This window comes from Streptomyces sp. Y1, assembly GCF_041053115.1.
GTDB classification, from domain to species: domain Bacteria; phylum Actinomycetota; class Actinomycetes; order Streptomycetales; family Streptomycetaceae; genus Kitasatospora; species Kitasatospora rubellomurina.
In genome coordinates, this window is record NZ_CP163445.1 from 3,360,703 (window position 1) to 3,416,936 (window position 56,234).

At 74.0% G+C, this 56,234-nt stretch carries 48 protein-coding genes (2 of these 48 only partly in view); 20 read left to right on the forward strand and 28 right to left on the reverse strand.

The features are described 5' to 3' along the window. Positions 1-72: the start of a hypothetical protein gene (locus AB2U05_RS14090; RefSeq protein WP_078859545.1), read on the reverse strand. It extends 444 nt beyond the left edge of the window; only the first 72 of its 516 coding nucleotides appear in the window; the start codon lies at positions 70-72; its stop codon lies beyond the left edge, outside the window. A 177-nt stretch (positions 73-249) separates the two neighbouring features. Between AB2U05_RS14090 and AB2U05_RS14095 the strand changes: the two genes are divergently transcribed. Next, entirely contained in the window at positions 250-1,548 is a 1,299-nt protein-coding gene (locus tag AB2U05_RS14095) for an ABC transporter substrate-binding protein (protein WP_369183382.1), read from the forward strand. A 69-nt stretch (positions 1,549-1,617) separates the two neighbouring features. On the opposite strand, the gene AB2U05_RS14100 is transcribed toward AB2U05_RS14095, so the two are convergent. After that, positions 1,618-2,754 carry a hypothetical protein gene (locus AB2U05_RS14100; RefSeq protein WP_369183383.1) on the reverse strand — a complete coding sequence of 379 codons (1,137 nt, stop codon included), beginning with the start codon at positions 2,752-2,754 and terminating at the stop codon, positions 1,618-1,620. Positions 2,755-2,913: 159 nt separating this feature from the next. After that, complete coding sequence (locus AB2U05_RS14105; RefSeq protein ID WP_045692381.1) at positions 2,914-4,290, reverse strand: hypothetical protein; 1,377 nt, start codon at positions 4,288-4,290, stop codon at positions 2,914-2,916. A 361-nt stretch (positions 4,291-4,651) separates the two neighbouring features. Here AB2U05_RS14105 and AB2U05_RS14110 point away from each other — a divergent pair, with 361 nt between their 5' ends. Beyond that, the gene (locus AB2U05_RS14110; RefSeq protein WP_045692437.1) at positions 4,652-5,356 is read left to right on the forward strand and encodes a bifunctional DNA primase/polymerase; all 705 of its coding nucleotides are present in this window, start codon (positions 4,652-4,654) and stop codon (positions 5,354-5,356) included. Between the two features lie 489 nt (positions 5,357-5,845). Here the strand turns inward: AB2U05_RS14110 and AB2U05_RS14115 are convergent, their stop codons facing one another. Then, positions 5,846-6,538: a metal-dependent transcriptional regulator gene (locus AB2U05_RS14115; protein ID WP_045692380.1), complete on the reverse strand. Its 693-nt coding sequence runs from the start codon at positions 6,536-6,538 to the stop codon at positions 5,846-5,848. Between the two features lie 219 nt (positions 6,539-6,757). Here AB2U05_RS14115 and AB2U05_RS14120 point away from each other — a divergent pair, with 219 nt between their 5' ends. From AB2U05_RS14120 to AB2U05_RS14130, 3 genes are all read left to right on the forward strand, one after another. Continuing rightward, positions 6,758-7,522, forward strand: coding sequence for a sugar isomerase domain-containing protein (locus AB2U05_RS14120; RefSeq protein ID WP_045692379.1), 765 nt, complete (start codon positions 6,758-6,760; stop codon positions 7,520-7,522). Positions 7,523-7,698: 176 nt separating this feature from the next. Beyond that, the gene (locus AB2U05_RS14125; protein WP_369183384.1) at positions 7,699-8,604 is read left to right on the forward strand and encodes a DUF4231 domain-containing protein; all 906 of its coding nucleotides are present in this window, start codon (positions 7,699-7,701) and stop codon (positions 8,602-8,604) included. 24 nt (positions 8,605-8,628) lie between these two features. Continuing rightward, on the forward strand, positions 8,629-9,483 hold the full coding sequence (locus AB2U05_RS14130) for an alpha/beta fold hydrolase (RefSeq protein ID WP_045692377.1): 855 nt from the start codon (positions 8,629-8,631) through the stop codon (positions 9,481-9,483). Between the two features lie 13 nt (positions 9,484-9,496). On the opposite strand, the gene AB2U05_RS14135 is transcribed toward AB2U05_RS14130, so the two are convergent. From AB2U05_RS14135 to AB2U05_RS14150, 4 genes are all read right to left on the reverse strand, one after another. Further along, positions 9,497-10,462 carry a D-glycerate dehydrogenase gene (locus AB2U05_RS14135; RefSeq protein WP_045692376.1) on the reverse strand — a complete coding sequence of 322 codons (966 nt, stop codon included), beginning with the start codon at positions 10,460-10,462 and terminating at the stop codon, positions 9,497-9,499. Between the two features lie 31 nt (positions 10,463-10,493). Further along, positions 10,494-14,351 carry an FxSxx-COOH system tetratricopeptide repeat protein gene (gene fxsT / locus AB2U05_RS14140; protein ID WP_244178597.1) on the reverse strand — a complete coding sequence of 1,286 codons (3,858 nt, stop codon included), beginning with the start codon at positions 14,349-14,351 and terminating at the stop codon, positions 10,494-10,496. A 152-nt stretch (positions 14,352-14,503) separates the two neighbouring features. Further along, a complete protein-coding gene (locus AB2U05_RS14145) occupies positions 14,504-15,850 on the reverse strand; it encodes a TIR-like protein FxsC (protein ID WP_045692375.1) in 1,347 nt (448 codons plus the stop codon). Positions 15,851-16,018: 168 nt separating this feature from the next. Then, positions 16,019-16,207: a hypothetical protein gene (locus tag AB2U05_RS14150; RefSeq protein ID WP_369183385.1), complete on the reverse strand. Its 189-nt coding sequence runs from the start codon at positions 16,205-16,207 to the stop codon at positions 16,019-16,021. Positions 16,208-16,294: 87 nt separating this feature from the next. Between AB2U05_RS14150 and AB2U05_RS14155 the strand changes: the two genes are divergently transcribed. After that, on the forward strand, positions 16,295-16,504 hold the full coding sequence (locus AB2U05_RS14155) for a DUF397 domain-containing protein (RefSeq protein ID WP_045692374.1): 210 nt from the start codon (positions 16,295-16,297) through the stop codon (positions 16,502-16,504). Between the two features lie 63 nt (positions 16,505-16,567). Here AB2U05_RS14155 and AB2U05_RS14160 read toward each other — a convergent pair whose 3' ends face one another. Continuing rightward, positions 16,568-16,870, reverse strand: a complete 303-nt coding sequence (locus AB2U05_RS14160) for a hypothetical protein (protein ID WP_045692373.1) — start codon at positions 16,868-16,870, stop codon at positions 16,568-16,570. A 202-nt stretch (positions 16,871-17,072) separates the two neighbouring features. Between AB2U05_RS14160 and AB2U05_RS14165 the strand changes: the two genes are divergently transcribed. Continuing rightward, positions 17,073-17,633 carry a GNAT family N-acetyltransferase gene (locus tag AB2U05_RS14165; protein ID WP_369183386.1) on the forward strand — a complete coding sequence of 187 codons (561 nt, stop codon included), beginning with the start codon at positions 17,073-17,075 and terminating at the stop codon, positions 17,631-17,633. 48 nt (positions 17,634-17,681) lie between these two features. Here AB2U05_RS14165 and AB2U05_RS14170 read toward each other — a convergent pair whose 3' ends face one another. Together AB2U05_RS14170 and AB2U05_RS14175 are read right to left on the reverse strand one after the other, a co-directional pair. Next, complete coding sequence (locus AB2U05_RS14170; protein WP_369185952.1) at positions 17,682-18,599, reverse strand: hypothetical protein; 918 nt, start codon at positions 18,597-18,599, stop codon at positions 17,682-17,684. 126 nt (positions 18,600-18,725) lie between these two features. Continuing rightward, positions 18,726-19,349 (reverse strand): TetR/AcrR family transcriptional regulator, encoded by a 624-nt coding sequence (locus AB2U05_RS14175; protein WP_045692371.1) that lies wholly within the window; start codon positions 19,347-19,349, stop codon positions 18,726-18,728. 76 nt (positions 19,350-19,425) lie between these two features. Here AB2U05_RS14175 and AB2U05_RS14180 point away from each other — a divergent pair, with 76 nt between their 5' ends. From AB2U05_RS14180 to AB2U05_RS14190, 3 genes are all read left to right on the forward strand, one after another. Then, positions 19,426-20,118 carry an NAD(P)-dependent oxidoreductase gene (locus AB2U05_RS14180; RefSeq protein ID WP_369183387.1) on the forward strand — a complete coding sequence of 231 codons (693 nt, stop codon included), beginning with the start codon at positions 19,426-19,428 and terminating at the stop codon, positions 20,116-20,118. Positions 20,119-20,289: 171 nt separating this feature from the next. Then, positions 20,290-20,856 (forward strand): hypothetical protein, encoded by a 567-nt coding sequence (locus AB2U05_RS14185; RefSeq protein ID WP_369183388.1) that lies wholly within the window; start codon positions 20,290-20,292, stop codon positions 20,854-20,856. A 53-nt stretch (positions 20,857-20,909) separates the two neighbouring features. Next, a complete protein-coding gene (locus tag AB2U05_RS14190; RefSeq protein ID WP_369183389.1) occupies positions 20,910-21,350 on the forward strand; it encodes a hypothetical protein in 441 nt (146 codons plus the stop codon). Positions 21,351-21,359: 9 nt separating this feature from the next. Here the strand turns inward: AB2U05_RS14190 and AB2U05_RS14195 are convergent, their stop codons facing one another. The 9 genes from AB2U05_RS14195 to pdxH all read right to left on the reverse strand — a co-directional run bounded on the left by AB2U05_RS14195 (position 21,360) and on the right by pdxH (position 34,379). Further along, positions 21,360-22,124: an aminoglycoside N(3)-acetyltransferase gene (locus AB2U05_RS14195; protein ID WP_369183390.1), complete on the reverse strand. Its 765-nt coding sequence runs from the start codon at positions 22,122-22,124 to the stop codon at positions 21,360-21,362. A gap of 98 nt (positions 22,125-22,222) precedes the next feature. Next, positions 22,223-24,628 carry an FxsB family cyclophane-forming radical SAM/SPASM peptide maturase gene (locus tag AB2U05_RS14200; protein WP_369183391.1) on the reverse strand — a complete coding sequence of 802 codons (2,406 nt, stop codon included), beginning with the start codon at positions 24,626-24,628 and terminating at the stop codon, positions 22,223-22,225. A gap of 72 nt (positions 24,629-24,700) precedes the next feature. Next, complete coding sequence (gene fxsA, locus AB2U05_RS14205; protein ID WP_045692365.1) at positions 24,701-24,886, reverse strand: FxSxx-COOH cyclophane-containing RiPP peptide; 186 nt, start codon at positions 24,884-24,886, stop codon at positions 24,701-24,703. A 300-nt stretch (positions 24,887-25,186) separates the two neighbouring features. Then, positions 25,187-26,278 (reverse strand): HEXXH motif-containing putative peptide modification protein, encoded by a 1,092-nt coding sequence (locus AB2U05_RS14210; protein ID WP_369183392.1) that lies wholly within the window; start codon positions 26,276-26,278, stop codon positions 25,187-25,189. Positions 26,279-26,496: 218 nt separating this feature from the next. Then, positions 26,497-27,675: an FxsB family cyclophane-forming radical SAM/SPASM peptide maturase gene (locus tag AB2U05_RS14215; protein ID WP_369183393.1), complete on the reverse strand. Its 1,179-nt coding sequence runs from the start codon at positions 27,673-27,675 to the stop codon at positions 26,497-26,499. Between the two features lie 54 nt (positions 27,676-27,729). After that, positions 27,730-31,743: an FxSxx-COOH system tetratricopeptide repeat protein gene (fxsT, locus tag AB2U05_RS14220; protein ID WP_369183394.1), complete on the reverse strand. Its 4,014-nt coding sequence runs from the start codon at positions 31,741-31,743 to the stop codon at positions 27,730-27,732. After that, entirely contained in the window at positions 31,733-33,187 is a 1,455-nt protein-coding gene (locus tag AB2U05_RS14225) for a TIR-like protein FxsC (RefSeq protein WP_369183395.1), read from the reverse strand. Before AB2U05_RS14225 ends, fxsT (AB2U05_RS14220) begins: the two co-directional genes overlap by 11 nt. 187 nt (positions 33,188-33,374) lie before the next feature. Beyond that, positions 33,375-33,566 (reverse strand): FxSxx-COOH cyclophane-containing RiPP peptide, encoded by a 192-nt coding sequence (fxsA, locus tag AB2U05_RS14230; RefSeq protein ID WP_045709912.1) that lies wholly within the window; start codon positions 33,564-33,566, stop codon positions 33,375-33,377. Positions 33,567-33,746: 180 nt separating this feature from the next. Beyond that, the gene (pdxH, locus tag AB2U05_RS14235; protein ID WP_369185953.1) at positions 33,747-34,379 is read right to left on the reverse strand and encodes a pyridoxamine 5'-phosphate oxidase; all 633 of its coding nucleotides are present in this window, start codon (positions 34,377-34,379) and stop codon (positions 33,747-33,749) included. Positions 34,380-34,836: 457 nt separating this feature from the next. On the opposite strand from pdxH, the gene AB2U05_RS14240 reads away from it, so the two are divergent. Together AB2U05_RS14240 and serC are read left to right on the forward strand one after the other, a co-directional pair. Beyond that, the gene (locus AB2U05_RS14240; protein ID WP_045692361.1) at positions 34,837-35,937 is read left to right on the forward strand and encodes a citrate synthase 2; all 1,101 of its coding nucleotides are present in this window, start codon (positions 34,837-34,839) and stop codon (positions 35,935-35,937) included. Positions 35,938-36,088: 151 nt separating this feature from the next. Next, positions 36,089-37,213 carry a phosphoserine transaminase gene (serC, locus tag AB2U05_RS14245; protein WP_369183396.1) on the forward strand — a complete coding sequence of 375 codons (1,125 nt, stop codon included), beginning with the start codon at positions 36,089-36,091 and terminating at the stop codon, positions 37,211-37,213. Between the two features lie 289 nt (positions 37,214-37,502). Here the strand turns inward: serC and thpR are convergent, their stop codons facing one another. Further along, the gene (gene thpR, locus AB2U05_RS14250; protein ID WP_045692359.1) at positions 37,503-38,090 is read right to left on the reverse strand and encodes an RNA 2',3'-cyclic phosphodiesterase; all 588 of its coding nucleotides are present in this window, start codon (positions 38,088-38,090) and stop codon (positions 37,503-37,505) included. A gap of 46 nt (positions 38,091-38,136) precedes the next feature. Between thpR and AB2U05_RS14255 the strand changes: the two genes are divergently transcribed. Further along, a complete protein-coding gene (locus tag AB2U05_RS14255; RefSeq protein ID WP_369183397.1) occupies positions 38,137-38,655 on the forward strand; it encodes a GNAT family N-acetyltransferase in 519 nt (172 codons plus the stop codon). A gap of 52 nt (positions 38,656-38,707) precedes the next feature. Here AB2U05_RS14255 and AB2U05_RS14260 read toward each other — a convergent pair whose 3' ends face one another. Then, entirely contained in the window at positions 38,708-39,997 is a 1,290-nt protein-coding gene (locus AB2U05_RS14260; RefSeq protein ID WP_045692430.1) for an MFS transporter, read from the reverse strand. Between the two features lie 358 nt (positions 39,998-40,355). Further along, the gene (locus tag AB2U05_RS14265) at positions 40,356-40,790 is read right to left on the reverse strand and encodes a MarR family winged helix-turn-helix transcriptional regulator (RefSeq protein WP_045692358.1); all 435 of its coding nucleotides are present in this window, start codon (positions 40,788-40,790) and stop codon (positions 40,356-40,358) included. 121 nt (positions 40,791-40,911) lie between these two features. On the opposite strand from AB2U05_RS14265, the gene AB2U05_RS14270 reads away from it, so the two are divergent. Then, the gene (locus AB2U05_RS14270) at positions 40,912-41,313 is read left to right on the forward strand and encodes a VOC family protein (RefSeq protein WP_045692357.1); all 402 of its coding nucleotides are present in this window, start codon (positions 40,912-40,914) and stop codon (positions 41,311-41,313) included. A 386-nt stretch (positions 41,314-41,699) separates the two neighbouring features. Beyond that, positions 41,700-42,677, forward strand: coding sequence for an MHYT domain-containing protein (locus AB2U05_RS14275; RefSeq protein ID WP_369183398.1), 978 nt, complete (start codon positions 41,700-41,702; stop codon positions 42,675-42,677). A 78-nt stretch (positions 42,678-42,755) separates the two neighbouring features. Here the strand turns inward: AB2U05_RS14275 and AB2U05_RS14280 are convergent, their stop codons facing one another. Beyond that, positions 42,756-44,468 carry a hydrogenase maturation protein gene (locus AB2U05_RS14280; RefSeq protein WP_369183399.1) on the reverse strand — a complete coding sequence of 571 codons (1,713 nt, stop codon included), beginning with the start codon at positions 44,466-44,468 and terminating at the stop codon, positions 42,756-42,758. Between the two features lie 172 nt (positions 44,469-44,640). Further along, the gene (locus tag AB2U05_RS14285) at positions 44,641-45,564 is read right to left on the reverse strand and encodes a DUF4231 domain-containing protein (protein ID WP_045692355.1); all 924 of its coding nucleotides are present in this window, start codon (positions 45,562-45,564) and stop codon (positions 44,641-44,643) included. Between the two features lie 133 nt (positions 45,565-45,697). On the opposite strand from AB2U05_RS14285, the gene AB2U05_RS14290 reads away from it, so the two are divergent. After that, complete coding sequence (locus AB2U05_RS14290; RefSeq protein WP_045709909.1) at positions 45,698-46,147, forward strand: VOC family protein; 450 nt, start codon at positions 45,698-45,700, stop codon at positions 46,145-46,147. Positions 46,148-46,345: 198 nt separating this feature from the next. On the opposite strand, the gene AB2U05_RS14295 is transcribed toward AB2U05_RS14290, so the two are convergent. Further along, positions 46,346-47,806: an NCS2 family permease gene (locus AB2U05_RS14295; protein WP_369183400.1), complete on the reverse strand. Its 1,461-nt coding sequence runs from the start codon at positions 47,804-47,806 to the stop codon at positions 46,346-46,348. A 230-nt stretch (positions 47,807-48,036) separates the two neighbouring features. Between AB2U05_RS14295 and AB2U05_RS14300 the strand changes: the two genes are divergently transcribed. From AB2U05_RS14300 to AB2U05_RS14310, 3 genes are read left to right on the forward strand one after another with little or no spacing between them, the layout of a single operon-like run. After that, positions 48,037-48,339 (forward strand): DUF2530 domain-containing protein, encoded by a 303-nt coding sequence (locus tag AB2U05_RS14300; RefSeq protein WP_045692351.1) that lies wholly within the window; start codon positions 48,037-48,039, stop codon positions 48,337-48,339. Between the two features lie 52 nt (positions 48,340-48,391). Then, positions 48,392-50,875 carry an HAD-IC family P-type ATPase gene (locus tag AB2U05_RS14305; RefSeq protein WP_078859537.1) on the forward strand — a complete coding sequence of 828 codons (2,484 nt, stop codon included), beginning with the start codon at positions 48,392-48,394 and terminating at the stop codon, positions 50,873-50,875. A 28-nt stretch (positions 50,876-50,903) separates the two neighbouring features. Beyond that, on the forward strand, positions 50,904-51,101 hold the full coding sequence (locus tag AB2U05_RS14310) for a hypothetical protein (protein ID WP_369183401.1): 198 nt from the start codon (positions 50,904-50,906) through the stop codon (positions 51,099-51,101). A gap of 7 nt (positions 51,102-51,108) precedes the next feature. On the opposite strand, the gene AB2U05_RS14315 is transcribed toward AB2U05_RS14310, so the two are convergent. Beyond that, entirely contained in the window at positions 51,109-54,405 is a 3,297-nt protein-coding gene (locus AB2U05_RS14315; RefSeq protein ID WP_369183402.1) for a sacsin N-terminal ATP-binding-like domain-containing protein, read from the reverse strand. Positions 54,406-54,557: 152 nt separating this feature from the next. Next, a complete protein-coding gene (locus AB2U05_RS14320; RefSeq protein ID WP_045692350.1) occupies positions 54,558-55,439 on the reverse strand; it encodes a DUF3027 domain-containing protein in 882 nt (293 codons plus the stop codon). 609 nt (positions 55,440-56,048) lie between these two features. On the opposite strand from AB2U05_RS14320, the gene AB2U05_RS14325 reads away from it, so the two are divergent. Continuing rightward, a protein-coding gene (locus tag AB2U05_RS14325) for an MFS transporter (protein ID WP_107072838.1) crosses the window boundary here: on the forward strand, positions 56,049-56,234 show its start. 1,125 nt of this gene lie beyond the right edge of the window; 186 of the gene's 1,311 nt are visible here — the first part of the coding sequence; the start codon lies at positions 56,049-56,051; its stop codon lies off the right edge, out of view.

A 56,234-nucleotide genomic window follows, 5' to 3' on the forward strand; every position in this document is an offset into this window, starting at 1 on the left:
CGTGCTGGAGCGGTGGCCCGGACGAGAAGGGCTTCCGGCAGACCGGTGCGAAGAATTCGTGCTGGCGGACATGAAGAACGATCGTACGTTCCCCGTCCGTTCGTGCTCCACTCGCGATCTACACGCGTACCGACCCGGATTTCAGCTTCCGTTTGCCGAACGTTCGGACTTCTGCCCTCTCGGCGTGCGTCTCCGGGGGCTTGGCTTGTTCCCCGGTGCGCCGGAGGGCGCCCCAGAGAGGGAAGACCGATGACCAGCCGAAGGGACTCGTTCCGGGCCCGTCCCCCGATCGCCCGGCACCGCTGCCGGCCCGCGATCGCCGCCGCCGTCACCACGGCGGTGCTGCTCCCCACCCTCTTCTCGGCCTCCGCGTGCGGCGGACCGGCCGATGCTTCCACGAGTTCCGACCTGGTCGTGATGACCTGGGCGCCGTCCGGCACCGGCGCCGCCGACCGCCCCGGGATGACCGAGCTGGCCGACGCGATCGGCCGGGACGTCAACCTGAAGGGCGGGCTGAGCGGGCGCCGGCTGCGGGTGCTCACCTGCAACGAGCACAACCGGCCCGAGGGCGCCAAGGCCTGTGCCCAGCAGGCCGTGGACGCCAAGGCCGTCGCCGTGATCGGCTCGTACAGCCAGTTCGGCGACGACTTCATGCCGGTGCTGGAGCGCGCCGGGATCCCGCTGATCGGCGGGTACGGGATCTCCCAGCCCGAGTTCTCCAGCCCGCTGTCCTACCCGGTGGACGGCGGCCTGCCGGCGCTGATCGGTGGCAGCGGCCGCCAGCTGGTCGAGGCCGGCTGCAAGGCCGTCGCGCTGGTGCGGCCGGACACCCCGGCCGGCGACGTGCTGCTCGGCTACCTGGGCACCGCGCTCAAGCCGGCCGGGATCAAGCTGCTGGACGTCAAGGCGCCCGAGAAGTCCAGCGACTACACGCAGGTCGCCCGCAAGGCGATCGGCAAGGACGAGCCGGGCAACTGCGTCACCAGCGCCCTGACCGCCGAGCCGACCGGCAACCTGCTGGACTCCTACCGCCGGCTGACCCCGAAGAACACCCGGATCGCCTCGGTGATCGGCAGCGTGCAGCAGTCGGTGGTCGACTCCACCGGCGGCGACAGCGGCCCGCTGGCCGGCGCCATGGTCACCAGCTGGTACCCGCCGGAGTCGGCGAAGATCTGGGACGGGCTGCGCGGCGTGGTGCGCTCCGACACCACCGACGGGCGGCCCATCGACGTGTCCGACCCGGGCGTGCAGACCACCTGGGTCTCGTACGAGGTGTTCCGGGTGGTGGTGGAGAAGCTGACGGCCGCCGGCAAGCCGGTCACCGGGAAGTCCATCGCCGCGCTGCTGGACAGCGGCGAGGGCGTCGACGTCGGCATCACCCCGCCGCTGAACTGGGGCACCACCAACATGCTGCCCAGCAACGAGTCGCCCCGGCTGGTGAACACCTGGGTCACCTACCAGGTGGTCAAGGGCGGGCGGATGGCCCTGCAGCAGCCGGGCTTCGTGGACGTCCGCTGGGTGCTCACCAAGGGCAGGCCCCCGGCGTGATCCCGCGCGGGTGAGGGCGGGCGGGCCCGGTCGGGCCCGCCCGTCGCCGTTCCTACAGGTCGCCGTTTCCTACAGGTCGCCGTCGCTGCGGGTGGGCAGGCCGGTCTGGCCGGCGATCGTGTTCCACAGCTGCGAGGCCTGCTTCTTCGCGGTGGTCGCGGTGCCGCTGGAGTTCACCGCGTTCTTGTAGTGCTGGTTGTCCTGCTTCTTCGGGTCGCAGCCGCCCTGCGCGTCCCCCGCCCAGGCCGCGTACTCGTCGTCGGCCTGCGCCGAGGCCGTCCAGGCCGCGTTCAGCTGGTCGACCAGCTGCTGGCCGCCGGGCAGCTTGTCCGTCTTCAGCTGGCTGAGCTTGGTCTGCAGCTCGCGCCGCTTCCCGGCCGCCGCCGTGAGCGCCTGCTGCGAGTCGGGCAGCTTGTCGCACTTCTGCACCGAGGCGACCGCGGACACCACCGAGCTGCGGCTGTCGCTCGCCGTGCCCAGCAGGTCGGACAGCGGCTGCGCCTGCGCCTTCACGGCCGGGTCGACGGCGGCGCCGGAGCCGCCGGTGGCCGTCGGTCCGGGGGCGGCGCTGCTGCTCGCGGCCACCGGGGTGGTCTTCGGGTCGGTCTTCGAGCCGTCGTCGCTCATCAGGACGGCGACCAGGATCCCGGCCGCCGCGCAGCCCGCGACCACGCCGCCGAGGATCAGCTTGTTGGACGGGCGGCCGCCCTTGGGGGGCGGGCCGGCGTAGGTGACGTCGGCGGCGTCCGGCGCGTAGTCCTGGACGGGCTGGACGGGCTGCGGGGGCTGCCCGGGCGCGGCGTAGCCGGGCTGCGGCTGGGCCGGCGGGTAGCCCTGGTAGCCGGGCGCGGCCTGCTGCGGCGGCCCGCCGTAGCCGGGCTGGGCCTGCGGGTAGCCGCCGGCGTGCGGGTCGGCGCCGGGGTACGGCGGCAGGGCCTGCGTCTCCGGCGCCGGCTCGTAGCCGGGCTGCGGCAGGCCGCCGCCCCAGGTGTGCCCGCCGTCACCGAAGTACTCCGGCTGCCCGGACGGGTGCGCGGACGCCTGCCCGGGGGCCTGCCCGACCGGGCCCTGCGGGTGGCCGTACGGGCCCGGCTGGCCCTGCGGCGCCTGCGGACCCGGCTGGCCCTGCTGCTGGCCGGGCTCGGGGCGGAACAGGTCGTCCAGGTTGAAGTCACCCGAGTTGGGATACGAGCGGCGCTGGCTCAACGCGATTCCTCACCTGTGCACGACCGCGCGCTGTCGGCGGACCACACCTCGTCGGTTCTTGGGAGCATCACAGTTCCTTGGACGTCGCGCCCACGCTACCGGTTCGCCTCACCGGGTGACCACGTGGGCGGAACGTTCACGCTCCCTCAGGACCTGCTCTCAGGCGGCCTCCGCATCCGCCCGGGCGTGGAACTCGCGCACCACCCGCTGCTCCCGGTAGGGCTCCAGCCTGCGCCGGAACTCGTCCAGGTACTCGACGCCCCGGTTGGAGCGCAGCCCGCTGAGCAGCCGCACCGCCTGCGCGCCGGTCTCGCAGGCGCGCTCCAGGTCCCGCTGCTGCAGCTGCGCGGTGGCGAGCAGCACCAGGTCCACGGCGCGGCGGCGCACCCGGGTCGGCGGGTGCAGGTCGAGCGCCCGGCGGGCGTAGTGCTCGGCCTGGCCGGCCTGTTCCAGGTCCCGGTGGCAGTGGGCGAGTTCGTCGGCGAGGTAGGCGTCGTCGAAGTGGGCGATCCAGTCCGGGTCGTCCTCCGGGCGGCGCTTCTCCATCATCTCCAGCGCCCTGGCCGACACCGCCTCGCAGGAGCGGGCGTCGCCGAGCAGGGCGTGGCCGCGGGCCTCGGCGGCGTAGAACATGGCCATCGCGGTCGGGGTGGCGACCGTGCGGGCGCCCTCCTGGGCGGCCCGGGCGAGTTGGGCGATCTCGCGCGGGTTGCCGAGGGTGGCCGCGAGGTGGCTCATCGAGGCGGCGAGGACGTAGCCGCCGTAGCCGCGGTCGTCGGCGGCCTGAGCGAGCCGCAGTGCCTGGATGTAGTAGCGCTGGGCCAGCCCCGGCTGCCCGGTGTCCACCGCCATGTAGCCGGCGAGTTCGGTCAACCTGGCCACGGCGGCGAAGAGTTGGCGGCCGGTCTCCTCGCGGTAGGCGCCGCCGAGCAGGCCGGAGACCACCGAGTTGAGGTAGTGCACCACGACCGGGCGCACGTGCCCGCTGCCGAAGCGGTGGTCCAGGTCGACCAGCATCGCGGTGGTGGCCTTGATCGCGGCCACGTCGGTCGGGCCGACCCGGGGGCCGCCGGCGCGGGCGACCATCGGGTCGGGCGGGGTGATCAGCCAGTCCCGGCTGGGCTCGACGAGGGCCGAGGCGGCGACCGTCGCGCCGGTCAGGAAGTCCCGCCGGCCGACGTCGCTGCGCCACAGCTCGCAGACCTGCTCCAGGGCGGCGTTCAGGGTCGGCGCGAACTGCAGCCCGATGCCGGAGCTGAGGTTCTTGCCGTCCGCCATGCCGATCTCCTCGACCGACACGCTGCGGCCGAGCTTGCGCCCCAGGGCCTCGGCGATCACGGCGGGCGCCTGCCCGCGCGGCTGCTGGCCGCGCAGCCAGCGGGCGACGGAGGTCTTGTCGTAGCGCAGGTCCAGGCCGTGCTCGGCTCCGCAGAGGTTGACCCGCCGGGCCAGGCCCGCGTTGGAGCAGCCGGCCTCCTGGATCAGTTGCTGCAGGCGCTCGTTGGGCTGTCGTGCGACGAGTGGTCTCGCGGCCATTGGGCTTCGCCTCCCCACACCCTCCGGTCCCGGCCGGCGGGCGACGATTCTGCTGATCTGTTGCCGACTGTCCGACCGTCCAAGGAATCTGACACCAGGTTAGCGATCAGCAACGCCAGCGGGATACCCACGGTGACGGGCCGCACCCCCCTTGCGCCCTGGGAAATGCTCCCGTGCGCCCCCGCTGCGCCCGGCCCCCGCCCGGCCGCACGGCCCGGCACCGGCCGGCCGCGCCCCCGCGTCGACCGGCCGCGACCCGGCCGGGTAACCGGATCGGGTGACATCGGCGGACCGCGGTCGACCGGGCCCCGCCCGGCCGTAACCAGCCCCACACACGGTAGTTGAGCAGCGCGTGGACGACATCCCCGACTCCCCCGGATCCCCTGACCAAGGCAAGAACGCCGGCCTGCCCCCGCTGCTGATCGAAGCCGTCAACTACGCCGAGAGCCGCCACTGGGAGGTCACCCCGGGCGCCTGGCTGGTCGACGGCGACGGGCCCGCCCGCTGCTCCTGCGGCGACCCGCGCTGCGCACTGCCCGGCGCCCACCCGCTGGACGCGGACTGGGCCCGCAAGGCGAGCGCCGGCCCCGGCGCGGTGCGGCGCTGGTGGACCGAGCGGCCGCAGGCCTCGATCCTGCTGCCGACCGGCCGCTCCTTCGACGTCCTGGACGTCCCGGAGACGGCCGGCTGCCTGGCGCTGGCCCGGATGGAGCGGATGGACCTCCAGCTCGGGCCGGTCGTGGTGCTGCCCGCCTCGCCGGGGCGGGTCGGCCGGCGGCTGCACTTCCTGGTGCTGCCCGGGGTCGCGGCCAAGCTGCCGGAGATGCTGCGCAAGCTCGGCTGGCCGCCCGGCCGGCTGGACCTGGTCGCCCGCGGCGAGGGGGACTGGACGATCGCCCCGCCGTCCCGGATCGGCTCCACCGGTTACGCCCAGTGGGCCCGCTCCCCTTCCGCGCTCAACCGCTGGCTGCCGGACGCGGCCGAGCTGATCAGCCCGCTCGCGTACGCCTGCGGCCGCGAGGCGCCGGCCCAGCGCCCGCAGCCCGCCCAGCCGGCGACGGTCTGACGGCCGGTCCGGCCCGTCCGGCTCGTTCGACCGGTCCGGCTCGTCCGGCTCGTCCGGCCGATGGCCGCCCTACGCCTATCGGGTGAGGGTGCGTACGGCGCGAAACCCCGCGCCGCGACCGACGGGCCCCGCCTCCCACCGGAGGCGGGGCCCGTCATACGCATGTGCGGATAAGGCCCGGAGATACCCGCTGGTCAGCGGGGGGAAGCCCCTCGTACGAGTGACAGCGCTCAAGGATTGCCATGATCGGCCGAGGGGAGGAATGACGACGTGAGGGGAACGCCGAAGGGGCGCTCGGACGGGGAAGCCGGGCGCGGCGGTGGCGGGGAAACCGGGAGGGACGGAGGGGATCGGGAGGGACGGAGGGGAACCGGAGGGGATCGGGAGGGACGGGGAGGACGGAAAGGCCCGCCGCACGGGGAGCGGCGGGCCTTCTCCGTACCATCGGCCGTCCGACCGGCCGTCCGACCGGCCGGCCGGCCGTGCGGCTCAGGCCTGGGCGACGAAGACGTGCTGGGCGATGTCCTTGCCCAGCTCCGCCGCGTTGTCCCCGGTGCCGACCAGGACGCCGCCGACCCCGGTGCTCACCTGCACCGTCGAGCCCGGCCGCACCCCGGCCCGGCGCAGCGTGCTCATCAGCTCGGCGTCGGTCTGGATCGGCTCGCCGATCCGGCGGACCACCACGCTGGCGCCCGCGTCGCCCGGCTTGACGGTGTCCAGCGTGACCAGCGCGGCGTCGAAGCCCTCGCCCTCGGCCTTGGTGTCGCCCAGCTCGTCCAGGCCCGGGATCGGGTTGCCGTACGGGGACTGGGTGGGGTGGCCGAGCATGGCGAGCACCTTGCGCTCGACCGTCTCGCTCATCACGTGCTCCCAGCGGCAGGCCTCCTCGTGCACCTGCTCCCACTCCAGCCCGATCACGTCGACCAGCAGGCACTCGGCGATCCGGTGCTTGCGCATGACGCGGACGGCGAGCCGGCGGCCCTCCTCGGTGAGTTCGAGGTGGCGGTCGCCCGCGACCTGGAGCAGGCCGTCGCGCTCCATCCGGCCGACCGTCTGGCTGACCGTGGGCCCGCTCTGCTCCAGGCGCTCGGCGATCCGGGCGCGCATCGGGACGATGCCCTCTTCCTCCAGCTCCAGGATGGTGCGCAGGTACATCTCAGTGGTGTCGATCAGCCCAGACATCGCCGCTGGCTCCGTTCCTCGGTGTCCTCACCGCCAATTCTGACGTACCGCGCCGACAACCGAGCCCGCCCGGGGCCCGCGGGAGGGCTTTTCGTCGCTGTTGACAGCGGCGGCGCCGGGGCGACACGGTGCTCGCCGTAGCTTTCTCCATCGGCGCCCGGGCCCTCCCGCGCGCCCCACCCGGCCGGCTCCCTCACCGGCAGAGAGCGGAGGCAACAGATGAACGACCTGGTCGGCCGGTACTTCGACGCCGCGGTCGCGCACCTCCAGAAGGTCCGGGAGGAGGAGGCCGACACCATCGAGGCGGCGGCCGCGCTGCTCGCGGAGGCGATCGCGGATGGTCACCGGGTGTTCACCTTCGGAGCGGGGCACTCCTCGCTGCCGGCCCAGGACGTGGTGTACCGGGCGGGCGGGCTGGTGCCGATGAACCTGCTGAACGTGCCCGGCATGGCCGGGGTGACGGGGATGCCCGCGCCGCTGGCCAGCGCGCTGGAGCGGGTGTCCGGGCTGGCCACCAGCACGCTCGACCTCACCCCGGCGACCACCGGGGACCTGTTGTTCGTGATCTCGCTGTCCGGCCGCCAGGTCATGCCGGTCGAGCTCGCCCGGTACGCCCGGGACCGCGGGCTGAAGGTGATCGGGCTGACCTCGCTGGCCTACCCCGGCGAGGTGCCCTCGGCGCACCCCTCCGGCACCTACCTGAAGGACCACTGCGACGTGGTGCTGGACAGCAAGATCGCGGTCGGCGACGCCGAGCTCAGCCACCCCGGCGCCGGCACCGGCTTCGGCCCGGTGTCCACGATCGTGACCAGCGCGATCATGCAGGCCGTGGTCGCCGCCGCGGTCGGCCGCCTCGCCGACCTGGCGGCGGCCGGGGAGCGCCCGGCCCCGCCGCTGTTCCGCTCCGGGAACGTCCCCGGCGGCACCGAGTGGAACGCGAAGCAGATGGCCGAGAACGCCGACCGGGTCTACTACTCCTACTAGCGCCGGTGCCGTACGCCCTGATCTGGGCGAATCACCGTGCCTTCCCGGCCATTGCGGGCGGCCCCCGGCCCGGTCAGGCGTACCGGGGAGCCGCCCCGGGCAGGAGAGCGGAGCGGTGCGACCGGAGCGACGGGTGGGGGCCGAGCATGGCGTCTGGGGCTGGACGGACCGGGTGGGTGAGCGAGCGGGAGCTGCTGCCCGGCTTCTTCTGGGCCGCCGACTCGGCCTCGCTGAAGGGCCAGCGCCGTTCGGTGCTGCTCTCCGCCTGGGAGCTGGCCCTGCTGGTGGTCGCCGCCGCGACCGGCTCGGCGGACGGCGAGCCGTGGGCCTGGCCGGCCGCCGTGGCCTACCTGGGCGCGATCACGCTCGCCGTGGTGATCAGCCGGCAGAACCCGCAGGGCCTCTGGTACGAGGGCCGGGCGGCCGCCGAGTCGGTGAAGACCCTGGCCTGGAAGTACGCGGTGCGGGCCGACGCCTACCGGCCGCCGCCGCGCGCCCTGCCCGACGCCGAGGGCCTGTACCGCTTCCAACTCGACGGCGTGCTGGACGCGTTCCGGGGCAGCCGGGTGATGCCGGAGCCCGAGTCCGAGCCGGTCGGGATCACCGAGGGGATGCGCGAGCTGCGCGGGCGGCCGTTGGCGGTGCGGCGCGAGGTGTACCTGCGCGAGCGCATCCAGGTGCAGCACGACTGGTACCGCAGCAAGGCCCGCTACTGCGCCCGGGCCGGCCACTGGGCCGGGGTGCTGGGGGTGCTGCTGCCGGCGCTCGGCCTGGTGCTGGCGGTGCTGCGGGCGCTCGGCGCGTTCACCTACGACGCGCTGGGCACGGTCTCGGCGGTGGCCGCCTCGGTCACCGCGTGGGCGCAGCTGCGCCAGTACCGTCCGCTGGCCGCCGCGTACGCCCTGGCGGCGGACGAGTTGGAGCTGATCCGCCGTCAACTCACCACCCTGGACCTGGCGTCGCCGGACGCCGAGGAGCTGTGGGCCCGGCTGGCCCGGGACGCGGAGGACGCGGTGTCCCGGGAGCACACGACCTGGCAGGCCAGACGGGAGATCCGCACCACCACCGACCGCGAACACTGAGGAGGCAGGCGCGTGGCGTTACGGATGGTGAATGCGGCCGGCGGCCGGGTGCTCGCCGTCGAGTCCCTGGGCGACCCGCGCGGCCGCCCGGTGTTCCTGCTGCACGGCATGCCGGGCAGCCGGGTCGGCCCGCACCCGCGCAGCACCGTGCTGTACCGGCTGGGGGTGCGGCTGATCTCGTACGACCGCCCCGGCTACGGCGATTCGACGCGGCTGTTCGGCCGCCGGGTGTCCGCCGCGGCCGAGGACGTGCGGACCATCGCGGACTGCCTCGGGCTGGACGACTTCGCGGTGCTCGGCCGCTCCGGCGGCGGCCCGCACGCGCTGGCCTGCGCGGCGCTGCTGCCGGAGCGGGTGAGCCGGGTGGCGGTGCTGGTCGGCCTGGCGCCGCGCGACGCGGCCGGGCTGGACTGGTACGCCGGGATGACGCCGTCCAACGTGCGCGCCTACCGGGAGGCGGAGCGCGGCCACGAGCAGATCGCCGACGCGATGGAGTTCCGCTCCCGGCAGATCAAGGACGACCCGGTGCGGCTGCTGAACGGGCTGCGCACCGAACTCTCCCCCGCCGACCGGGAGGTGGTGGCGGACAGCGGGCTGCGGGGGATGCTGCAGAGCAACTACCGGGAGGCGTTCCGGCACGGCGCGGACGGCTGGATCGACGACGTGCTGGCGTTCACCGCCGACTGGGGTTTCGACGTCGGGTCGATCCGGGTGCCGACCTGGCTGTGGCACGGCGCGGACGACCAGTTCTCGCCGGTCGACCACTCCCGCTGGCTGGCCGACCGGATCCCGGGCGCCGAGCTGTTCCTGGAGCCCGGGGCGGCGCACTTCGGGGCGTTCCGGGTGATGACCACCGCCCTGGCCTGGGCGGCGGGCTAGTTCAGTAGGGGAGTCAGCCCCCGATCGGGGTGAGCGGCTCGCCGCCGCCGAGCACGGCCAGGATGTTGTCGACGGCGAGGCCGCCCATCGCCTGCCGGGTGCGGACGGTGGCGCTGCCCAGGTGCGGGGCGAGGACCACGCGCTCCTGGGCGAGCAGGGCGGCCGGGACGGCGGGCTCGTGCTCGAAGTTGTCGACGGCGGCGGCGAACAGCGCGCCGGAGTCCAGGGCGGCGGCCAGCGCCTCCTCGTCCACCACGCCGGCGGTCATGCTGACCACCACCGCGCCGGGCGGCAGCAGGGCCAGCCGTTCGGCGTCCAGCAGGTGCCGGGTGGCGTCGCTCAGCGGGCAGGTGACGACCAGCACGGTGGAGGTCGCGAGCAGGTCGTCCAGCGGCTTCCAGTCGGCGTCCTCGGCCTCCTCGGGCGGCAGCGGGGTCCGGTTGTGGTAGCTGACCGGCATGTCGAAGGCGCGGGCCCGGCGGGCCACCGCCTGCCCGATCCGGCCCATGCCGAGCACACCGAGCGGGGTGCCGGCCAGCTCCAGGCCGAGCATGAAGGTCGGCGACCAGGACCACGGCGTGCCGGAGCGCAGCAGCCGCTCGCCCTCGCCGATCCGGCGGGTGGCGGCGAGCAGCAGCGCCCAGGCCATGTCGGCGGTGGCGGTGGTGAGCACGCCGGGGGTGTGGGTGACGCGGACGCCGCGGGCGGCGCAGGCGGCGAGGTCGATGTTGTGGTAGCCGACCGCGTGGTTGGCGACGATCTCCAGCTGCGGGCCCGCGGCGTCCAGGAACGCGTCGTCCACCCGGTCGTCGAGGGTGGTGAGGACGGCCCGCCGGCCGGGCACGGCGGCCAGCAGTTCGGCCCGGTCCATCGCCCGGTCGTCGTCGGGGCAGGTCGCGGCGTACTGGGCGGTGAGCCGGTCGATCACCCCGGGCGCGAGGCGGCGGGTGACCAGGACCGGGGGCGGGTCGATGCTCATGACTCGCGAGCGTACCCGCCCCCTTCCGCCGTCACACCGGCTGCGGCTCCAGGTCCCGGTTGATCCGCTTCCAGCCGCGCGCGGACACCGTGTTGGGGTGTTCCTCGCCGAACTGCCGGATCAGCTCGGCGATCGCCCGGGAGCGCAGTTCGGCGGCCTGGGTGTGCCGGCCGGCCGTGCGCAGGGTGATCGCCAGGTTGGCCTCGCAGGCGACGGCGTCCGGGTGCTGCGGCGAGTAGCGCTCGCACAGCCCGGCGTACGCGGTGCGGCCCAGCTGCTCGGCGAGCTGGATCTGCCCGTCGTCGCCGTACGCGTTCGCCAGGTTGATGAGCGCGTTGAGGGTGTACGGGTGGTCCGCGCCGACCGAGGCGGTCAGGCCCTCGACGGTGAGCCGGCCGCGCTCGATGGCCCCGGCGACGTCGCCGCTGCCGCGCAGGTAGATGCCGAGGTTGTTGGCGCAGGCGAGGGTGAAGGGGTGTTCGTCGCCGAAGAGCCGCCGGTGGCCCTCGAAGACGGTGGCGCACAGGTCGCGGGCGGCCTCCTTGTCGCCGGAGGCGCTGTGGTCGGCGGCGAGGTTGAGCGCGCAGGCGAGCGCGTCGGGGGCGTCGGCGCCGTACCGCTCCAGGTAGCGCTCGTAGGTCTCCTTGGTGATCCGCCGGGCCTCGGCGAGCTGGCCGGTGCGGCGCAGCGAGACGGCGAGCGACTTGGCGTTGCGCAGGTTCTCCGGGAGGTCCGGGTCGAGGACGTCGCCGAGGTCGGAGGTGACCTCCTGGAGGAGGTCCACCGAGCCGCGGTAGTCGCCGAGTTCGCGCAGGTCGCGGGCGAGGTTGGACTTGGTGGACAGGGTGTAGGGGTGCTTGGGGCCGAGTACGGCGGTGCGCCGGTCCAGGGTCTCCTGGTCGAGTTCGCGGGCGGCCTGGCTGTTGCCGACCAGCCGGTAGTCGATGGCCAGGTTGTTGGCCATCGACAGGGTGCGCGGGTTGTCGTCGCCGAACAGTTCGCGGAACTGCTCGAGGATCTCCTGGTCGAGGTCGAGCGCGGCCTGGAAGCGGCCGAGCGCCCGGCGGTCGGCGCCGAGCGAGCCGGCCGTCATCAGGGTGTACGGGTGGTGCTCGCCGAGCAGGGCGCGCTGGCGTTCCAGGGTGGACTCGTCGAGGGCCAGCGCCTCGGCGTAGTTGCCCTGGGAGCGCAGCACGTTGGCGAGTTGGAAGCGCAGCAGCAGGGTCTGCCGGTCGTCGTCGCCGAGCTTGCTGGTCCATTCGGCGTCGAGGGCGTGGCCGAGGTCGCGGGCGCGGTCGAGTTCGCCGCGCTTCCACAGGTAGCGGACGCGGTCGATGAGCAGCTGGCGGGTGTCGGCCTCGTCGCAGTTGTGCGCCTTGGAGGGCGACAGGTGCGGCCAGATCTCGTCGAAGGCGGGCCAGTTGGCCGGGTCGTCGGTGTCGCCGAGGACGGGCCGGGCGCCGGTGAGGATGCGGTGCACCTCGTGGACGGCGATCTCCTGCTCGTCGGCGCTCATGCCGGCCCGGATGACGGACTGGACGAGCCGGTGCACCTGGAAGCTGTTGCTGCCGGCGTCGACCTTGGCGAGGGCGTACCGGCCGATCGCCTGGATGACCTTGCCGAGCATGAACTTGTCGCTGAGGTCGGCGTCGTAGCGCACCAGCGCCCGGATCATCTGGTCGCTGTAGAAGAGGTTCATGGAGATCGGCTCGGGCGCGAAGAAGGCGCACAGCTGCAGCAGCCTCACGGCCGCCGGGGACTGCTGGCGCAGCCGGGCGATCGAGACGTTCCAGGTGGCGGCGACCGGGGTCGGGTAGTCGACGGGGCTGCCGACCGCGAGCGCCCGGGCGGCCTCGGCGTGCAGCTGGGCGACGTAGGCGTCGACGGGCGTTCCGGTGGTGTCCAGCCAGGCGGCGGCGACCTCGACGGCCAGCGGCAGGTCGCCGACCGCCTCGGCGACCCGGTCGGCGTCGGTGCGGGAGAGGCTGCGGGCGCGCCGGCACAGGTGCTCGATGCTCTCGCCGCGGGTGAAGACGTCGACCTCCAGCGCCTCGGCGTGCCCGGTCCAGGCCTGGTTGCGGGAGGTGACCAGGATGTGGCCGGAGCCGCCGGGGAAGAAGCGGCGGATCTCGGCGGGCTCGTCGGCGTTGTCGAAGATCAGCAGCCAGCGGGAGGTGGGGGTGCCGCGGCGCAGCGCCTCCCGGGCGGCCTCGGCGGCCTCGGTGACGGAGTCGCCGACGCGCAGGCCGGGCAGCCGGCGGGCGAGGTCGGCGAGGGCGGGGGCGACGAGCTCGGTCTGTTCGGCGTCGATCCACCAGACCAGGTCGTAGTCGGACATGAAGCGGTGCGCGTACTCCAGCGCCACCTGGGTCTTGCCGACGCCGCCGAGCCCGTACAGGGTCTGCGGGGTGGGCAGCACGGCGGCCATGCCGCCGCGCAGCTGGTTGCGCAGCTGTTCCAGGACGGCGGAGCGGCCGGTGAAGGAGGGGTTGCGCGGCGGGACGTCCCAGATGCTGGGCTTGCTGCCGGGGAAGCGCGGTCCGCCGCTGGGGGCGTCGGCGAGGGCGACGTCGCCGCGGCCGAGCGCGCGCAGCAGGCTCTGCACGGACTGCGCCTCGTCGCGGCCGACCAGGTCGACGGGGTTGCGGTTGCTGAACGGCGCGGTGAGCCGGACGTCGCCGACCCGGACGGGCAGCAGCTGGCGGCGGGTGCCGGAGGGGTCGGAGCTGACCACCGACTCCCACAGCGCCCGGGCCTGCGGGGAGCGCTGGTAGGCGGGCGAGAGGACGGCGACGGTGCGGTAGGCGGAGTCGATGCCGCGTTCGGTCTCCTCGCGCGGGTCGGTGCCGGCGCTGAGGTCGCGGGGCAGGACGCGGAAGCCGGCCCGGGTGAGGACGGACTCGATCCAGTCCGCCCACATCCGGTCCTCGGGGACGTAGGAGAGGTAGAGGTCGGCGGGGACGGACGGGCGGCGGCGGGTGAAGGCGTCCACGTAGCGCAGCCGCACCTCCTCGTCGACGGGCGGCAGGCCGCTGACCCGCCCCTCGGTGATCATCGAGGTGAGGCGTTCGCAGGCGGCGAGCATCGAGGTGGGGGTGCCGGTCTGGTCGCCGAAGGTGGCGAGGATCTCCTCGTAGGCGTAGAACGGCCGGTACGGGATCTCCACCGAGCCCCAGTACTGGGCGAGTTCCTCGCCGCCGAAGCCGGACGGCAGGCCGTCGAAGCGGACCCGGGCGAGGGCGCGGCCGGCGTCCGCCTTCTCCTTCTCGCCCTCGTCGATGCGCATCGGGACGGGCAGGATGCGGATGCCGCGCTCGCGGTAGCGGTCGTGGATGTGCTGGGCGATCCGGGAGGCGCCGTCGATGGACTGGTCGCTGAGGGTGAAGCAGACGACGAGGTCGTCGGGCATCTGCACGGTGCAGATCTCGGCGATGTCGGACAGGCCGGTGCGGGAGTCGATGAGCACGTAGTCGTAGCGCTTGGCCATGTCGGCCTTGAGGGCGTCGAAGAACTGCCCGCCGTCGAAGCGGTCGTAGAAGATGTCCCAGTCGAGGTGGGTGACGGCCTCGGAGTAGTCGCGGTTGAACTGCCCGGCGGAGAGGAAGTCCAGGCTGCCGCCGGCCGGGAAGTGCGGCCAGGACAGCGAGATCGCGTGCGGGTGGACCCGGGCGAAGTCCAGGTGCCAGCCCTCGGCGTGCTCGACCGGGCGCAGCGCCTCCTCCCGGTACTCGGCGATCAGGTCCATCATGCCGGTGGTGCCGGCGAGGGAGGCCGGGTCGAGGAAGGGGTGGAAGAACTTGGCGAGGCCGGGTGCTTCCAGGTCCCAGTCGACGGTGAGGACGCGGAAGCCGTTGGCGGCCAGGATCCAGGCGGTGTTGGCGAGCGCCATGGTGCGGCCGGTGCCGCCCTTGTAGGAGTAGAAGGTGATGATCCGGCCGTTGCGGTCGTGCTCGGCGGCCTCGCGTTCGGCCTGCCGCTCGGCCTCGCGCTGGGCGACGAGTTCGGCGGCGCCGATGCGGAAGTTCCTGGTGCGGTTCTCGCTCATCGGGGTCCTCGTCCTCCCAGGGGCGCCGTCCCGTTCTCGGGGTCATCGCCGTCGTCGCGGTACGGGTCGTCGTCGTGGGCGTGGGGGGCTGCTCCGGGTGGTCGGAAGGCGTCCCGCAGGCTCGGGCGGGGCGGGGCCGGTTCCTCGGGTTCGGCGCGGGTGCGGCCCTCGAAGGCGTACTTGGCCTTCATCGCGACCCGGGGCAGCGCGTCGTCGAAGTCGTCCAGGGTGTGCAGCCCGGTGGGGCCGGTGGCGCCGAGGAAGCTGGGGCGGCTGGCGCGGCGGTTGATGCGCAGGGCCTGGTCGCTGAGGTCGGTCAGTTCGGTGTCGCGTTCGGCGCACTCCGGGTCGTCGGCGTTCCACGGTTCGAGGACGCCGACCCAGGTGGCGTCGGAGCGGTCGAAGCGGCGGACCAGTTCGCGCCGTTGCGGGTCGCGCAGCGCCCAGCGGTCGAGCAGCAGCAGGCCGGGGGCCTCGGCGTTGCCGTCGATGATCGACTCGACCTCGTCGTCGAACTCGTGCACGGTCGGCTGGAAGCCCAACTGCCGGGCGAGGCGCACCGCGTGCTGGGCGATCGGTGAGCCGGCCGGGCGGTAGGGGTGCCAGTCGGTGCGCCGGGCGCCGTAGAAGTCGGGGTTGCGGTCCGCCGGCAGCTCGCCCTGGTGGTAGGCGAGGACGGAGATCCGCAGCTGCTTGGTCGGGGCGCTGACGTTGAAGGCGCTGGGGAGGGCGTTGAAGTCGAGCCGGCGCCCGACCGGGATGACGGTTTCCTCGGCCACCTGCACGATGCGCGCGGCGAGGCGGTGCACGGCGAGTTCGTAGGCGGAGCGGAAGTAGGTGAGCTTCATCAGGGCGTACAGGCCCTCGGTGGCGTAGTCCGGCCCGAACCCGGCGTGGTTGAACTGCAGTTCGCTGGCCACCTTGGGCAGCCGGTAGCGGCTCATCGGCGCCCACAGGACGGGGACGATGCCGCTGGTGCGCTCGGCGTCGATGGTGGCCGGGTAGACCGGGCGCCGGGTGAAGGCGTGCCACTCCTGGCCGCACGGCACGCTGTTGAAGTAGCGGGGGGAGTAGAGGGGCACGAAGACGCGGCAGGTCGCCAGCTCGGCGGAGAGGCGTTCCGCCCAGAGTTCGCCCTGGTGCATGGACTCGTCCATGAACCCGACCGGCACCCCGCCCGGCAGGGTGGTCAGTTGCAGCACCGCCTCGGACAGGTCCCGGAACAGCTGCCGCACCCAGTGGTTCGGATCGCCCGCGCCCCGCGCACCGGCTTTCGGGGTGTGCGCGTAGGAGAGGAAGAAGTACGGCCGGGCGTCGTCCTCGTCCCAGCCACGGTCGTTCACACGCGCCTCCCCCGGGCCCGTAGGCAACCTGGTTCCCGCAGCCCCCGTGCGGCGGGGCTTCAGTGTAGGAACGACTGACGCCCCAATGGAATAGCACATCGACCGGTACGAATTGACATGACCGAAACGACCGCCTCGGGCGGCCGGGCCGGACTTTCGACGGACCGGTCACATGGTTTGACGAATGATCAATTCCCACATCGGCCGCGCCGACACCTCCGGCTCGGCCTCACCGTCCACGACGAGAAGCCATGCGCCCAGCCCCGGCCGGGAGAAGTCGTGGTCGTCCCCGTGCAACACCGTCACCGCGCGCGGCGCCGACGCCTCCAGCGCCCGCGCGAGCGTCGCCCTGCCCACACCCGCGCCCCCCGGTCGACGTCACCGGCATCCGCGCCCCCGCTGCCGCATCATGGACCCCGCACCCACGAAGGAAAGGCAATCACGGTGACCAAGGACCTGTCCCACCTGGAGTGGCAGAAGCCCAGCAGCGTCGACGAGAACACCCCGAACTACCTGGAGATCGCCTCCGAGGGAGACAACGTCTACATCCGCGAGAACACCAACCCGGGCCTGGTCGTCACCACCACCCGCCGCAAGCTCGACGCCTGGATCAAGGGCGCCAAGGCCGGCGAGTTCGACCACTTCATCGCCTGAGGCCGAACGCCCCTCCTCGTGCCCCCGGCGCGCCGCCGGGGGCACGAGGACGACCGCCCGGGTTCAGTCCTGGAAGGTCCACTCGTTCGTCACGTCGAGGTTGCGGAACACCGGCGGCCCGTCGCACAACCCCGCCGCCTGCGCGGCGAATTCGGTCGTCTCCGGGCGGTCGGAGTTCTCCATCGCCTTCTCGTACGACGGGAACTCCACGATGTTCAGGTACACGTTCTCGCGGTCGCGGTCGCGGGTCTGCAGGGACCACGTCGCCAGGCGCCGGCCCGCGTTCCTCTCGACCCAGCTGTCCAGCAGGGCGTTGAACTCGTCGATGCGACTCGTCTTGTATTCGATGATCTGAACGAACTTCACGGTCCAGCCTCCTCGGTTCCAGCGGCACGGCAGCCGACTGCTCGCGCCAGCGTCGGTCAGGGGCGGGCGACGGGCGAGGAGCCTCGCCGGGGTCGGGCGGGTCTCCCCACCCGCCGGGGAGCGGAGGACCGCCGTACGGACGAGCCGGTGGCACGGGAATATCCGGTGGCATCGCCCCGGACCCCGCGGCGAAGATCGCGTCATGCCTGCCTTCCTCGAAACCGACCGGCTCACCCTGCGCCCGTTCACCGAAGCCGACGCCGACCACCTCTTCGCACTGGACAACGACCCCGAGGTGATGCGTTACATCAACGGCGGCAAGCCGACCGCCCCGGAGACCGTCCGGGCGAAGGTCCTGCCCCGCCTCCTCCACGACCACCCCTGCACCGGCGCCCGCGGCTTCTGGGCCGCCGAGGAGCGGGCCACCGGCACCTTCCTCGGCTGGTTCGAGTTCCGCCCCCTCGACGACCGCTCCCCCGCCGTCGTCGAACTCGGCTACCGCCTCAACCGGGCCTCCTGGGGCCGGGGTTACGCCACCGAGGGCTCCCTCGCCCTGATCGACAAGGGCTTCACCGAGCTCCGCACCGAGCGCGTCACCGCCAACACCATGGCCGTGAACTCCGGCTCCCGCCGCGTCATGGAGAAGTCCGGCCTGACCTTCCTCCGCAGCTTCTTCGGCGACTGGCCCGACACCATCCCCGGCTCCGAGCACGGCGAGGTCGAGTACGAGCTGACCCGCGCCCAGTGGGAGCAGCGCCGCTGAGCCCGTGCGCAGGAAGTCGGCCCAGCCGACTTCCTGCGCACCACGTCCCTACCCGACCAGGCGGCGGCGCCAGTCCAGCGGCGTCACGGTGATCGCCCGGGACGGGTCACCGTTCCACTCGACGGGCAGGCCGACCGCTTCCACCGCGGCCACGACCTCCCGGCCGATGGCCGCCGTGGTGCCGGCCGAGCCGTCGAAACCGCCGTAGAGGAGCGTCAGGCCGTGCCCGGCGGCGGCGGAGTCCGTGCACTGGGCGTGGAAGTAGACGAAGCCGCGCGCGTCGGGCCCGCCCTCGGCGCCGATCTCGCCCTGGCCGCAGCCGCGGCAGCAGGTGAAGTTCTCGCGGGCGGTGATCCCGGTCCCCTCCAGCGCGGCGAACGCGCGGGTCAGCCGCTCGGGGTCGGTCTCGCCCCGCCACGCGGCCTGCTCCTCGACGCGTTCCAGCCACAGCCGGTCGGCCAGCACCCGCGCCTGCTCGCGCGAGACCGGGCGGCGGTCCTCGGTGACCAGGTGCTCCTCGGCCAGCTCGGCCAGTTCGGCACGCGAGGCGTAGCCGCCGACCAGCACCTCGCGCACGCGCGCCTCCAGCTCCGCGCGCTCGTCCTCGGCGAGGTCGAGCGGCGGCACCTCGCCGACTGGTCCCAGGTCCAGCGGCGACCAGTCCACCCCGGCGCCCCAGCCGTCCGCGCGGGCGGCCCAGCCGGCGAGCACCGCGACCACGGCCTCCGGGCCGTCGACCCTCGCCTCGAAGTGCCGGTCGGCGGCACCGTCGCGGTGCTCCAGCGTGTAGTCGCCGCCGGCCTCGTGCCACACCTGGGCGAAGACGTCCGGCAGGTCGGGTACCCGCTGCAGCACCAGGAACCGGTCGCCGTCCGCACCGATCCGCCGGACCAGCCCGGCCAGCTCCTCGGCGGACACGCGGACGCGCCGCTCCCGGTTCTCCGTCTCCACCACGATCTCCAGCACGATCTCCAGCATGCGCAGACTCTGGCACACCCCTCTGACGGCCTGCTGGGCGGCTGGTTCGAGGACGGCGAGGGCAACCTGATCGGCCTGTTCCGGCGGCGGCAGGACCCGCCCTGCCCGGCCCCCCTACGCGGGAAGTCGGCCCGTCCGACGTCCAGCGTCGCGCGGCCTCGGAGCCAGCGCCGCGCGCAGCGCCGGGGTGAGGATGCGCCGGGCCTCGGAGGGGCTGAGGGCGGCCGGGGTGGGCAGGGGGTTGAGGTAGCGGGTGTAGATGAGGCCGCCGAGGACCGTCACCACGGCCGTGGCGCGGGCGGTCGCGTCCCGGCCGCCGAGGAATTCACCGAGCCGGGCCAGCAGCTCGCGTTCCAGGTACTCGCGGATCACCTCCGCGGCCTCCACGCCCTGCCCGGTGAGCCGGCGGAACTCGGCGTCCTCCCACAGCCCCGTCACCGCGTCGACCAAGCGCTCGGGGAGGGTGGCCGGGTCGCCGCCGAGGACGGCCTCCACCGCCAGCGCGTCGGCGCACTGGAACTGCATGACCTCGGCGAACAGGCCCTTCTTCGAGCCGAAGTGGTACGCGATCAGCGCCGCGTCGACCCCGGCCGCCCCGGCCACCGCGCGCAGCGTGGTGCCCCGGTAGCCGCGCTCCAGGAACAGCGCGCGGGCCACCGGGACGATCGACTCGCGGGTCCGCGGGTTGCCGCGGGGACGGCCCCGGGGGCGGGCGGGGGCGGGGGCGTCGTTATTCATCGGCGTTGAGCCTGCTTCGCGTGGTCGGCACAGTCAAGGGCGTTCCGCCAGCCACCCGAACGGATGAACCCACACCATGCGCATCGCAGTCTTCGGCGCCAACGGGCCGACCGGCCGCCGGCTCACCGACCAGGCCCTCGCCGCCGGCCACGAGGTCGTCGCCGTCACCCGCCGCGCCGGTTCCCTCGCCGCGCGGCCCGGCCTCACCGTGGCCGTCGCCGACGCCACCGACCCGGCCGCCGTCTCCGCCGCCCTCGACGGCACCGACGCCGTCCTCTCCGCCCTGGGCGCGCGCTTCAGCAAGGACACCATCACCACCTACTCGGCGAGCGCCACCGCCATCACCGGGGCCATGGCCCACCACGGCATCGAGCGGCTGCTCGCCGTCAGCTCCAGCATCGCCGACCCGCACTGGCGCCCCACCGGCGCCCACTTCTTCAACCACGTGCTCGACCCGCTGGTGAACCGCCGCCTCGGCCGCACCCTCCACGAGGACATGCGGCGCATGGAGTCCCTGATCCGCGCCACGGACCTGGAGTGGACCCTCGTCCGGCCCTCGGGCCTCTTCGACCACCCCGCCGTCACGGCCTACCGCACCGCCGAGACCAGCGCGGACGGCGTCTTCACCGCCCGCGCCGACCTGGCCGCGAGCATGCTGCGCGAGCTCGCGGAGCGGCGGTACGTCCGTACGGCCATGGGCGTCATCACCACGGCCGTGAAGCCGAATATCGCCAAACTGATCTGGAACGAGGGCATGAAGAAAAAGTGAACGGATCCATTTCCTCCGCCTCCGCCTCCATCGTCACCCCCACCGCCACGGAAAATCGGGCGATCGGGCGATCGGGCGATCGACGCCGATTCGGCCAACCGTCCGTACACATCGCGTCAGCATGCGACCCGCCCATTCCCCGTGCCGACTTGACCGGCGCACGCTGAGGCCATGAATGCGATTCACGGCACCACGAAATCGGCCCGGATGCGTCGGCTTTCCGTCGTCGCACTCGGCGTCCTGGCGACCGCGATCGGCCTGGCCGCTCCCGCCGACGCGGCGGGCGACTACGGCTCCAAGATCTTCTCCATCAACGACCCGTACTTCGAGGCGACCGACTCGAACGGCACCTTCACCGCCCAGGTCTCGTACGGCAACGGCAACCCGGTCGCGCTCTCCTTCCGGCTCAGCGCCTACCTGGTGGGCATCTCGACGTCCCCGATGACGTGTACGTCCTGGCAGTTCAGGAACGGCGCGTTCACCGGCACCAGCGACAACCACGCGAACATCCCGACGAGCTACTTCTGGCACTGGACGTTCCCCACGAACTACCTCGGCGACAACATGCAGGCCAGCGGGAACTGCAGGTTCAGGGTGAACGTCAACGGGAATTCCGGAACCGCGAACGTCAACTTCCGGTTCGACTACGTCGTGGGCGACGGCGGCCTCCCGCCCTTCGCCCCCACCAAGCCCGGCGGTGAAAAGAATCCCTTCACCGCCGCCGTCACGATCGACTGACGATCGACCGAAAACAGGCGGGCGGAATTCCGCCGCGCTGATAGCGTGGCGGAATGACGATCCTCAGCACCTGGAGCCCGGTCGGCACGCCGGCCGGCGGCGTGCCGACCGGGCTCGCGGACGCCTGCCTGCGGGTCGGCCGGGACCTGCTGGGAACGATCCCGGAGCGGCTTCCCGCCGGGTTCCGCTGGATGCTCGCGGAGGAGGGCCCGGACGGCCTGCCGGCGGGGCCGGCCCTGGGGTGGTGGGCGGGGGAGCCACTGTTCTGGCGGGGCGTGGACGTGACGCTCCCCGACGCCCGGCTCGCCCTCTTCGTGGCGGACCTCGTCCAGGACCACCTCACCGGCTACGCATTCGTCCAGTGGCCCGAATGCCCCGGCCACACCCACCCGTTGGAACCGGTGGCGGACGCCGGGGAGGCCTGGTGGCGCTGCCCCGCCTCGCACCGGAAGCTCAGCCCGATCGGCCTGCTCGCCGGACCGGCACCGGCGTAGCGCGGAGGGTCAGGCGGCCAGCAGGCGGGTGGCGAGGTCGACGGCCTCGCGGACGGGGACGAGACGGGCGGTGGTGCCGCCCAGGGGCGCCGTGGTGACGCCGGGGAGGTCGGCGAGGACGCGGGCGCCGAGGTCGGCGAAGTGCAGGTCGTCCAGGTCGGGGGCCCGGAAGGTGGTCCAGCCGTCCGCCGTCACGCAGCGGTACTCGCGGCGGACGACGCCGGGTTGGCGCAGGTCCGCGAGGTGGAAGGCGGTGAAGTTGGCCATCCGGACGCCGAGCATCAGCACCCGCGCGTCCAGCTCGTAGAGCCGCCCGAGCGGCGAGTCGGGGCCGAGGTGGGAGGTGAGCGGGTGCCGGGCGGTGATCTCCTCGGCCCGGAGCCCGATGGCCGCCCAGGAGGTCTGCGGGTGGCTGCTGCGCACCGCGCCGGGCCGGGTGCGGACCGCCTCCGACAGCGCCCCCATCGTCGGCGAGCACGGGGTGGCGGCCGGGTCGAAGCGGGGCATCCGGGCCTCGTACGCGGCGCGCTCCGCCGCCGACAGGCCCGCGACGGCGGCCTGGTGGACGCGCGAGGTCGAGGAGTTCTCGGGCGTCGCGGTGTACGCCACCAAGGTCCCTTCCTCGCCCAGGACTTCGAGCAGGGCGTCGACGACCGCCGCCGCCCCGCCCGCCACCGGCCCGAGGGCCCGCAGCGAGGCCTGGACGTGCAGCACCATGCCGGGGCGGACGCCCAGCTCGGTGAAGGCGGCGGCGAGCGCGGCAGCGGAGATCACGGCACATCCCCCTCGAATCGAACTTCTCGAACTTCGAGAACTTCTCGGACTTCTCACACTTCTCAGGCCTCTCAGGCCTCTCAGGCCTCTCAGGCCTCTCAGGCCTCGACCGGCTGGAGCCGGACCCTGATCCGCTCGGCGTCCCGCTCCGCCGCGGCGGGCAGCGGTACGGCGAGCCACGGTGTCAGGCTCTCCCGCATCCCGTCCGCGAAACGCGCCCCGAGCGCCGTCAGCGCGCCCGACCCGGCCAGCCGCTCGACCGCCTCCGCCGTGTACCGCCGCCAGAGCGCGAACTGCGCCCGGGCCCGCTCGGCGGCGTCCCCCGGCAGCCCGTCGTACGCGGCGGTCCGGGTGCCCCAGTACTCGGTCACCGCCAGGTGCGCGTACGTGCCCTGCAGCAGGCCCTCCAACGGCCGCGGGTCGGGCCGCCACGGCGCGAAGTACAGCCGGTCGTCGGCGCGGTCGTACAGGTCGTACAGGTCCAGCACCGCGCCCAGCTTCACGTGCTGGAACTCGTGCGCGAGCAGCAGCGCCAGCGTCGGGGCCGTCGACGGCCGGGCGATCGCGACCGCCCCGTACGCCTGCCGCGCCGCCGAGCTGACGTCCCGCCCGGCCGGCCCGGGCCGCAGCGGGGTGATCGTGGTCAGGCCCGCCCGCAGGCCTTCCGCGTAGCCCGGCAGGTCCCGCCCGAGCAGCTCCCAGGCCTCGCGCAACGCGCCCGTCCAGTCGAGCAGTTCACCCGCCGGGAGCCGCCCGGCGACCGCGTGGTCGTGGCTGTCGCGCAGCGGGTCGACGTCCTCCAGCGCGACGGTCCACCCCCCGGCCAGCCGGACCCGCCGCAGCGGCTCGTCCAGCTCCCCGCGCTCCGAACCGTCCGCGGCCCGCACCCGGAACCCGTCCGCCAGCCCGGTGACGACGGCCTCCCCGTCCGGCACCGCGACCCGCCCGAGCGTCGGCAGGTGCAGCCACCCGCCGCGCACCGGCACCGCCACCTGCACCGCCTCCCCCAGCCCGGCCCGCCCGGCCCGCACCGCCGCGGCCGCCGCGAGCGCGGCCAGCGGCCCGAGCCCCACCGACAGGTCCCCGGCGAGCCGCCGCGCCGCCCAGGCCCGCGCGTACGGGTGGGCGAGCACGGCGTCGACGGCGGCGGGAGCCTCGGCGTCGAGCGCCGCGAGCAGCGCCCACGCCTCCCCACGCCCGCGCCCGGACGCGTCCCACGCGGCGGCCAGCATCGCCCGGGTCAGGGCGAGCTGGGCGCGCGACAGCGCCCGCACGGTGTCGCCGTCCCCGTACCCGCGGGCGAGTTGGTCCAGGTGCGCCGGGTCGAGCGGGGACGGTCGCACCGGCTCCCCGCCCTGCGCCGGGACGGGCGCGGAACTTCCTTGTCCCGCAATGCCGTTGATGAGCTTCATGAGGTCCCCGCAGTAGACGGAGGGATGGTCGAAGCCGCCGCTTCCATGGTGGCTGCGGTAGCGGTGGGCGTACAGCCCGCCGCCGCAGGAACGCACCACCGGGCAGCTGCGGCAGGTGTCACTGAGCCCGGCGAGGCCCGATTGACGGGCGGCGATACCGGGGTGCCGGGCGAGGTCGTCGAGGCTGTGCCGGAAGACGTCCATACCGGTGGCGGGCGCCCCGTCGTAGGCGGTCTTCAGGCTGTCGGCCTGCTCGAAACTGCCGTCCGTCTCGATCACGGCGAGGTCGGAGGGCTCGAGCCCGAGCGATTCGGTGAGGCTGGAGAGCCCGCGCCGGGTGCGGTGCACGGATTCGAAGGTCCGGACGGCGAACGGCCGCCGGTCCGCCTCCCACAGCTCGTGGACGGTGAGCAGCCAGTCCGCGTACGGGGTGGTGCCCCGGCCGGAGGGGCGTTTCGGCGGATCGTCCCAGGTGGCGTGCGGCAGCAGGAAGTCGACGGCGGGGGGCTGGAGTTCGGCGAGCGCGCGGTACACGGCGACCGGGTCGTTCTCGACGTCGATCGTGCACAGCAGCCCGGCGTACAGGTGCTGGTACGACGGCTCGCGCAGCAACGCCACGGCCCGCAGGACCTGCGGGTGGCTGCTGCGCCCGTCCGCGAAGCGCCGGTGGCGGTCGTTCGCGGCCCGGTCGCCGTCCAGGGAGATGCCGACCCGGACGCCCAGTTCCGCGAAGAGCTCGCAGAACGAGCGGCTGAGCAGCACGCCGTTGGTGTGGATGCGCAGGTCGAGGGCGCAGCCGGGCGGGAGCGCCGCCCGGAGCGCCTCGGCGGCGCGGCGGAGCCGGTCCGGGCCGGCGAGCAGGGGTTCTCCCCCGTGCAGGACGACCCGGACGGCGGTCAGCCGGTGCGCGGCCGCGTGTTCGCCGATCCGCTCGGCGGTCTTGGCCAGGATCTCGTCCCCCGTCGCCCTGGGGCGGGTGCGCCAACTGCTGTCCGCGTGCTCGTAGACGTAGCAGTGGTCGCAGGCGAGATCGCACCGGCTGTGCATCTTGAGCACGAATTGCGTCAGTGGCACCGGAATTCGTGTCGGCATGGGCCTGGTGATGGTCTGCGGCGTTCTCGTGTGGTCGGCTCGGCCTGGGTCCGGTCGGTGTGAGCGGCCGGGTCAGATCGAGGAGTTGAAGGCGGCGACCGGCACGCGGCCGGAGTCGGCGCCGGGGAGCGCGCGCTGCAGCCGGGTGGCGAGTTCCTCGGCGCCGAGGGCGGCGAGATCGGCGAGGGAGGTGCGCTCCGGCGTCTCCTGAGTGTCAGTGAGGTTGCCGGCCGGCCTGGTGCTGGTTACCGGAGTCATATTCGTTTCCTTAGGCGCGGTTAGGACCTGCCGAGGGCGGGTAGGCCACCCGGTTGCGACTTAATGTAGTGCCCGTGCGGACTCCGCGCGGCACCTTGTGTCCTCAAGTTCGTCCGCCCGGCCGGTCGGCGCAGTACGGCGGCGCCCGGCGCCCCGAGAATTCACCCGTTCAGCGGTCGCGCACTTCGCTTCGGCGCGCGCCGAAGCGCGTTGTTCGGAGCTGGCGTTCGAACCATCCCCGGTCGCCCGGACCGGCACACCCGGAATCCGGACCTCACCGGAGCCGGGGTGCCCCGGCGCTCACCGTGTCGCCGCCGATCCGTCCAGCGCGTGGACGGCGCGCACCAGCTCCTCGGTGAACTCCCTTCCTTGCGCGGTGAGTTCACCGGACTCCAGCAGGGTCCGGCCGGCTGCCAGGGTGTGCGTGCGCCAGCAGGTGAACTCCCGTTCCGCGCGGGCCGGTTCGCTCTTCCCGGCGGCCAGTTCGGCGGCCCAGAAGTCCGCGACCCCCAGGTGTGCGTACGTCCCCTGCAGCAGGGCGCCGACCGGGCGCAGGTCGGGCCGCCACGGGGCGTGGTAGACGGCGGCGCCGTTCGGGCGGTGCAGCGGCACCAGGTCCAGCAGGGCGCCGAGTTGAACGTGCAGGAACTCGTGCACCAGGGCCAGCGCCAGCAGCACCGGCTCCCCCGGCAGCGAGGCCGCCACCGCGCCGTACGCCCGCCGGGCGGCGGCGCTGACCGCCTCGCCGCCGGGCGCCGGGCGCAGTGGCACGATCACGCCGACGCAGGCCGCGACCGCCGCCGCGTGCCGCCGGTGGCGCCGCACCAGGATCCGCCAGGCCTGCTCCAACTCGTCGGCCCACTGATCGAGTTCGGCATCGGACAGCGGACCGGCCGGCGGCCGGCCGTAGTCCACCCGGTGCGTCCCGGCGTGCTCGACGGTCGGCGCCCAGCGCAGCCCGTCGCACTCCAGCTCCAGTCGCAGCGCGGACGAGGGCGCGGCCCGCAGGAGCTCGCCCAGCCCGTCCAGCGGGACGGCCTCACCGGCCGCGAGGCCGCGCAGGCAGTCCGCCGCCCAGGCGTCCAACTCCGGCCGCAGCAGGGCCTCCTCCCAACGCGGCCGGTCGTCCCGCTGCAGCGCGCACACCCGGGCGTAGGCCGTGCGGTAGTCCCGGTCGCCCGGCGCGGCCCGGCGCAGCGCCAGCAGCAGCAGCGCCCGCTTGCTCAACTGCCCGGCGCGCAGCAGCCGGACGGCCTCCGGACCGCCGCGGGCGGCGGCGATCGCCCGGAACGTCGCCCGGTCCACCCCGTGCCGCGGCAGCCCGTCCGCCGCCCGCGCACCCGGCACCCCGGCCGCCTCCGCCGCCGCCACCGTCTCGCTTCCACCAGCCACCGGTCGTCCTCCTCCTGCTCCGGCCCGCTCCGGCCAACCCGCCGCGCCCGCCCGCAGTTTCCCCGCCCGGCCGCGGATCAGCCGATCCGGTGCCGCACATGACCCGAACGGGCGAGCGGCCCCCTCGGGCACCCCGACCACGGCCTCGGGCGCCGCGCATCCTACCGAGCGGCGCACCTGCCGTGACGGTCCATCAGCGCCCAGTCCCGGCGGCCGCGCTAGACCCGCGCCCGCGCCACCTTCGCCACTCCCGCCCGCAGCCGTCCGGCGATGTGCCGGATCAGCCGGTCGAGGTCCGCGCAGTACACGGACGGGTGCCCGAACCCCCCACCGACCCCACCGCCCGCGTACCGGTGCGCATACAGCCCGCCGCCGCACACCCGGACCAGCGGGCAGTCGCCGCACACCGGCGCGAGCCCGGCGAGCCCGTGCTGCCGGGCCCGGAACGCCGGGTGCGCGGCCGCCGCGTCGAAGTCGTGCCGCCAGACGTCGAGCCCCGTCCCGGCCGCCCCCTCGTAGGCGACCTTCAGGCTGTCCACCTGCTCGATCGTGCCGTCCGCCTCGACGACGACCAGGTCGACGGGCGCGAGCCCGACCGCCTCGCTGGCGGCCCGCCCGCCGAGCAGCAGCACGGACAGCTCCTCGAACAGCCGCACCCCGGTCTCCCGGCGCGGCGCGTCGTACCAGCGGTCGAAGGCGGCGATCAGCCACTCCCCGTACGGCGCCGGCTCCTCCCCGGACGGCGGGGCGCCGGGCACCGTCCGCCGGTGGACGCCGGGTGGCGGGGCGGCCCAGGTGGCGTGCGGCAGCAGCAGGTCGATCCGGGGCGGGGCGAAGTCCACCAGCGCCTGGTAGGTGGCCACCGGGTCGGCGGCGAGGTCGACGACGCACAGCAGCCCGGCGAACAGGTCCCGGTGCGGGGCGGAGCCGAGCAGCCGTACGGCCTCGGCCGTCCGGGCCCAGCTGCCGGCGCCGGAGGGCAGCAGCCGGTGCCGGTCGTGGTCGGCGCGGGTGCCGTCGATCGACACGCCCACGGCGACGCGGTGCCGGTGCAGCACGTCGAGCAGCGCCGGTTCGTCGAGCAGCCTCAGCCCGTTGGTCTGCAGGCTGAACCGCACTCGCGGCCCGGCTCCGGCCAACTCCCGCAACAGCGCGTCGAGATGGGCGGCGCCGACGAGCAGCGGTTCACCGCCGTGCAGGACCACGGTCACCTCGTCGAGCCCGTGTGCGGCGGCGTGCTCGGCGATCCGGCGGGCGGTGCGGCTGACGGTCGGCAGCTCCATCCGGCGCGGCCGCCGCCGCCAGCTCTGGTCGGCGCCCTGGTACACGTAGCAGTAGTCGCAGGCCAGGTTGCACCGACTGTGGATCTTCAGCAGGAACTGCCGGAACGGCACCATGCGCGCGAGCCTAGTGCCGGCCGGGAGCCCCTGCTGACCATCCGTCATCACGCTTCACACGTGCGGCGGCTCCACGTCCGAGTCCAGCCTGGTCCCGGCCTTGACGGCCTTCGTGGTCGGGTGGTCGTTGCCGAGCGTCACCTGGGCCCGCCGGATGCAGTCGTTGCGCAGCTTGGCGGCCCGCTCGGTCTGCCCGACCGCGGCGAGCGAGAGCGCCAGGTTGGAGTTGATGCCGATGGAGTCGTAGTGGTCCCGGCCGAGCGCCTCGACCATCAGCGGCGCGGCCTCCAGTTCGAGGGCGAGCGCGGCCTCCGTCTCCCCGCTCAGGGCGAGGTCGTTGGCGTGGTTCATCATCGCGATCGGGATGTACAGGTGGTGCTCGCCGAGGACGCGGCGGAACTGCGCCAGGGTGCGGCCGGACAGCTCCCGGGCCTCGTCGACCCGCCCGACCAGCCGCAGGTAGACGGAGAGGTTGTTGGCGCCGGCCAGGGTCACCGGGTGGTCCTCGCCGAGGTAGTCGCGGTAGCGGGCGAGGGCGCGTTCGGCGAGCGGGATGGCCCGCGCGGTCTCGCCGAGCGCGTTGAAGTCGCTGGCCAGGTTGGTCGCGGCGGCCAGGGTGTCCGGGTGCTCCGGGCCGTTGATGTCCAGGTAGCGCTGGTAGATGTCCTGGTCGATCTCCACGGCCTCGTGGTAGCGGCCGTCCCGGCGCAGGGCGACGGCGAGGTTCTTGCGGGCGCGCAGGGTGTCGGTGTGGTTGTCGCCGATGGTCTGCTGGTACGTCCGGACGGTCTCCTCCAGCAGGTCCAGGGCCTCCCGCAGCCGCCCGGTCTCGCGCAGGTCGCGGGCGTAGTTGGAGGCGGAGGACAGCGCGTAGAGGCTGTGCGCGCCGAGTGCGTCGCGCTGCTGGAGGTAGTTGCTGCGGTGGCGTTCCAGCGCGGCCCGCCGGTCGCCGGCCAGGTAGTCGGACACCGCGAGGTTGTTGGTGATCATCAGGGTGCGCGGGTGGTCCGGGCCGAGGGTGCGCCGGGCGGCTTCCAGGGTCCGGCGGTCGAGCGCGCGGGCCTCGTCGTAGCGGCCGAGGAAGCGCAGGTCGGCGCCGAGGCTGTTGGCGACGGCGAGGGTGTGCGAGTGCTCGGGGCCGAGGGTGGCGGTGAAGCGCTCCAGGATGTCCCGGTCCATCTCGTACGCCTCCTGGAGGGCGCCCTGGGAGCGGCGGATGTTGCTGAGCTGGGTGCGCAGCATCAGGGTCTGGGCGTCGTCGTCGACGTTGAAGTCCGGCCCGCCGTAGCCGTCCTGGCGCCAGTGCCGCAGGGTGCGCTCGGCGAGTTCCCGGCCGGCCTCGTGCAGGCTGCGCTTCCACTGGTAGCGGACCGAGTCGATGATCCACTGCCGGACGTCCTCGTCGGCGCTGTCGACGGCCCCGGACGGCCACAGGTGGGGCAGCAGTTCGGCGTACTCGGCCCAGTCGGCGGGCACGTCCGGGTCGCCGGGGTTGGCGGCGGCCAGCGCGGCGTGCACGACCTCGCGCAGTTCGGCCTGCCGCTCCTCGCCGACCTGGTCGCGCAGCACGGCCTGGACGAGCCGGTGGACGGTGATGGTCTCGCTGCCCTGGTCGGTGCGGGCGAGCCCGAACCGGCTGATGGCGCGCAGCAGCTCGCCGATCGCGAGCTTGTCGCGCGGGGCGCGCGGGGCCAGCCGCAGGGCGCGGACGACGGCCCGGCTGTAGAGCAGCCGCATCGGGATGGCGTCCGGCCCGAGGAAGGCGCAGATCTCCAGGATCTGGGCGGCCGGCTCGTTCATCCGGCGCAGTTCCTGGACCGAGATGCGCAGCGTCGCGGCGGCGGAGTGCGGGTAGTCGGCGGCGTGCAGCGCGGTGCGTTCGAGCATCTCGGTGAGCGCGCGGTCGAGTTCGCCGAGGTAGTCGGCGATCCGCATCGGCGTCTCCTGGAGCCAGACGGCGGCCTGGCCCACGGCCAGCGGCAGGTCGCCGAGCCGGGCGGCGATCTGCTCGGCGTCGTCCTGGCTGAGGCCGGTGTTGAAGCGGCGCAGCAGCCGCACGCTCTCCTCGCGCAGGAAGACGTCCACCTCGACCAGGCCGGCGTGCTTGGACCAGCCCTGGTTGCGGGAGGTGATCAGCACGTGGCCGCCGGCCGCGCCGGAGGGCAGCCAGGGGGCCAGTTCCTCGGGGGTGCTGGCGTTGTCGAAGACCAGCAGCCAGCGGCCGTGCGGCTGGCCGCGGCGCAGCGCGTCGAGCACCGCGGCGGCGGTGTGCGCGACGTCGTCGCTGCCCGGCACGCCGAGCTTGGGGGCGAGCTTGGCGAGTTCGGCGGGGATGTTCGCCGGGTCCTCGGCGGGCACCCACCAGACCACGTCGTAGGCGGCCTTGAAGCGGTGCGCGTACTCGCCGGCGATCTCCGACTTGCCGGCGCCGCCGAGGCCGTACAGCACCTGGCTGCGGACGGCGGCGGGCCCGCCGGTGAAGCGGTTGCGGAGCAGTTCGAGCAGTTTGCCGCGGCCGATGAAGGAGGCGTTGCGCGAGCGCACCTCCAGCACCTGCGGGGCGGTGCCGGGGAAGCGCGCCGGGGCGGCGAACTCGCCGCTGTCGCCGTCCGACTGCCGGCTGGTGCCGGGCGCCTGGCCGAACTCGTGGTAGAGCTGCGCCTCGGCGTGCACGGCGGAGGAGCGCACCAGGTCGGGCACGACGTGCCCGGCGAACGGCCGGGGCGTCGGCTCGTCCGAGTCCTGCAGCCGCAGGGCGACCAACATCGGTGCGCCGGAGGGCAGTTCGCCCCTCTGGAGGAGTTGCCAGACCTCGGCGGCGCGGGGCAGCGCGGTGTACTCGGACGAGAGCAGGGCGAGCACCCGGCCCTGCCCGTCGAGCGGCCCGGCGACCTCCGGCGGCCGGGCGCCGGTGTACGGGTCGGCGGCGTTGTGCAGCGAGGTCTGGTAGCCGAACCGGGTGAGCGTGGCGGCCGCCCATTCGGCCCACATCCGGTTCTCCGGCGCGTAGCTGACGAACACCTGCCGGGGGACGGCGCGGGCGGAGCGCAGGTACGCGGCGTAGAGCCGGCGGCGGGTCTCGGCGCCGAGCGGGCGCAGCGTGCGCACCCGCCCGTCGGTGATCCACCCGGCCAGCCGTTCGAAGGCGTTGAGCAGGCTGCGGGCCTCCTGCGGCCGGTCGGCGACGGTGGCGGGCACCTCCTCGTAGGCGTAGAACGGCTTGTACGGCACCTCGACGTCGGCCCAGTAGCCGGCCCGGCGGTCACCGGGCAGCCAGCGGCCGAGGTAGGGGGCGAAGGCCTCGCGGGCGAAGTCGCGGCCGGCCTCCAGCCGTTCCTGCTCGGCGTCCTCGACCCGCATCGGCACCGGCAGGACGCGGATCGCCCGCTCCTCGGCCTCGGCGATGGCGCGGGCGGCGTCGACGCCGCCGCGGATGTTCTGGGCGCTGAAGGTGAAGCAGTCGACGACGGTGTCGGGCATCAGCACGGTGCAGATGCCGGAGGTGTCGCTGACCCCGGTGCGGCTGTCGATCAGTACGAAGTCGTAGTTCCGGGCCCAGCGTTCGCGCAGCTCGCGCAGGAACTCGCCGCCCCGGATGTCCCGGCCGTGGTAGAAGCTGCGCCAGTTGAAGCTGGTGACGGCGGCGCCGTAGGCACCGTTCTGGCGGCCCGCGGGCAGGAAGTCGAGCCGGCCGCCGGGCGGCAGGTCGAGGGCGAGGCCGCAGATGTAGCCGTCCAGCCGGCCGGGCGCGTCGAGCCACTCGGCGGGGCCGAGGCCGGTGGGGCCGGCGGCGGTGGGCAGCGCCTGCTTGACGTAGGAGCGCAGCAGGTCGATCAGGCCGTCCGTGGAGTGGAGTTCGGGGTCGACGAGCAGCGGGTGGTAGTAGCGGTGCAGGCCGGGCGCCTCCAGGTCCCAGTCGACCACCAGGACGCGCAGGCCGCGGCTGGCGAGGATCCAGCCCACGTTGGCGAGGGCCATCGTGCGGCCGGTGCCGCCCTTGAAGGAGTAGAACGTGACGACCGAACCCGGTCCGCCGCGCTCGGGCCGTGCGTCGGGCTCAGTGGTCATCGCTCTCGTCTCCGTTCGAGGGGGCGTTGCGGTCCTGGTCGGCCCGGCGCTGCCCGGGGAGGTCGTACGGCAGGTCCAGGGTGCGTCGGCCGGGAAGGCCGGACAGATCGGATAGACCGGGCAGACCGGGCGGGGCGGGGGCGGGTCTGGGCGGGATGGCCAGGCCGGGCATCTGCGGGCCGTCGCCGGGGCCGACGCCGAAGACGGCGCCGCCTTCGCCCCAGTCGAAGTTGTCGTCCATCAGCTTGTTCTGGGCGACCGTCACCACGATGTCGAGGTCGCGGTCGAAGCTGTCCCGCCCGACCTTGACCCGGAACAGCGGGTCGGGGTCGAAGCGGCGCAGCCAGTTGCGGCGGAACACCCCGCGCACGCCGGTCCACAGCGCCTCGCGGGTCGGCCCGTCCGCCGGGTCCTGGTCGCCGCTGGGCAGCAGCACTCCGGTGACCGGGTGGTTCTGGTCGTCGTACTCGCGCAGGGCGGCCCGGTAGCGCTCGCTGCCGGCCACCCACGGGTCGACCAGCAGGACGCTGACCTGGCTGTCCTCGCGGGCCTGGTCCAGCTTCTCGCCGAGGCCGGCGTCGATCTCCTCCAGTGTGGTGGTGTGCCCGGCGGCGGTGATCACCTGCTGGGCGCGCGCCGCCAGCGAGGGCCGGGTCGGCGGGTGGTAGGGCGCCCAGTCCCAGGGCTTGGCGCCGTAGTGGGCGCCGCCCGCGGCGGCGGCCTCGGCGGCCCGGCCGGCGGCGATGAACAGCCGCACCATGCCGGGGCTGGAGGACGGCTCCGGCGTCGACACGGTCGGCGGCTGGGGCGGCGGGAAGTAGCCGCGCACCGCGCCGAGGTCGAACTCCTGCAGGTCGGCGAGCCGGCGGTCGGCGGCGACCTTCACCCGCCCGGCGACCACCCGGACGATCTTCCGGTAGGCCTCGCCGCCGGGGTCGGTGCGCAGCAGCGCGCGCAGCCCGTACCGGGCGTAGGCCTCGCCCATGTCCGGCTGGGCCCACTGGATCTTGGTGACCTCCTCGTGCAGCTCGCCCGGGGCGACGGGCTCCCAGAGCACCGGGATCAGGGCCGCGACGTGTTCGCCGTGCTGCTCGTGGTGGCGCCGGACGCGTCCGCGGAACGCCGTCCACTCCTTGCCGCAGTAGTCGCTGGCGAAGTAGGCGGGCGAGTAGAGCGCGACCAGGGCGCGGCAGCGGCCGAGCATCCGGGCGAGCTGCTGGGCCCAGTCGTCGCCGACCCGCAGCCGTTCGGTGTCCCGGTAGGCGAGTTCGTCGGCACGCGCGCCCGGCTGCATCCGGCCGAGTTCGTCGCGCAGGTCGTTGAAGAACTGGTCGACGAAGGCGTCCTCCGCCACGTAGTCCCGACGCGCGTAGCTGAAGAAGAAGTACGGCCGCTGGTCCGGCTGGTCCCCCGCGTCCTGCGCTTGCCGCTGATCCCGCTCCATCACCCGTTTCCCCCCGAACCCGACATGCCGCGACGGCGCTGGTCTCATACCCAGCATGTCGTGAACTCCACCAGCTTTACTGGGAAGTTGGCGGATTCACCCGCCACAGGGGGGTTTAACCGGGGGTCAGGCGCACGCCCGCGCTCGGGAGCGCACCCGGCGCATCGAAGCGCGCCGCGGGGGGGAACTAGAGATCGAGCGCCGACTGGAAGGCGGCGAGCGGCTCGGCGCCGGGGGTCAGGGCGTCCGCGACCACTCGGCGCAGCAGGTCGCCGAGGACGGTATCGGGGAGGGCGTCGAGTTCGTCGAGCGACAGGGCGGCGACGTCGACCAGGTCAGAGCCGAGTCCAGCGGCGGTGTCCGCACCGGTGACGCCCATCAGTCCCTCACTCGATCGCGCCGGCGCCGCGGGCTGCCTGCCGGAACGGGCAGCATCCTACACGCCGGAGGTCGTCCGTGACGGACCATCAGTTCGGCGCGGTCACGGCCCCCGAGCCTCGCCAGCCGACGCCAGAGCACGCCACAGCGCGCCACCCGTCCCCCGCCCCGCCCCGCCGCGCTACGGGCAGAGGCGCTCCACCCGCCAGCCGGTCGGGGCGGCCGGGTCGGCGAGGTAGCGGAGCCGGTCGTGCAGCCGGTTGGCGCGGCCCTGCCAGAACTCGATGCTCTCCGGGATGACGCGGTAGCCGCCCCAGAACGGCGGGACGGGTACGCCCTCGCCCTCGGGGTAGCGGCGTTCGAGGTCGGCGTAGCGCTGTTCCAGGACCTCGCGGTCGTCGACGGGGCTGGACTGCTCGCTGGCCCAGGCGCCGAGCTGGGAGCCGTGCGGGCGGGTGCGGAAGTAGGCGGCGGTCTCGTCGCGGCCGACCTTCTCGACCCGGCCCTGGACGATGACCTGGCGGGCCAGGGCGATCCAGGGGAACAGCAGGGCGGCGTGCGGGTTGGCGGCGAGTTCGGCGCCCTTCCGGGAGCCGTAGTTGGTGTAGAAGACGAAGCCGCGCGCGTCGAAGCCCTTGAGCAGGACGGTACGGGCGCTGGGCCGGCCCTCGGCGTCGGCGGTGGAGAGCACCATGGCGTTGGGCTCGACCACGCCGGAGTCGTCCGCCTCGTGGAACCAGCGGGTGAACTGGGCGATCGGGTCGGGTGCCAGCTGGCCCTCGCCGAGGCCCTCGTGGGTGTAGTGCTTGCGCATCACGGTGAGGTCCGGCCCGGGTCGGGCCTCCTCGGCCGTGACGGCCGGGGTCCGGGGGGCGGGGCTCAGGGGCGTCGACTGGGCGCGTTCCGGGGTCTGCACGCCAACATCATCCCGTACGACAAGCAACCGACGCCGCTCCATGCCGCGACCGACTGGCGAACCACGGTCGGGGATAAGGTGGCTCGCCACCGCTTGGCCGCCCGTCGTGCGGGGAATTGTCCGGTACCGAGGCATTCCGTCCCGGGGCCCCGGCCCCGACCCGCGCGCCCTGCGGCCGTTCGGCGGAGCCTGACGGGAAAGTCAAGCGGTCCGCCGGGCAACATCACCGCTGTGGTGTATGGCGCAATGCACCCCGTGCCTGTCACTCTGGCACCGAGTGCCAACCACCATTCGGTCACTGGCGCGCCGCCCCACCACGGCGGAGCGCCGATCGCAGAACTGAAGGAGCCGTCGCATGTCCGATTTCGTACCCGGGCTTGAGGGAGTCGTCGCGTTCGAGAGCGAGATCGCCGAGCCCGACCGGGAAGGCGGCGCCCTGCGGTACCGCGGTGTCGACATCGACGACCTGGTCGGCAAGGTCTCCTTCGGCCACGTCTGGGGCCTGCTGGTGGACGGCAAGTTCAACCCCGGCCTGCCGGCCGCCGAGCCGTTCCCGATCCCGGTGCACTCGGGTGACATCCGGGTCGACGTGCAGTCCGCGCTCGCCATGCTCGCCCCGGTCTGGGGCCTGAAGCCGCTGCTCGACATCGACGCCGACCAGGCCCGGGACGACCTGGCCCGGGCCGCCGTGATGGCGCTGTCGTACGTCGCCCAGTCGGCCCGCGGCCAGGGCCTGCCGATGGTCCCGCAGAGCGAGATCGACAAGGCCGAGACGGTCGTCGAGCGCTTCATGATCCGCTGGCGCGGCGAGCCGGACCCGAAGCACGTCAAGGCCGTCGACGCCTACTGGACGTCCGCCGCCGAGCACGGCATGAACGCCTCCACCTTCACCGCCCGGGTCATCGCCTCCACCGGCGCCGACGTCGCGGCCGCGCTGTCCGGCGCGGTCGGCGCGATGTCCGGCCCGCTGCACGGCGGCGCCCCGTCCCGCGTGCTCGGCATGATCGAGGAGATCGAGCGCACCGGCGACGCGACCGCGTGGGTGAAGAACGCGCTGGACAAGGGCGAGCGCCTGATGGGCTTCGGCCACCGCGTCTACCGCGCCGAGGACCCGCGCGCCCGCGTGCTGCGCCGCACCGCCAAGGAGCTCGGCGCGCCGCGCTTCGAGGTCGCCGAGGCGCTGGAGAAGGCGGCCCTGGAGGAGCTGCACAACCGCCGTCCGGACCGCGTGCTGGCCACCAACGTGGAGTTCTGGGCCGCGATCATGCTGGACTTCGCCGAGGTGCCGGCGCACATGTTCACCTCGATGTTCACCTGCGCGCGCACCGCCGGCTGGTCGGCGCACATCCTGGAGCAGAAGCGCACGGGCCGGCTCGTGCGCCCCTCCGCGCGCTACATCGGCCCGGGCCCGCGCCGCCCCGAGGCGATCGAGGGCTGGGACGCCATCGCGCGCTGAGCGCACCCGGCGAACCGTCACTGCAGCACTCTGACCAGCGGGTCCGGCTCCGGCCGGGCCCGCTGTTCGCACACCGTCGAGCAGTCGAGATCACAGTCTCAGCGGGCGGACGACCGTATCCGGCCCCGGGCCCGGCCGGTAGGCTGCGCGCGTGGCTCAGATCCAGATCCCCGCTGACATCAAGCCCGCAGACGGCCGTTTCGGCTGCGGCCCGTCCAAGGTGCGCCCCGAGGCACTGAGTGCCCTCGCCGCGACCGGGACCTCCCTGCTCGGCACCTCGCACCGCCAGACCCCCGTCAAGAACGTGGTCAAGCGCGTCCGCGAGGGCGTGAGCAGCCTGTTCTCCCTCCCCGAGGGGTACGAGGTGGTCCTCGGCAACGGCGGCTCCACCGCCTTCTGGGACATCGCGGCCTTCGGCCTGGTGCGGGAGAAGTCCCAGCACCTGGACTTCGGCGAGTTCTCGTCGAAGTTCGCCTCCTCGGTGAAGGCCGCCCCGTGGCTGGCCGAGCCGACCGTGATCAAGACCGCCCCGGGCACCCACCCGCTGCCGGTCGCCGAGGCCGGCGTGGACGTCTACGGCCTCACCCACAACGAGACCTCGACCGGCGTTGCGATGCCGATCCGGCGCCCGGCGGGCGCGGACCAGGGCTCGCTGGTCCTGGTGGACGCCACCTCGGGCGCCGGCGGCCTGCCGGTGGACATCGCCGAGACCGACGTCTACTACTTCGCGCCGCAGAAGTCCTTCGCCTCCGAGGGCGGCCTGTGGCTGGCCACCTTCTCCCCGGCCGCCCTGGAGCGCGCCGCGGAGATCGCCGCGTCCGGCCGCTACATCCCGCCGTTCTTCTCGCTGCCGACGGCCATCGACAACTCGTCGAAGGACCAGACGTACAACACCCCGTCGATCTCCACCCTGTTCCTGCTGGCCGACCAGCTGGAGTGGCTGAACGGCAACGGCGGGCTCGACTGGGCCGTCGCCCGTACGGCTGATTCCTCGTCCCGGCTGTACTCCTGGGCCGAGAAGTCCTCCTTCGCGAACCCCTTCGTGGCGAACCCGGCCGAGCGTTCGCAGGTCGTCGGCACGATCGACTTCGACGAGTCGGTGGACGCCGCCGCGGTCGCCAAGGCACTGCGTGCCAACGGCATCGTGGACACCGAGCCGTACCGCAAGCTGGGCCGCAACCAGCTGCGCGTCGCGATGTTCCCGGCGATCGACCCGGCGGACGTCGAGGCGCTCACCCACTGCATCGACTACGTGGTCGAGCAGCTCGGCGCCTGAGCGGAAAGCCGGCACGCGAAGCCGGCACCGGAAGCCGGCACCGGAAGCCGGCACCGAAAAGCCCGGCACCGGAAGCCGGCACCCGAGCGCGACTGAGGGCCACCGCCTGCGGGCGGTGGCCCTCCTCCGTTGCCGGGCTTCCGCAACAGGCCTCAGCGGTTGACCAGTGAGCTGATCAGCACGACGACCAGCAGCAGCACCAGGGTGCCGGAGACGATGCGCATACGAGTCTTGGGATCCACGGTCAACGAGCGTACCTCCGCCCCGCACCCGCGCCGACCGGCGGCCCTCAGCTCCAGTCGGCCAGCGCCCACGAGCGCAGCGACTCGTAGTGGGCGAAGCCCCCGTCCAGGTCGCTCCGCATCAGGTGCAGCTCGGCGGCCTCCCACTCCGGCCCCCGGTAGTCCGCCAGCGCCGCCGCCAGGGCCTCCAGCTCGGCCGCCGCGACCCGCTGGACGGCCCGCCGGTGGCCGCGCGCGGAGCCGGCCCGGGCGAGCGTGAGGTGCGGGTGGAAGACGTAGGAGTCGGTCTCCCCGGTGAGCTCGGCGGTCGCCTGGGTGACGGCCTCGGCGAGCCGGCGCAGGGCCCAGGTCTGGCCGTCCACGCCCGCCCAGAGCACCCGGTCGCCGAACCGGCCGGAGCCCGCGATCCGCAGCCGGTGCGCCTCGTGGACCTCGGCGACGGCGGCCAGGCCCTCCTCCAGCTCCGGCAGCCGGTCGGGCGCCACCTCGCCGAGGAAGGCCAGGGTGAGGTGCCAGCCCTCCACGGTGGTCCAGCGCAGCCGGTCCGCCCCGGGCAGCCCGCGCACCGGCGCGACCGCGTCGGAGAGTTCCTGCAGCGCCCTGACCGGTGGGAGTACCGCCACGAACAGCCTCATGGATCAATCTTCCCGCGTTCGACCTTTCGGTGTAGAAAGGTTTTCCATGAACATCCGCAACGGGGGGCCCGCGGACGTCCCCGACATCCTGTCCCTGCTCGACGGCGCCGTCTCCTGGCTGACGGCCGACGACCGCGCCGGCCAGTGGGGCGACCAGCCCTTCAGCGCCAACCCGGCCCGCGTCGACCAGATCACCTCCTACGCCTCCGAGCCCTTCCTGGTCCGCCTCGCCGTGGACGAGGACGGCCGGACGGTCGGCTGCTGCGTGCTCAACGAGGACCGCGGCAAGTGGATCCCCGCCGTGGACGAGCGCGAGCTCTACCTCCGCCTGCTGGTCACCGACCGCACCCGCAAGGGCTCCGGCATCGGCGCCGCGCTGGTCGCCGACGCGGTCGAGGAGACCCGCCGGCGCGGCATCGGCCTGCTGCGGGTGGACTGCTACGCGGGCAACGACCGCAAGCTGGTCGGCCAGTACCGGGCGCTCGGCTTCACCGAGACCGTGGGCTTCGAGGTCGAGCAGCCGTCCGGCATGTGGCCCGGCCAGGTGCTGGAGATCCGGGTCTGACGAGCCGTCGGGAAGTCCCGGAGGCAGACCCCCGGGACTTCCTGACGCATCATCAGCAGGCCGCGGCCAGCTCCGACTTGCGCGCCGGGACGGTCCGCGGCACGAAGGCCACCACCCGGCCGCCGCGCCCGGGGTGCAGGTCGAACCGCACCCGCAGGTCCGCACTGCGGGCCAGCACCAGGCCGACCGCACCGGCGGCCGCCGCGGACACCAGCCCGCAGGCCAGCAGGCCGAGCCGGGGCCCGTACGAGGCGGTGACCCAGCCGACGATCGGGGCGCCGATCGGCGTGCCGCCGGTGAAGACCAGCACCAGCAGGCCCATCACCCGGCCGCGCATCTCGGGGTCGGTGGCCAGCTGGAGCGAGGAGTTGACCGAGGTGTTGAAGCTCAGCCCGAACACCCCGATCAGCATGAGCAGCAGCGCGAAGGTCCAGTAGTCGGGCGCGAAGGCCGCGACCACCTCCAGCGTGCCGAAGCCCAGCGCCGCGCCGACCAGCCGCCGCAGCCGCGGCGCGCCCCGGCGGGCGGCGAGCAGCGCGCCGGCGAGCGAGCCGACCGCCATCGCGGTGTTCAGCAGGCCGTACTGCCCGGCGCCGACCTTGAAGGTGTCGTAGGCGAAACCGGACAGCAGGGTCGGGAAGTTGAACCCGAAGGTGCCGATGAACCCGGCGAGCACCATCGGCCAGACCAGCTCGGGCCGCTCCTTCACGTACCGGAGCCCCTCCCGCAGCTGCCCCTTCTCCCGGGCGATCGGCTCGGTCGGGCGCAGTTCGCTCTCGCGCATGGCGAGCAGCCCGCCGATCACGGCGGCGAAGGACAGCGCGTTGACGGCGAAGGCCCAGCCGCTGCCGACCGCGGCGATCAGCAGGCCCGCGACGGCGGGGCCGACCAGGCGGGCGGTCTGGAAGTTGGCGGCGTTCAGGCTGACGGCGTTGGCGAGGTCCTTCGGCCCGACCATCTCGGCGACGAAGGCCTGCCGGGCCGGGTTGTCGACCACGGTGACCAGGCCGAGCAGCAGCGCGAAGGCGTACACGTAGTACGGCGTCACGAGGCCGCCGATGGTCAGCACGGCGAGGCCCGCGGCGAGCAGGCCCATCGCGCCCTGGGTGTACACCAGCAGGCGGCGCTTGGGCATCCGGTCGGCGAGCACGCCGCCGAACAGGCCGAGCAGCAGCATCGGCAGGAACTGCATGGCGGTGGTGATGCCGACCGCGAGCGGGCTGCCGGTGAGGCTGAGCACCAGCCAGTCCTGGGCGATCCGCTGCATCCAGGTGCCGGTGTTGGACACCACCTGGCCGGCGAAGTAGTAGCGGTAGTTGCGAACGCGCAGGGAGGAGAACATCCCCCGGGCCTCGTGAAGCGGGCACCTGTGGGAGACGAGGCCGCGTGGCTGCGGCCCTGAGCGGCGGAGTCCGCCGCGGTGCGTTCGTCGGGGTCGTCGTCGCCGCTGCCGGGCAGTCCGCTGGGGGCGGGGGCCTGGGCGTCGGCGGCCGCGGGGCTGTCCGCGGCGGGGTCGGTGGTCGGGTCGTCGAGTCGGGTACGGATGGCGGCGGCGCTTGCTGCGGCCGGCGGTGTCACGGTGGTCTCCCCTCGTGGCGCGACGACCCTGGCGGGGGCCGTCACGCTCCTGGTGTCGGTGGTCGGTCCTGCGGTGATGCGAGCTCCTTCGTCTCCCGGCTGGCTGGCCGAGGTCGGTGTGCCTAGAGGTGTGCGAGCTTGTAGAGCACGGGCGCTGCCTCCCTGAGGACCGCCCATTCCTCCTCGTCGAGCCCTTGGGCGAGCTCGGCGAGCCAGACGTTTCGGCGCCGGCGGCTCTCCGCGAGGATCGCCTCGGCCTGCTCGGTGCTGCTGACGACCACCTGGCGGCGGTCCTCGGGGTGCGGCTCGCGCCGCACCAGCCCCTTCTCCTCCAGCATCGCGACGATCCTGGTCATCGAAGGAGGCTGCACGTGCTCCTTCCGGGCGAGCTCACCCGGTGTGGCCTTCCCGCACCGGGCGAGGGTGCCCAGCACCCCCATCTCGGTCGGACTCAACGACTCCTCCACCCGCTGGTGTTTGAGTCGTCGGGACAGGCGCATCGTGGACGACCGCAGCTGACTGATCGCTGCGAGGTCCTGCTCGGACATCTCGGGCATCTCTTTAGACTACGTCATTACTCTCGCTAAATAAAATCGGATTCCCGCCGCGCCGCCTCCGGAGCCCGGTGCCATATTGGTGATGGGCCACCGGCCCCACTCCCAGAAGGGCCCAGCAGCCATGTCCGACCTCGCCGAACAGCCCGCCCTCGACGGCTCCGGCTTCGCCCGTCTCGCCATGGTCACCATCGACTGCGCCGACCCGGTCGCGCTGGCGGCGTTCTACGGCGACCTGCTGGGCTGGGAGACCCGGCACGCGGACGAGCACTTCGCGATCCTGGACAACCCGGAGGGCGGCAGCCCGCTCGCCTTCGGCCGGGTCACCGGCTACCGGCCGGAGCCCTGGACGGAACCGGACGGCGGCAAGCATTTCCACCTCGACTTCTACGTCGACGACCTGGACGAGGCCACCGCCAAGGCCCTCGCGCTCGGCGCCACCGAGCCGACCTACCAGCACGGACGCACGCTCAAGGTGCTGATCGACCCGGCCGGCCACCCGTTCGGGCTAGCGCCGCTGTCGTAGCCGCGGCGCCGCCGACAGCCGCCGGACCAGCCACCGGAACAGTCGCCGACAGCAGCCGAAACAGTCGTCGGAGCGGCCGTTTCGGCTGTAGTGAACTGTGCGCAACGAGTTGTCAGGGGTTGGTGCCAAGATCATGCAGAGTCGGTAAAGGCCCACGCTGACCAGGGAATTCACCAAAAGCCCGAACATTGTGCCGCCGCCGGGCAATGACTACTGTCCCCCGTTGTCAGGGGCACCACAGGCCAGGCCCCCTTCGGCGGTGTCTCCTGCATGCCCACCCCCGCGCGCGGCCCCCGCCGTCCGTCCGGCCGGCCCGTCCGCCGGCCGCCCCCGCCTCCGCCCGGGCCTGGCGCCCTCCTCCCCGCACCCCGTCCAGGGAGTTCCTCTTGGGTCACATCCACCATGCCGACCACGGCTGGGTGACACCGGCGGTCTCGTACTTCGTCGCCTGCCTCGGCTCCTTCGTCGCGCTGCGCAGCGCCCGCTGGGCCCTCGTCTCGCAGGGCCGCACCCGGTTCGTCTGGCTGCTCTTCGCCTCGACCTCGCTGGGCGCCGGGATCTGGTCCATGCACTTCATCGCGATGCTCGGCTTCTCCGTCTCCGGCCTCGACATCAGCTACCGGCCCGGGCTGACGGTGCTCAGCCTGCTGGTCGCCGTCGCGGTGGTCGGCATCGGCCTGTTCACGGTCGGGTACTGGCGGCGGCGCCCCGTCCTGTCCCTGCTGATCGGCGGGCTGACCACCGGCCTCGGCGTCGCCGCGATGCACTACCTGGGCATGGCCGCGATGGTGCTGCCCGGCCACCTCGAGTACGACCACTTCACGGTCGGGCTCTCCGTCGCCATCGCGGTGTTCGCCGCCACCGCCGCCCTCTGGGCCGCGCTGAACATCCGGGGCACGCTCGCCGTCCTGGCCGCCGCGCCGGTGATGGGCGTCGCCGTCTGCGCGATGCACTACACCGGTATGGCGGCGCTGTCCGTCCGGGTGGACCTCGCGCACTCGACCGAAGGCGGCCTGATGGCCCTGCAGTTCATCTTCCCGCTCGGTGCGGGGCTGGGCTGCTACGTGTTCTTCGGCTCGCTCGCCTTCGCCGTCTCGCCGAGCCACAGCAACGCGCAGCCGCTGCTGCTCGGCCCGGCGGCCCCGCTGCCGCCGCGCACCTCGGGCGCGTCTCGCTCGTCGGGCACGTCGCGGCCCTCGCAGGCCTCGCAGCCCGCGCGCCCGGGCCGGGTGCCGGAGCCCCGGGAGGCACCGCTGGGCGAGCAGCTCCGGCGCGCGCAGCAGGTCCACCGGGCCTGGCAGGAGCAGCAGTTCCCGCAGCAGACGGCACCGCGGCCGGTCGGCGGCCCCGGCGCCGCCCGGTAGCGCCCCGGTAGCACCCCGGTAGCGCCGCGAACGGGTGGGCGTCCGGACCCCGGCCGGGCGCCCACCGCTCTCATCCCCTCACTCCGCCGGGCCGAGCAGCCCCGTCAGGTGCTCCGGCGTGGCCACCGGGCAGACCTTGCGCACGAAGTCCCGCCGCAGCGCGTGGTACGGCTCGCCCGCCCGGTAGAAGTTGGCGTGCATCCGCCGCAGTTCCTCCTCCCGGTACGCGGCCAGCGGCTTCTCCTCCTCGTCGGCGGCCCGGCGGCGCTTCTTGTCCACCAGCCGCCCGGTCAGCTCGGGCGAGTCGGCCAGCCGGGCCGCCTCGCGGAGCGTCCAGCGGCGGAAGGCCGCCGCGTCCCCGCCGGCCGTACGGTCCACCAGGCCGATCCGGTGGGCGAGTTCGGCACCGATCGGCAGCGCCTCGGTGGTCAGCCGCTCGGCCCGGTCGGCGCCGACCCGGCGCGGCAGGGTGTACGTCCAGTACTCGGAGCCGTACAGGCCCATCAGCCGGTAGTGCGGGTTGAGCACCGCCGACTCGCGGCACCACACCTCGTCGGCGGCGAGCGCCAGCATCAGGCCGCCGGCCGCCGCGTTGCCGGCCAGGGCGGCGACGGTGAGCTTGTCGTCGGTGGTCAGGATCGCCTCGACGAGGTCGTCCATCGCGTTGATGTTCTCCCAGGACTCCAGCGCCGGGAAAGGCGCGCCCTCGATGACGTTGAGGTGGATCCCGTTGGAGAAGAAGTCCTGGGGCGCGCCGAGCACCAGCACCGAGGTCGGCCGGTCCGCCGCCTCCCGGTAGGCGGCGAGCAGCCGGCGGCACTGCTCGGTGCTCATCGCCCCGCCCGCGTAGGCGAATTCGAGGTACCCGACGTCGCCCTCCTCGCGGTAGCGCAGCTCGGACCAGGTGTCCCGGCGGGCGGCGGCGGCCGGGCTCACCGGCACCTCGCGGACCCGGCCCAGGACCTCGGCGAGCACCGTCGCGGCGGGCAGCTTGAAGGTGGCGGGCCCGCCGGGGGTGCGGCGCGGGCGCAGCTGCGGGATCCACACCGCGCCGTCGACGGTGGCGCGGCAGACCGCGCCGTCCCGGGTGGCGAGCACGGCCCCGGGCTCCGGGCCGCGCAGCTCGTCCTCGGGGTGGCCGCCGTGCAGGAAGTACTCGCGGCCGTACAGCTCGTCGAGCACGCCGGGCTGGGAGTCGGCGGCGCGCAGCTTGCGCAGCACGGTGGCGGTGTCGTCCGCCGCCCAGTCGATCCGCCGGACGTCCTGCTTGAGGAACGGCCGCAGCTCGCCGTGCACGTCCGGGCGGCCGTAGTCGAGCGGTTCGGGGGTGAACAGCCCGCCCTGGAACCGCTGGACGGCCAGCAGGACGGCCTCGACGGCGGCGTCGGCGACCGCGCCCCGGTACAGCTCGCTCTTGCCGCAGGCCGGGACGGCGAACTCGACGGACGCCCAGATGTCGCCGGCGTCCATCTCCGCGACGGCCTGCAGCACGGTGACGCCCCAGCGCTCCGCGCCCTCGGTGATCGCCCAGTCGAGCGAGGAGGGCCCGCGGTCGCCCTTGGGGCCGGGGTGCACGATGAGGACGGTCCGGCTGGACCAGATGTCCTCCGGGACGGCCTTGGTCAGCATCGGGCAGACGATCAGCTCGGGATCGACCCGGGCCACCGCCGCCCTCATCTGCTCGTCGCCGAGGGCGAGCTGGACGGCGACCTGGTGACCGCGTCCGCGCAGCTCGGTGTGGACGCGCTGGGTCAGGCTGTTGAACGCGCTGGCGATCAGGAGAATGCGCAAGGGGGGCCTCCGGGCAGGGACTTCGGGTCGCGCGGAGGCGATGAAACCACGACATGGACACGTAATGATTACGGTCCCCAGCTCCCCGCCCGACCCTCACGCACCCCGCACACCTGTGCGCCCTCAGTGACCCCGCTTCGCCGGATCTCCCCAGTCTCTTCCCGGAGTTGGTCTAGCGGGGGAAGGCGCGGCGGGCCCGCCAGGTGGTGTGCTCGCGGGAGACGGCGTCCTCCGCCTCGGCGGCCAGCCGGGCCCAGCGGGCCTCCGCGTCCGGCGCCCGGAGGTCCAGGTCGGACAGCTGGTTGCCGACGTTCTCCAGCTCCCGCGCGGCCAGCTGGTAGGCGGCCGCCAGCGGGCCGAGCTGCTTGAGCTGCGTCCAGGCGATGATCGCCGCGGCCGCGGCCGAGCTGGCGCCGAAGATGTGCACCTGCAGGGCGCCGGTGGCCTGCGCGACGGCGGCGGCCGCACCGACGATGATCAGCGCCGCGATGCCCAGACCCCAGGAGACCGCCTGCGAGTCGCAGGCCTCGGCCCGGGAGCGGTACCAGGTGCGCTGGCCCTCGACCCGGGTGCGCAGGTAGAGGGTGCGCCGGGCGGCCAGGTCGCCCGCCCGCTGCCGGCGCATCTCCGGGGTGATCTCGGCGACGGCGCCGGGCGGCACGATCTCCGGGTCCTCGAAGGCCCGCAGCACGTCCTCGACCTGCAGCAGGTAGCCGTGGTCCACGTCCGCGGACTCGCCCTCGCCGTCGAACGGCCGGGCCCGGACGGTGTACTTCCAGGCCAGCGTCTTCACCGACTCGGCCGCCGCCCGCGCCTGGTACCAGCGGCCCTGCGGGTTGCCGCGGCGCAGCCGGGACCAGAAGTAGCCGGCGACCAGGAACGCGGCCACCGAGAACAGCGGCGTGATGTCGCCGTCGCCCTTGTGGTCCGGGCCCGGCAGCGAGCCGATCAGCGCGGCGAGCACCAGCATCGCGATGAGTCCGCGGTACCAGCGCAGCGTCTCGCGCTGCCCGTCCAACGAGGCCCTGTCCGCGCGCCAGAACAGCTCCGGCAGCAGCTGCGCCTCGACTCCCCCGGGCGGATCCTGTCGCACCATCGTTCGAGCCCCCTCCCCCATCGTCCGCCCAGGCAGTATGCCCATCGCCAACTGCCCTACACGGTCGCCTTTTTGACATCCCGCGACCGGCGGTGATTGCCCCGCCCCACCGGTAACCTCTATAAAGGGTTACATGCCGCTGCACTGGAAGCTCGTCATCGACTGCGCCGACCCGCACCGCCAGGCCGCCTTCTGGGGTGCCGCCCTCGACTACACCGTCGAGGACCACAGCACCCTGATCACCCGCCTGCTCGCCGCCGGCGCGGTCACCGAGGACGCCCTCACCGAGGTCGACGGCCACCCCGCCTGGCGCACCCTCGCCGCCGTCCGCCACCCGGAGGACCCGCACGACCCGGCCTCCGACACCGGCCTCGGCCGCCGCCTCCTCTTCCAGGCCGTCCCCGAGCCCAAGCAGGGCAAGAACCGCCTCCACCTGGACGTCCACCCCGGCCCGGGCGAGCGCGCGGCCACCGTCACCCGCCTCGAAACCCTCGGCGCCACCCTCCTGCGCCACGTCGAGGAGCCCGGCGGCGCCTGGACGGTCATGCAGGACCCCGAGGGCAACGAGTTCTGCGTCCACTGACCCCGGACACGGCCGCGGCCCGCCCTCCCTGACCGGAGGACGGGCCGCGCGGCGCCGGAGGAACGGAGGCTTCAGTCGGCCGCCCCGGCCGGCACGACCCAGCGGGTCGACTGCCCGGTGACGGCGGATATCAAAAACGGCCCCGCGCTCCGGGGAGCGCGGGGCCGTCAGCGGGGCCGTCAGCGGGGCCGGGGGCCGTCAGAGCAGGCCGAAGGCCGGCATCAGGTAGTAGAAGGTGAAGACACCGGCCACCGCGTACATCGCGATCGGCACCTCACGTCCCCGACCGGCCGCGACCCGCAGGACGCAGAAGGTGATGAACCCGATGCCCAGGCCGTTGGTGATGCTGTAGGTGAACGGCATCATCACGATGGTCAGGAAGGCCGGGATCGCGAGGGTGTGGTCGGCCCAGTCGATCTCCTTGATGGAGTTCGCGAGGATCAGGAAGCCGACCGTGACCAGGGCCGGGGTGGCGGCCTGGGCGGGGACCATGGTGGCGAGCGGGGTGAGGAAGAGCGCCACCACGAAGAGCAGGCCGGTGACGATCGAGGCGAAGCCGGTGCGGGCGCCCTCGCCGACGCCGGCGGTGGACTCGACGAAGCAGGTGTTGGCGGAGGCGGAGGTGGCGCCGCCGGCGGCGGTGGCGATGCCGTCGACCATGAGGATCTTGTTGATGCCGGGCAGGTCGCCCTTCTCGTCCAGCAGGTGCGCCTCGTCGGCGACGCCGAGGATCGTGCCCATCGCGTCGAAGAAGCAGGACATCAGGACGGTGAAGACGAACAGCACGCCGGTCAGCACGCCGACCTTCTCGAAGCCGCCGAACAGGCTGACCTTGCCGACCAGCCCGAAGTCCGGGGCGGCGACCGGGTTGCCGGGCCACGCCGGGACGGTGAGGCCCCACTTGAGCGCGGGCACGTCGGCGAGCTTGTCGATCACCACGGCGAGGCCGGTGGAGACGGCGATGCTGATCAGGATCGCGCCGGGCACCTTGCGGATCACCAGGACCAGGGTGAGCAGCAGGCCGACCACGAAGACCAGCACCGGCCAGCCCAGCAGGTGCCCGCTGCCGCCGAGCTGCAGCGGGACGGTGGTGTGGGCGGCGTCCGGGATGCGGCTGACGAAGCCGGAGTCGACCAGGCCGACCAGGCTGATGAACAGGCCGATGCCGATCGCGATGGCCTTGCGCAGGCCGAGCGGCACGGCGTTCATGACGCGCTCGCGCAGGCCGGTGGCCACCAGCAGCATGATCGCGAAGCCGGCGAGCACGACCATGCCCATGGCGTCGGGCCAGGTCATCTTGGGCGCGAGCTGGAGCGCCACGATGGTGTTGACGCCGAGGCCGGCGGCCAGGCCGATCGGGACGTTGCCGATCACGCCCATCAGCAGGGTGGTGAGCCCGGCGGTGAGGGCGGTGGCGGTGACCAGCTGGGCGCTGTCGAGGTGGGCCCCGGTCATGTCCGTGGCGCTGGCCAGGATGATCGGGTTCAGCACCAGGATGTACGCCATGGTGAAGAAGGTGGCGACACCGCCGCGGATCTCGCGCGGCAGGGTGGAGCCGCGCTCGCCGATCCGGAAGAAGCGGTCCAGCGCGCCGCCGGGGGGCTCGGGCGCGGTGTCGGCGGGTTCGGGCGACTCGGTGGTCGGCTGGACCACAGGCATGCTTGCGTCCTCTGTGGGGGAGCTGAGGAGAGGGGGTCCGCCCGGGGCGACGGTGGCCGGGGCTTGGACGTTTAAGTATGGTTTCCCGATCGCACACGCGCTATCTTCGCGCGTAGAGCCCCAGGTGGGGCGGCATAACGGCCCCGGCCGAGGCCGGCCGCCGCCCGTACGGACCGCCGCCACCCCCGGCAGCCGCCGGGGAACCTCCGCCGCACCGTACGCTAGGCCCCATGCCCAAGACCCCGCTGCACCCCTCGCCCCCTCCGCTGGAGGCCAACGACGTCGCCATCGTCGGCGGCGGCACGGTGCTGTGGTTCGTCGCCTTCCTGGCGCTGGTCCCCTTCCAGGGCACGCTCTCCGACCACGGCCACGGCACCTGGCCGTGGATCTGCCTCTCCGGCGGCCTGCTCGGCCTGATCGGCCTCTGGTACTGCCGCGCCCGCCGGGCCGCCATCGCCCGGGACCGCGCCGCCGAGGCCTCCCGCCAGGAGGCGGACGGCGACGGCCAGGCCGCGGCCACCCAGTCGGACTGAATAGTCTTTTCGTAGCACGCACCGAACATGAGGCGCCCGTAGAGTCGGTGCCATGACGCAGCCTGCGCACCCTTCGGACGAGCAGCCCGCGGACGGCATCCGGCCGGACGGCGCCCACCCGCTCGGCCTGCTGCCCGGCCGCCGCGGTGGCCTGACCGCCTCCGAGGTCGCCGAGCGGGTCGCGAACGGGCAGGTCAACGACGTACCGGTGCGGTCCAGCCGCTCCACCCGGGAGATCGTCCGGGCGAATGTCTTCACCCGCTTCAACGCGATCATCGGCATCATGTTCGGGATCATCCTGATCGTCGGACCGATCCAGGACGGCCTCTTCGGCCTGGTCATCGTCGCCAACACGGCGATCGGCATCATCCAGGAACTGCGCGCCAAGAAGACCCTCGACAGCCTGGCCCTGATCGGCGAGGCCCGCCCGCAGGTGCGCCGGGACGGCACCGTCCAGCAGGTCGCCGTCTCCGAGATCGTGCTCGACGACACCGTGCTGCTCGGCATCGGCGACAAGGTGATCGTGGACGGCCTGGTCAGCGAGGCGGACGGCCTGGAGATCGACGAGTCGCTGCTCACCGGCGAGCCCGACCCCGTCCTCAAGCACCCGGGCGACCAGGTGATGTCCGGCAGCTTCGTGGTGGCCGGCGCGGGCGCGTTCACCGCCACCAAGGTCGGCCGCGAGGCCTACGCGGCGCAGCTGGCCGAGGAGGCCAGCAAGTTCACCCTGGTGAAGTCGGAGTTGCGCAGCGGCATCGACAGCATCCTGCGGTTCATCACCTACCTGCTGATCCCCACCGCCCTCGGCCTGATCATCAGCCAGCTGGCCGTCGAGGGCCGCGACTGGCGCGAGGCGGTGCGGCGGATGGTGGCCGGCATCGTCCCGATGGTCCCCGAGGGCCTGGTGCTGCTGACCTCGGTCGCCTTCGCGATCGGCGTGATCCGGCTGGGCCGCAAGCAGTGCCTGGTGCAGGAGCTGCCGGCGATCGAGGGCCTGGCCCGGGTGGACACCGTCTGCCTGGACAAAACCGGCACTCTCACCGAGGGCGGCATGGACGTGATCGACCTGCGGGTGATCGCCAACGGCGAGCCCGCGCCGGTCGACAAGGACACCATCAAGCACGCGCTCGGCGTGATGGCCGGCGCCGACGCCCGCCCCAACCCGTCCATGCAGGCCGTGATCGACAAGTACGGGCGCGGCGGCGACACCTCCGGGGGTGGCACCTCCGGGGGCGCCACGCCCGGGGGCGACGGCTGGCGGGTGATCGAGGCGATGCCGTTCTCCTCCGCCCGCAAGTGGAGCGGCGTGCAGTTGCTGGAGCCGCAGGGCGGCGAGGCCAGCTGGCTGCTCGGCGCCCCGGACGTGCTGCTGCCCGCCGGGCACCCGGCGCTCGCCGAGGTGGACGAGCTGGGCGCGCAGGGCCTGCGGGTGCTGCTGCTCGGCCGCACGCCCGTCCCGCTGGACGCCCCCGACCCGGCGGCCGACCTCGTCCCGCTCGCCCTGGTGGTGCTGCAGCAGCGGCTGCGCGCGGACGCCGCCGACACCCTGCGCTACTTCGAGGGGCAGCGGGTCCGGGCGAAGGTGATCTCCGGCGACGCGGCGGTCTCGGTCGGCGCGGTGGCCGCCCACCTGGGCCTGCCCGGCGCCGAGCACCCGCTGGACGCCCGCTCCCTGCCCGAGGACCCGCAGGCGCTGGCCGACACCGCCGACCGCACCAGCGTGTTCGGCCGGGTCACCCCGCAGCAGAAGCGGCTGCTGGTCGGCGCGCTGCAGTCGCGCGGCCACACCGTGGCGATGACCGGCGACGGCGTCAACGACGTGCTCGCGCTCAAGGACGCCGACATCGGCGTGGCGATGGGCACCGGCTCGGACGCCACCAAGGCCGTCGCCCAGATCGTGCTGCTGAACGACTCCTTCGCGACCCTGCCCGCGGTGGTCGCCGAGGGCCGCCGGGTGATCGGCAACATCGAACGGGTCGCCTCGCTGTTCCTGGTCAAGACGGTCTACTCGGTGCTGCTGGCACTGCTGGTGATCTTCACCCACTCGCCGTACCCGTTCCTGCCCCGGCACTCCACCGTGCTGTCCACGCTCACCATCGGCGTGCCGGCCTTCTTCCTGGCCCTCGCCCCCAACAACGAGCGGGCCCGCACCGGCTTCGTGAAGCGGGTGCTGCGCCTGGCCGTCCCGGGCGGCGCGATCGCCGGCACCGGCACCTTCGTCGCCTACGCGCTCGCCCGCGCCGACCACGCGACCGATCTCAAGGCCGACACCAGCGTGGCCACCCTGACGCTGTTCCTGATCGCCATCTGGGTGCTCGCCATCGTCGCCCGCCCGTACTCCTGGTGGCGGCTGCTGCTGATCGGCGCGATGGGCGGCGCCTTCGCGCTGGTGCTGCTGGTCCCGGCGTTCTCGGACTTCTTCCAGCTGCGCCTGGTGGGCTACCGCGACCCGTGGATCGGGGTCGCCATCGCGCTGGTCTGCGGCGCGGCGCTGGAGATCGCCTGGGCCGTCATGAAGCGTCGCGGCCTGGAATGACGCCACCCCCCGCACCTAGCATGGCCGCATGACGCGTAGAGGCGGGGAGTTGGAGGCGTTCATCGCCTTCGTCGGCGGGGTGCTGGCGGCCGGGCTGGTGGCCCTGGTGATGGCGGGCATCGGCGTGCCGGTCCGGCCGCTGAAGGCGGCGGTGGCGGTGACGCTCGGCGCCGTCTGGCTGACCGTCACCACCACCGTCTACCTGCGGCTCAAGCCGCGCACCTAGGGAGGGACTAGCCCTCGAAGTCCCGGGCCGCGGACAGCTCGTACGCGCGGTCCGGCTCGCTGAGCGCGGCCAGCACCTCGAACCGCCGGTGCCACTGCCCGACCGACCAGGCGAGCCCGGCCGCCAGGCCCTCCGGGGTGGCGGCGTGCAGCAGCCCGGGCACCGGCGGGACCTCGAACTCGTCGTCCTCGTCGGCGGCTTCGGCCAGCTCCGGGTCGTACGGCGGCTCCGGCGCCCCGGCCGTCTGGTCCCACCGCCAGTCGACGGCCGCCTCGGCGCCGTCCGGCCCGACGACCAGCAGCTCCTCGTGCTCCTCGTACGCGACCGGGCAGCCGGGCAGCAGCTCCCGCACCACGGCGGGGACCCGGTGCAGCACGCCCTCGGAGAGCACCCGGCCGCCGGCCACCTCGCTGGCCAGCGACACGTGCAGCCGCTCGGCGAGGTCCGCGGCCAGCGCCGGGGCGACGGGCAGCAGCGGGTACGGGTGCAGGAGCTGGACCAGGTCGGGGGCGTCGGCGACGACCGCCTCGGTGGCGTCCACCACCACGGTGTGGGCCGGGCGGCGCCCGGTGGCCGGGTCCAGCGGCGGCAACGCCCGCACCACGTCCAGCGGTTCGATCCGCTCGACGTCGACCCGGGCCAACGCGCTGTGGATGCCGTGCAGTTGGCGGTGCCCGACCTCGGCCTCCGGGTCGGTCATCCGGTCCAGCACCTCGTCCGGCCCGTGCGGCTCGGCGAGCAGCGCGGCCAGCGTGGTGCGCACCCCGAGGGCGTGCAGGAACTGTTCGTCCAGGGTGGTGCGCGCCTCGTCGTACAGCCCGCGCAGCAGCGGGTCGGCGCCGGCGGCGCGCAGCCCGGCGGGCTCGCGGCCGTCCAGCACCGGGTGGTCGCGCAGCCACCAGGCGGTGTACGGCGGCAGGTCGGCGTAGGTGCCGTCCGGCAGCAGGGTGCGGACGGGGCTGACCACGGCGTCCCGGTACGGCGGGCGGGCGAGCGCGGCCAGCGCCTCGGGCCAGGCGTCGTCGTCCACCAGGTCGAGGTCGCGGACGGCCAGCAGTTCGGCGGCGACCGGCGGCACGCCGACCGCCTGGTCCGCGTTCAGCGCCTCCAGCGCGTCCTCGGCCCATTCGGCGAGGCCGTCCGGGGCCTCGTCGAGCAGCCCGGTGGGGTGGCCGCCGGCCGCGCGGTCGGCGGGGGCGGTGGGGTCGAGCCGCTCCAGGTCGTCCGGGTCGAGCACCACGTCCTCGGCGCGGACCAGGACGAAGTCGGTCGGCACGCCCACCGCGGCCAGCACCTCGGGGCCCCAGCGCTCCAGCAGCTCCTCGTCCACCCAGCCGGCGTCCTCCTCGCGCGCGATCGCGGCGAACGGGCTGCCGGGCAGCAGGAGTTCGCCCGCGCGGGCGGGCTCGCCCTCGTCGTCGAGCAGCGCCAGCCGGGCCAGCCAGGGGTGTTCGCCCGGCTCGGGGGCGGCGGCCTTGACCAGCGCCAGGACGGCGTCGGCGAGTTCGAGCGCGGCGTCCAGGTCGTCCTCGGCCAGCTCGTAGGAGCGGGCGACGGCGGCGCGCACCTCGGGGGTGTCCAGCACCCCGGCCGGGGTCGCGGTGCCGGCGCCGAGCTTGGCCAGCAGCGGGTGCGCGGCCTCGGGGTGGGCGAGGCGCAGGTCGAGCGCGGCGAGCGCGCCGGCCAGCGACTCGGGGTAGCCGGGGAAGGCCGCCCAGTCGGCGTCCTCGGAGGGCAGCAGGACGCGGCGCGGCCCGGTGACCGTCCGCCCGTCCGCGAGCGGCACCGGCAGCGCGCCCAGCGCCTCCGGGTCGGCCCCGCCGAGCGCCGCGTACAGGTTGCGCCACCAGCCGGGGTCGCGGTCCAGGCCGCCGAGCTGGTCGACCACCTCGGCCAGCGGCACCCGGCGCACGTTCAGCACCCGCAGCTCGGTGCGGCGCTCCAGCCCGGCCGGCAGCAGCCCGGGGAAGATCGGCGCCAGCGCCTCGACCACCGATCCGTCCGCGCCCTCCAGCAGCGTCGCGTCCCGGGGCCGCAGCGCGGGCGTTTCCTCCTCGACCGGCGCGGGGTGCGGCAGGAACGGCGTGTCGGGCAGCCGGGAGAGGACGGCCGCGCGCAGCGCGTTGTCCAGCGCGCCCTGCCCGAGCGGGCCGGGGACGAGGCCGAGCGAGCCGAGGTCGGCGCCGCGGGCCCGCAGCAGGTCGGCGTAGCCGTCCGCGGCGCGCTCGGTGAGGAAGTCGGCGAGCGGGCCGGGGGCGACGTGCCGGCGGGTGGAGTCCAGCGGGTAGGAGGCGATCAGCAGCGCGGGCAGGCCGATCGGCTCGTCGCTGGGGGTGGGCGCGTGCAGCACCGGCGCGATCCCGGGCCGCTGCGGGGTGCCGTCCTCGGCCACCGGCACCGCCCAGGTGACGGTCCAGTACGGGCGGCTGCGCTCCTCGGTGGGTCGGTCGGCGAGCAGCGCGGCGTCCAGGGTGCCGGAGGTGCCGGCGGTCTGCCAGACGGTGCGGCGCGGCAGCCCTGCCGCGTCGTCGGTGACGGTGACCTCGGTGACGCCGTCCGGGCGGGGCTCGGCGGCGGAGCGGGTGAGCGTCCGGACGCCCTCCGGGGTCTCCACCACGACCTCGGCCAGGCCGGGCAGGGTGAGCAGCAGCGCGTCGTCGATCCCGGCCAGCAGCCGGCGGGTCAGGTCCTCGGCGGCGGCGTCCCGCAGCGGCAGCACCACCACGGTGTCGTAGCCCGTGGGGGCCTCGCCCTCGGCCCCGAACGGCAGCCGCAGCAGCGGCACGTGGCCGTCCCGGCGGCGCAGCTCGTCGGCCAGCGCGGGCTGCGCCTCGGCGAGCGAGCGGGCCTCGGCCAGCGACCAGCGCACCCCGCCGGCGGCGCCGAGCACGGCCGGCTCGTCGGTGACGGCGAGGACGGCGGCGAAGCCGACGCCGAAGCGGCCCACGCTGGGCGCCTCGCCGCGCTTGGAAGAGGCGCGCAGGGTGGACAGCGACTCGACGGCGGCCGCGTCCAGCGGGGCGCCGGTGTTGGCGGCGGCCAGCACGCCGTCCGCGAGGGTGAGCCGCAGCCGCCCGGGGCCGTGTCCGGCGCGCAGCGCGGCGTCGGCCGCGTTCTGCGCCAGTTCGACGACCAGGCGGTCGCGGTAGCCGCCGAGCGCCAGTTCCTCCTCGGCGTTGGCGTCCTCCCGGAACCGGGCCGGCGAGGCGGCCCAGGCGTCCAGCACCCGCCGACGCAGCCCGGCGCACCCGAAGGGGTCCGCGAGGTGCTCGTCCGTGCCGCTGCCGATGATCCGAGGTTCCACGGGACCTGCCGCCTTCCGCCGCCCTGTACGTCGTAGGGGCATTCTTCCCTGCCCCACTGACTGCTCCGGACCACGGCCCCGCCGGAGCACCGCCGCGGGGAACGCCGAGGCCCGCCCCGCCGGATCGACGGGACGGGCCTCGGGACGGAGCGTCAGGAGTGGCCGAGCTCCTCGGCCGGGGCGTCCGGCTCGACCGAGCCGGAGGCGCGGTCCGGGTGCAGCTGCATCGGCTCGACGACCAGCTCGTCGAGGATCAGCTCGGCCGGCGCCGGCGGGGCCGGGATCACGGCCGCCTCGGAGTGCCCGCCGCAGCCGTACGCGAAGGAGACGATCTGCCCGTCCGCCGGGCCGAACTCGTTGCCGCACACGCCGAAGGCCTGCCCGAGCGAGCCGCCGATCGGGATCAGGAAGCCGCAGCTGACGCACGCCGCGGGCGCGGCCTGCGCCATCGGGGACTGCGGGCCGTGCGCCTTCTCCCAGCGGTCGGCGGCCAGGTGCAGGCCGAGCCGGGAGAGCACCCGGCTGCGGCCCATGCCGAGCTCCTCGGCGACGGCGTTGATCTGGGCGCGGGCCGGGGCGGGCTGCACGTGCGGGTCGGTGACGACCACGTCCTCGTCGGCCACCAGCGCGACCGCGGAGTTCGGCGCCGGCTCGTCCTCGCCGCTCCAGCCGGGCTCCAGCCGCTCGTCGTCGGCGCCGGTGGGCAGCAGGTCGCCGGGGCCCATGTCGCCGGGGCGCAGCCGCTCGCTCCACGGCACCCACTCGGGGGCGAGGACGGCGTCGGCGCCGGGCAGCAGCACGACCTCGTCCAGGGTGACGTTCTTGGCGCGCGGGGCCCGGGCGACGGTGACCGCCCAGTGCCAGCCGCGGTAGGCGGCGTCCAGGCACTCGAAGGTGTGGGTGACGACGCGGTCGGCGTCCGCCTGGACCCCGAGGTGCGGCCCGACGACCTCCGCACCGACGGCCTCCTCGGCTGCCTGACGGGCGAGTTCGACGGCCTCGGCACAGAGCCGGTCGGGGGTACGGCTTCGCATCGCAGCACTCACGGCGTCGATTCTCTCCCAGTTCTTCTGTCGCCCACGGCGTGTTTGCCTGTTCCGTCGCGGCTCGGTGGTCCCTGGTCCATTCTGCGCGACCGTGGCCCGCCGCGGTACCGGCCGCGCCGCTCGTCCGGGCCGGTCGGCGCCCCGGCCGCGGGGTAGGACCTTGGGCAGGCTACCCGCCGGTCGGCGCCCGGGCACAGTCCGGGGCGGGCGGGCGGTCCGCCGGGGGCCGCGCCGAGGGCCGCGCAATCCCGCGTCACCGCGGTGAATCTGGGGCAGGATGGGCTTGTGGCGGACGAGAAACCGTCGCAGCACGCACTGCGCGCCCCGCAGGCCGGCAGCCCCGACGACGCGGACGCCGTGCCGCGACGGCAGACCCCGGTCCTCGGCGCGGGCGAACCGCGGCCGGAGGGCGGCCCCGGGGCGCCCGGCACCCCGGTGAGCCTGGTCAAGCACCCGAAACCGGCCGAGCGGCCGCCGGCCGACGAGCCTCCTCCGGAGGAACCTCAGGACGAGGACCGGCTCGACGAGGACGCCCCCGAGCCCCGCCGCCACTTCCTGATCCGCACCGCCTCCGCCGCCGGCGCCCGCACCGGCAAGGTGGTGCACGGCACCGGCCGCCGGATCCGCCGCGCCACCTCCGCCGAGGGCGCCGGCGAGTCCGGCCTGGCGAAGCTGATCGAACTGCACGCGCTGAACTCCTTCGGCGACATGCTGATCACCGTCGCGCTGGCCTCGACCATCTTCTTCTCGGTGCCCACCGGCGAGGCCCGCGGCCGGGTCGCC

What these genes read in the sequence shown, in the direction of transcription:
- AB2U05_RS14225 (WP_369183395.1), bottom strand. Translation starts at nt 33,187, where the DNA reads ATGGAGCGGGATCAGCGGCAAGCGCAGGACGCGGGGGACCAGCCGGAC.
- AB2U05_RS14135 (WP_045692376.1), bottom strand. Translation starts at nt 10,462, where the DNA reads ATGAGCATCGACCCGCCCCCGGTCCTGGTCACCCGCCGCCTCGCGCCC.
- fxsA (WP_045709912.1), bottom strand. Translation starts at nt 33,566, where the DNA reads ATGGGCGTCACCGGTGCGGACACCGCCGCTGGACTCGGCTCTGACCTG.
- AB2U05_RS14320 (WP_045692350.1), bottom strand. Translation starts at nt 55,439, where the DNA reads ATGCGAAGCCGTACCCCCGACCGGCTCTGTGCCGAGGCCGTCGAACTC.
- AB2U05_RS14105 (WP_045692381.1), bottom strand. Translation starts at nt 4,290, where the DNA reads ATGGCCGCGAGACCACTCGTCGCACGACAGCCCAACGAGCGCCTGCAG.
- thpR (WP_045692359.1), bottom strand. Translation starts at nt 38,090, where the DNA reads ATGAGGCTGTTCGTGGCGGTACTCCCACCGGTCAGGGCGCTGCAGGAA.
- AB2U05_RS14295 (WP_369183400.1), bottom strand. Translation starts at nt 47,806, where the DNA reads ATGCCTGTGGTCCAGCCGACCACCGAGTCGCCCGAACCCGCCGACACC.
- AB2U05_RS14305 (WP_078859537.1), top strand. Translation starts at nt 48,392, where the DNA reads ATGACGCAGCCTGCGCACCCTTCGGACGAGCAGCCCGCGGACGGCATC.
- AB2U05_RS14300 (WP_045692351.1), top strand. Translation starts at nt 48,037, where the DNA reads ATGCCCAAGACCCCGCTGCACCCCTCGCCCCCTCCGCTGGAGGCCAAC.
- AB2U05_RS14120 (WP_045692379.1), top strand. Translation starts at nt 6,758, where the DNA reads ATGAACGACCTGGTCGGCCGGTACTTCGACGCCGCGGTCGCGCACCTC.
- AB2U05_RS14270 (WP_045692357.1), top strand. Translation starts at nt 40,912, where the DNA reads ATGTCCGACCTCGCCGAACAGCCCGCCCTCGACGGCTCCGGCTTCGCC.
- AB2U05_RS14285 (WP_045692355.1), bottom strand. Translation starts at nt 45,564, where the DNA reads ATGGTGCGACAGGATCCGCCCGGGGGAGTCGAGGCGCAGCTGCTGCCG.
- AB2U05_RS14265 (WP_045692358.1), bottom strand. Translation starts at nt 40,790, where the DNA reads ATGCCCGAGATGTCCGAGCAGGACCTCGCAGCGATCAGTCAGCTGCGG.
- AB2U05_RS14310 (WP_369183401.1), top strand. Translation starts at nt 50,904, where the DNA reads ATGACGCGTAGAGGCGGGGAGTTGGAGGCGTTCATCGCCTTCGTCGGC.
- AB2U05_RS14175 (WP_045692371.1), bottom strand. Translation starts at nt 19,349, where the DNA reads ATGAATAACGACGCCCCCGCCCCCGCCCGCCCCCGGGGCCGTCCCCGC.
- AB2U05_RS14185 (WP_369183388.1), top strand. Translation starts at nt 20,290, where the DNA reads ATGAATGCGATTCACGGCACCACGAAATCGGCCCGGATGCGTCGGCTT.
- AB2U05_RS14200 (WP_369183391.1), bottom strand. Translation starts at nt 24,628, where the DNA reads ATGCCGACACGAATTCCGGTGCCACTGACGCAATTCGTGCTCAAGATG.
- AB2U05_RS14190 (WP_369183389.1), top strand. Translation starts at nt 20,910, where the DNA reads ATGACGATCCTCAGCACCTGGAGCCCGGTCGGCACGCCGGCCGGCGGC.
- AB2U05_RS14240 (WP_045692361.1), top strand. Translation starts at nt 34,837, where the DNA reads ATGTCCGATTTCGTACCCGGGCTTGAGGGAGTCGTCGCGTTCGAGAGC.
- AB2U05_RS14095 (WP_369183382.1), top strand. Translation starts at nt 250, where the DNA reads ATGACCAGCCGAAGGGACTCGTTCCGGGCCCGTCCCCCGATCGCCCGG.
- pdxH (WP_369185953.1), bottom strand. Translation starts at nt 34,379, where the DNA reads ATGCGCAAGCACTACACCCACGAGGGCCTCGGCGAGGGCCAGCTGGCA.
- fxsA (WP_045692365.1), bottom strand. Translation starts at nt 24,886, where the DNA reads ATGACTCCGGTAACCAGCACCAGGCCGGCCGGCAACCTCACTGACACT.
- AB2U05_RS14260 (WP_045692430.1), bottom strand. Translation starts at nt 39,997, where the DNA reads ATGTTCTCCTCCCTGCGCGTTCGCAACTACCGCTACTACTTCGCCGGC.
- fxsT (WP_244178597.1), bottom strand. Translation starts at nt 14,351, where the DNA reads ATGGCGCTCGCCAACACCGCCTGGATCCTGGCCGCCAACGGCTTCCGC.
- AB2U05_RS14165 (WP_369183386.1), top strand. Translation starts at nt 17,073, where the DNA reads ATGCCTGCCTTCCTCGAAACCGACCGGCTCACCCTGCGCCCGTTCACC.
- fxsT (WP_369183394.1), bottom strand. Translation starts at nt 31,743, where the DNA reads ATGACCACTGAGCCCGACGCACGGCCCGAGCGCGGCGGACCGGGTTCG.
- AB2U05_RS14290 (WP_045709909.1), top strand. Translation starts at nt 45,698, where the DNA reads ATGCCGCTGCACTGGAAGCTCGTCATCGACTGCGCCGACCCGCACCGC.
- AB2U05_RS14130 (WP_045692377.1), top strand. Translation starts at nt 8,629, where the DNA reads ATGGTGAATGCGGCCGGCGGCCGGGTGCTCGCCGTCGAGTCCCTGGGC.
- AB2U05_RS14180 (WP_369183387.1), top strand. Translation starts at nt 19,426, where the DNA reads ATGCGCATCGCAGTCTTCGGCGCCAACGGGCCGACCGGCCGCCGGCTC.
- AB2U05_RS14255 (WP_369183397.1), top strand. Translation starts at nt 38,137, where the DNA reads ATGAACATCCGCAACGGGGGGCCCGCGGACGTCCCCGACATCCTGTCC.
- AB2U05_RS14215 (WP_369183393.1), bottom strand. Translation starts at nt 27,675, where the DNA reads ATGGTGCCGTTCCGGCAGTTCCTGCTGAAGATCCACAGTCGGTGCAAC.
- AB2U05_RS14115 (WP_045692380.1), bottom strand. Translation starts at nt 6,538, where the DNA reads ATGTCTGGGCTGATCGACACCACTGAGATGTACCTGCGCACCATCCTG.